Annotated in this window: 50 protein-coding genes and 1 tRNA gene (2 of these 51 cut by a window edge); 23 read left to right on the plus strand and 28 right to left on the minus strand. The window is 40.9% G+C overall.

Features of this window, described 5'->3' with window-relative positions:
- Positions 1-668, plus strand: partial view of a hypothetical protein gene (locus V7O63_RS09130; protein WP_340818145.1) — the 3' portion only. It extends 736 nt beyond the left edge of the window; the window shows 668 of its 1404 coding nt (coding positions 737-1404); its start codon lies off the left edge, out of view; the stop codon is at positions 666-668.
- A gap of 267 nt (positions 669-935) precedes the next feature.
- Here V7O63_RS09130 and V7O63_RS09135 read toward each other — a convergent pair whose 3' ends face one another.
- Together V7O63_RS09135 and V7O63_RS09140 are read right to left on the minus strand one after the other, a co-directional pair.
- Positions 936-5123, minus strand: a complete 4188-nt coding sequence (locus tag V7O63_RS09135; protein ID WP_340818146.1) for a S8 family serine peptidase — start codon at positions 5121-5123, stop codon at positions 936-938.
- Between the two features lie 19 nt (positions 5124-5142).
- Positions 5143-5976: a hypothetical protein gene (locus V7O63_RS09140; protein WP_340818147.1), complete on the minus strand. Its 834-nt coding sequence runs from the start codon at positions 5974-5976 to the stop codon at positions 5143-5145.
- Between the two features lie 557 nt (positions 5977-6533).
- Between V7O63_RS09140 and V7O63_RS09145 the strand changes: the two genes are divergently transcribed.
- The 3 genes from V7O63_RS09145 to V7O63_RS09155 all read left to right on the plus strand — a co-directional run bounded on the left by V7O63_RS09145 (position 6534) and on the right by V7O63_RS09155 (position 9368).
- Positions 6534-8261: a thiamine pyrophosphate-binding protein gene (locus V7O63_RS09145; protein ID WP_340818148.1), complete on the plus strand. Its 1728-nt coding sequence runs from the start codon at positions 6534-6536 to the stop codon at positions 8259-8261.
- A gap of 82 nt (positions 8262-8343) precedes the next feature.
- Positions 8344-8781, plus strand: a complete 438-nt coding sequence (locus V7O63_RS09150; protein WP_340818150.1) for an NTF2-like N-terminal transpeptidase domain-containing protein — start codon at positions 8344-8346, stop codon at positions 8779-8781.
- Positions 8782-8858: 77 nt separating this feature from the next.
- A complete protein-coding gene (locus V7O63_RS09155) occupies positions 8859-9368 on the plus strand; it encodes a dihydrofolate reductase family protein (protein ID WP_340818151.1) in 510 nt (169 codons plus the stop codon).
- 122 nt (positions 9369-9490) lie between these two features.
- Here V7O63_RS09155 and V7O63_RS09160 read toward each other — a convergent pair whose 3' ends face one another.
- On the minus strand, positions 9491-10036 hold the full coding sequence (locus tag V7O63_RS09160; protein ID WP_340818152.1) for a carbonate dehydratase: 546 nt from the start codon (positions 10034-10036) through the stop codon (positions 9491-9493).
- A 264-nt stretch (positions 10037-10300) separates the two neighbouring features.
- On the opposite strand from V7O63_RS09160, the gene msrA reads away from it, so the two are divergent.
- Both msrA and V7O63_RS09170 read left to right on the plus strand, forming a co-directional pair.
- Positions 10301-10804, plus strand: coding sequence for a peptide-methionine (S)-S-oxide reductase MsrA (gene msrA, locus V7O63_RS09165; RefSeq protein WP_340818153.1), 504 nt, complete (start codon positions 10301-10303; stop codon positions 10802-10804).
- A 180-nt stretch (positions 10805-10984) separates the two neighbouring features.
- Positions 10985-12961, plus strand: coding sequence for a PAS domain S-box protein (locus V7O63_RS09170; protein WP_340818155.1), 1977 nt, complete (start codon positions 10985-10987; stop codon positions 12959-12961).
- Positions 12962-13092: 131 nt separating this feature from the next.
- On the opposite strand, the gene V7O63_RS09175 is transcribed toward V7O63_RS09170, so the two are convergent.
- The 4 genes from V7O63_RS09175 to V7O63_RS09190 all read right to left on the minus strand — a co-directional run bounded on the left by V7O63_RS09175 (position 13093) and on the right by V7O63_RS09190 (position 16390).
- Complete coding sequence (locus V7O63_RS09175; protein WP_340818158.1) at positions 13093-13887, minus strand: putative dsRNA-binding protein; 795 nt, start codon at positions 13885-13887, stop codon at positions 13093-13095.
- Between the two features lie 22 nt (positions 13888-13909).
- On the minus strand, positions 13910-14446 hold the full coding sequence (locus V7O63_RS09180; RefSeq protein ID WP_340818160.1) for a DUF2284 domain-containing protein: 537 nt from the start codon (positions 14444-14446) through the stop codon (positions 13910-13912).
- Between the two features lie 156 nt (positions 14447-14602).
- A complete protein-coding gene (locus tag V7O63_RS09185) occupies positions 14603-15832 on the minus strand; it encodes a hypothetical protein (protein ID WP_340818161.1) in 1230 nt (409 codons plus the stop codon).
- Positions 15833-15949: 117 nt separating this feature from the next.
- Positions 15950-16390, minus strand: a complete 441-nt coding sequence (locus V7O63_RS09190; RefSeq protein ID WP_340818162.1) for a hypothetical protein — start codon at positions 16388-16390, stop codon at positions 15950-15952.
- A gap of 289 nt (positions 16391-16679) precedes the next feature.
- Between V7O63_RS09190 and V7O63_RS09195 the strand changes: the two genes are divergently transcribed.
- The 3 genes from V7O63_RS09195 to V7O63_RS09205 all read left to right on the plus strand — a co-directional run bounded on the left by V7O63_RS09195 (position 16680) and on the right by V7O63_RS09205 (position 19982).
- The gene (locus V7O63_RS09195; protein WP_340818163.1) at positions 16680-17147 is read left to right on the plus strand and encodes a hydrolase; all 468 of its coding nucleotides are present in this window, start codon (positions 16680-16682) and stop codon (positions 17145-17147) included.
- A gap of 156 nt (positions 17148-17303) precedes the next feature.
- The gene (locus V7O63_RS09200; RefSeq protein WP_340818164.1) at positions 17304-17723 is read left to right on the plus strand and encodes a hypothetical protein; all 420 of its coding nucleotides are present in this window, start codon (positions 17304-17306) and stop codon (positions 17721-17723) included.
- 12 nt (positions 17724-17735) lie between these two features.
- A complete protein-coding gene (locus V7O63_RS09205) occupies positions 17736-19982 on the plus strand; it encodes a tetratricopeptide repeat protein (protein WP_340818166.1) in 2247 nt (748 codons plus the stop codon).
- A 138-nt stretch (positions 19983-20120) separates the two neighbouring features.
- Here the strand turns inward: V7O63_RS09205 and V7O63_RS09210 are convergent, their stop codons facing one another.
- The 6 genes from V7O63_RS09210 to V7O63_RS09235 all read right to left on the minus strand — a co-directional run bounded on the left by V7O63_RS09210 (position 20121) and on the right by V7O63_RS09235 (position 25182).
- Complete coding sequence (locus V7O63_RS09210; RefSeq protein ID WP_340818168.1) at positions 20121-20756, minus strand: iron-sulfur cluster assembly scaffold protein; 636 nt, start codon at positions 20754-20756, stop codon at positions 20121-20123.
- Complete coding sequence (locus tag V7O63_RS09215; RefSeq protein ID WP_340818169.1) at positions 20753-21931, minus strand: cysteine desulfurase family protein; 1179 nt, start codon at positions 21929-21931, stop codon at positions 20753-20755. Before V7O63_RS09215 ends, V7O63_RS09210 begins: the two co-directional genes overlap by 4 nt.
- Positions 21932-21974: 43 nt before the next feature.
- Positions 21975-22412, minus strand: coding sequence for a DsrE/DsrF/DrsH-like family protein (locus V7O63_RS09220; protein ID WP_340818170.1), 438 nt, complete (start codon positions 22410-22412; stop codon positions 21975-21977).
- A gap of 38 nt (positions 22413-22450) precedes the next feature.
- The gene (locus V7O63_RS09225; RefSeq protein WP_340818171.1) at positions 22451-22675 is read right to left on the minus strand and encodes a sulfurtransferase TusA family protein; all 225 of its coding nucleotides are present in this window, start codon (positions 22673-22675) and stop codon (positions 22451-22453) included.
- A gap of 134 nt (positions 22676-22809) precedes the next feature.
- The gene (locus tag V7O63_RS09230) at positions 22810-23628 is read right to left on the minus strand and encodes a metallophosphoesterase family protein (RefSeq protein WP_340818172.1); all 819 of its coding nucleotides are present in this window, start codon (positions 23626-23628) and stop codon (positions 22810-22812) included.
- A 54-nt stretch (positions 23629-23682) separates the two neighbouring features.
- On the minus strand, positions 23683-25182 hold the full coding sequence (locus V7O63_RS09235; RefSeq protein ID WP_340818173.1) for a sulfatase-like hydrolase/transferase: 1500 nt from the start codon (positions 25180-25182) through the stop codon (positions 23683-23685).
- 692 nt (positions 25183-25874) lie between these two features.
- Here V7O63_RS09235 and V7O63_RS09240 point away from each other — a divergent pair.
- Positions 25875-26579 carry a hypothetical protein gene (locus V7O63_RS09240; RefSeq protein ID WP_340818174.1) on the plus strand — a complete coding sequence of 235 codons (705 nt, stop codon included), beginning with the start codon at positions 25875-25877 and terminating at the stop codon, positions 26577-26579.
- A 150-nt stretch (positions 26580-26729) separates the two neighbouring features.
- Here the strand turns inward: V7O63_RS09240 and V7O63_RS09245 are convergent, their stop codons facing one another.
- A complete protein-coding gene (locus tag V7O63_RS09245; protein WP_340818175.1) occupies positions 26730-27875 on the minus strand; it encodes an MFS transporter in 1146 nt (381 codons plus the stop codon).
- A gap of 2523 nt (positions 27876-30398) precedes the next feature.
- Positions 30399-30848 carry a hypothetical protein gene (locus V7O63_RS09250; RefSeq protein ID WP_340818176.1) on the minus strand — a complete coding sequence of 150 codons (450 nt, stop codon included), beginning with the start codon at positions 30846-30848 and terminating at the stop codon, positions 30399-30401.
- A gap of 156 nt (positions 30849-31004) precedes the next feature.
- On the opposite strand from V7O63_RS09250, the gene V7O63_RS09255 reads away from it, so the two are divergent.
- The 5 genes from V7O63_RS09255 (at position 31005) to V7O63_RS09275 (ending at position 35607) form a co-directional block, all read left to right on the plus strand.
- Complete coding sequence (locus V7O63_RS09255; protein ID WP_340818177.1) at positions 31005-31328, plus strand: DUF2551 domain-containing protein; 324 nt, start codon at positions 31005-31007, stop codon at positions 31326-31328.
- A 52-nt stretch (positions 31329-31380) separates the two neighbouring features.
- Positions 31381-31782, plus strand: a complete 402-nt coding sequence (locus V7O63_RS09260) for a hypothetical protein (protein WP_340818178.1) — start codon at positions 31381-31383, stop codon at positions 31780-31782.
- A gap of 60 nt (positions 31783-31842) precedes the next feature.
- Positions 31843-31918: transfer RNA gene (locus V7O63_RS09265), tRNA-Gln, on the plus strand.
- Between the two features lie 151 nt (positions 31919-32069).
- The gene (locus V7O63_RS09270) at positions 32070-34073 is read left to right on the plus strand and encodes a PAS domain S-box protein (protein ID WP_340818179.1); all 2004 of its coding nucleotides are present in this window, start codon (positions 32070-32072) and stop codon (positions 34071-34073) included.
- 82 nt (positions 34074-34155) lie between these two features.
- Complete coding sequence (locus V7O63_RS09275; RefSeq protein WP_340818180.1) at positions 34156-35607, plus strand: hypothetical protein; 1452 nt, start codon at positions 34156-34158, stop codon at positions 35605-35607.
- A gap of 51 nt (positions 35608-35658) precedes the next feature.
- Here the strand turns inward: V7O63_RS09275 and V7O63_RS09280 are convergent, their stop codons facing one another.
- The 4 genes from V7O63_RS09280 to V7O63_RS09295 form a co-directional block, all read right to left on the minus strand.
- Positions 35659-36831 carry a type III PLP-dependent enzyme gene (locus tag V7O63_RS09280; protein ID WP_340818181.1) on the minus strand — a complete coding sequence of 391 codons (1173 nt, stop codon included), beginning with the start codon at positions 36829-36831 and terminating at the stop codon, positions 35659-35661.
- Positions 36832-37186: 355 nt separating this feature from the next.
- Positions 37187-37891, minus strand: a complete 705-nt coding sequence (locus V7O63_RS09285) for a hypothetical protein (RefSeq protein ID WP_340818182.1) — start codon at positions 37889-37891, stop codon at positions 37187-37189.
- Positions 37892-37944: 53 nt separating this feature from the next.
- Positions 37945-38292, minus strand: coding sequence for a potassium channel family protein (locus V7O63_RS09290; protein WP_340818183.1), 348 nt, complete (start codon positions 38290-38292; stop codon positions 37945-37947).
- A gap of 97 nt (positions 38293-38389) precedes the next feature.
- Entirely contained in the window at positions 38390-41050 is a 2661-nt protein-coding gene (locus tag V7O63_RS09295) for an HAD-IC family P-type ATPase (RefSeq protein ID WP_340818184.1), read from the minus strand.
- Between the two features lie 156 nt (positions 41051-41206).
- Here V7O63_RS09295 and V7O63_RS09300 point away from each other — a divergent pair, with 156 nt between their 5' ends.
- Both V7O63_RS09300 and V7O63_RS09305 read left to right on the plus strand, forming a co-directional pair.
- On the plus strand, positions 41207-42646 hold the full coding sequence (locus V7O63_RS09300) for a ribulose-bisphosphate carboxylase (protein ID WP_340818185.1): 1440 nt from the start codon (positions 41207-41209) through the stop codon (positions 42644-42646).
- A 42-nt stretch (positions 42647-42688) separates the two neighbouring features.
- Positions 42689-43459, plus strand: a complete 771-nt coding sequence (locus V7O63_RS09305) for a CPBP family glutamic-type intramembrane protease (protein ID WP_340818186.1) — start codon at positions 42689-42691, stop codon at positions 43457-43459.
- Positions 43460-44052: 593 nt separating this feature from the next.
- Here V7O63_RS09305 and V7O63_RS09310 read toward each other — a convergent pair.
- From V7O63_RS09310 to V7O63_RS09320, 3 genes are all read right to left on the minus strand, one after another.
- Complete coding sequence (locus tag V7O63_RS09310) at positions 44053-44478, minus strand: peptidylprolyl isomerase (RefSeq protein WP_340818187.1); 426 nt, start codon at positions 44476-44478, stop codon at positions 44053-44055.
- A gap of 68 nt (positions 44479-44546) precedes the next feature.
- Positions 44547-45104 (minus strand): class I SAM-dependent methyltransferase, encoded by a 558-nt coding sequence (locus tag V7O63_RS09315; protein WP_340818188.1) that lies wholly within the window; start codon positions 45102-45104, stop codon positions 44547-44549.
- On the minus strand, positions 45094-45894 hold the full coding sequence (locus V7O63_RS09320; RefSeq protein ID WP_340818189.1) for an HD domain-containing protein: 801 nt from the start codon (positions 45892-45894) through the stop codon (positions 45094-45096). The genes V7O63_RS09315 and V7O63_RS09320 overlap by 11 nt, the downstream gene beginning before the upstream one ends.
- A 100-nt stretch (positions 45895-45994) precedes the next feature.
- Between V7O63_RS09320 and V7O63_RS09325 the strand changes: the two genes are divergently transcribed.
- Positions 45995-46669, plus strand: a complete 675-nt coding sequence (locus tag V7O63_RS09325) for a DNA alkylation repair protein (protein ID WP_340818190.1) — start codon at positions 45995-45997, stop codon at positions 46667-46669.
- Between the two features lie 64 nt (positions 46670-46733).
- On the opposite strand, the gene V7O63_RS09330 is transcribed toward V7O63_RS09325, so the two are convergent.
- Both V7O63_RS09330 and V7O63_RS09335 read right to left on the minus strand, forming a co-directional pair.
- Entirely contained in the window at positions 46734-47876 is a 1143-nt protein-coding gene (locus tag V7O63_RS09330; RefSeq protein ID WP_340818192.1) for a hypothetical protein, read from the minus strand.
- A 369-nt stretch (positions 47877-48245) separates the two neighbouring features.
- Positions 48246-50606 (minus strand): NosD domain-containing protein, encoded by a 2361-nt coding sequence (locus tag V7O63_RS09335; RefSeq protein ID WP_340818194.1) that lies wholly within the window; start codon positions 50604-50606, stop codon positions 48246-48248.
- Positions 50607-50857: 251 nt separating this feature from the next.
- On the opposite strand from V7O63_RS09335, the gene V7O63_RS09340 reads away from it, so the two are divergent.
- Positions 50858-51325 carry a metal-binding protein gene (locus tag V7O63_RS09340; RefSeq protein ID WP_340818197.1) on the plus strand — a complete coding sequence of 156 codons (468 nt, stop codon included), beginning with the start codon at positions 50858-50860 and terminating at the stop codon, positions 51323-51325.
- A 46-nt stretch (positions 51326-51371) separates the two neighbouring features.
- On the opposite strand, the gene V7O63_RS09345 is transcribed toward V7O63_RS09340, so the two are convergent.
- The 4 genes from V7O63_RS09345 to V7O63_RS09360 all read right to left on the minus strand — a co-directional run bounded on the left by V7O63_RS09345 (position 51372) and on the right by V7O63_RS09360 (position 55196).
- Positions 51372-52022, minus strand: coding sequence for a CDGSH iron-sulfur domain-containing protein (locus V7O63_RS09345; RefSeq protein ID WP_340818198.1), 651 nt, complete (start codon positions 52020-52022; stop codon positions 51372-51374).
- 197 nt (positions 52023-52219) lie between these two features.
- Positions 52220-52597: a DUF6713 family protein gene (locus tag V7O63_RS09350; protein WP_340818200.1), complete on the minus strand. Its 378-nt coding sequence runs from the start codon at positions 52595-52597 to the stop codon at positions 52220-52222.
- Positions 52598-52602: 5 nt separating this feature from the next.
- Positions 52603-54759 (minus strand): PEP/pyruvate-binding domain-containing protein, encoded by a 2157-nt coding sequence (locus tag V7O63_RS09355; RefSeq protein ID WP_340818202.1) that lies wholly within the window; start codon positions 54757-54759, stop codon positions 52603-52605.
- Positions 54756-55196 (minus strand): pyridoxamine 5'-phosphate oxidase family protein, encoded by a 441-nt coding sequence (locus V7O63_RS09360; protein ID WP_340818204.1) that lies wholly within the window; start codon positions 55194-55196, stop codon positions 54756-54758. Before V7O63_RS09360 ends, V7O63_RS09355 begins: the two co-directional genes overlap by 4 nt.
- A gap of 125 nt (positions 55197-55321) precedes the next feature.
- On the opposite strand from V7O63_RS09360, the gene V7O63_RS09365 reads away from it, so the two are divergent.
- From V7O63_RS09365 to V7O63_RS09380, 4 genes are all read left to right on the plus strand, one after another.
- Positions 55322-56062, plus strand: coding sequence for a hypothetical protein (locus tag V7O63_RS09365; protein WP_340818206.1), 741 nt, complete (start codon positions 55322-55324; stop codon positions 56060-56062).
- A complete protein-coding gene (locus tag V7O63_RS09370; protein WP_340818208.1) occupies positions 56062-56424 on the plus strand; it encodes a hypothetical protein in 363 nt (120 codons plus the stop codon). Before V7O63_RS09365 ends, V7O63_RS09370 begins: the two co-directional genes overlap by 1 nt.
- A 57-nt stretch (positions 56425-56481) precedes the next feature.
- Entirely contained in the window at positions 56482-57000 is a 519-nt protein-coding gene (locus V7O63_RS09375; protein ID WP_340818209.1) for a pentapeptide repeat-containing protein, read from the plus strand.
- A gap of 105 nt (positions 57001-57105) precedes the next feature.
- Positions 57106-57671: the 5' portion of a hypothetical protein gene (locus V7O63_RS09380; RefSeq protein ID WP_340818210.1), read on the plus strand. The gene runs 154 nt beyond the window's last position; 566 of the gene's 720 nt are visible here — the first part of the coding sequence; its start codon is at positions 57106-57108; its stop codon lies beyond the right edge, outside the window.

A 57671-nucleotide genomic window follows, 5' to 3' on the forward strand; every position in this document is an offset into this window, starting at 1 on the left:
TCTACAGCACAGCAGATGTTACAGTAAGCAATGCAATACTTACAGCTGAGACCTCTGAAGCAGTTGTTGTTGAAGGACTGAACTCAGTTACGATCAATGATTGTGATGTATCAGGAAATATGGAAGGTGTATATGGTGATGAAGGTTCAGAGAACATCCATAATGTGATGCTATACCAGAGTATGTCCGGTGATGCAGAGGTCGGAACCAGCTCATTCACAATGACCGGCGGGTCCCTTGTATCTAACAATGGGGACATGTTCTATGTCACAAATACTGAAAGTGTCATCACACTGAACAACGTTGACCTGACCCTTGCTGAAGACACATACCTGATCCTGATCGCAGGTAATGATGGTTCAAGAGGCTGGGGAACCGAAGGTTCCAATGGCGGTACCTGTGATGTCAACTTCAATGAGCAGACTGCAACAGGTGACATTATGGTCGACTCCATCTCTGAAATGACCCTGACCCTTTCAGACGGAACATCATACACCGGTGCAATAAACACCGACGGAACAGAAGCTTCTGTGCTCTCTGTAACCATCGACGATACAAGCATATGGACACTCAGCGGTGACAGCTACATTACAGAACTAAGTGGAAATACCGACAACATCGAGTTGAACGGTTACACACTGTATGTAGATGGAGTCGCTTTCGAGTAAGTCTTTTGAGAATGGAGGGGGAGTTTCCTCCTCTGTTGTTTTTTGTTATCTTCTGGCATTTATTTTATAATTTGAACTTATTTCTTCATGGGTGTACTTTTAAGAAAAATAAGTCAAATGTAGCGTTCAATTAAAACTTCATTAGCTACTACACTAAAAAAAGATTGTCTTTTGAAAATGTTGGATTATATATCCAAAAAACAAGCCTAAAAATAATTAGATGAAAAATGCACCTGATGGTGCATTCATAATTGATGTTTTTTCATCTTAATACTTCCTTTTCCTCCTTAACAAAAATACCATGAAGGTACCCAAAAAGCTGGCTGTTACAAAAGGACTTGCTGTCGGTACATCCCAAGGAAGTGGACCCACCCATACACTTAAACCATCTGATAATTGTTGACCATCCTCACATGTTATAGTCAGCATCACAGAATAGGTTCCATTTTCTGAGTAAGTATGTGTTGGTTTTAGAGTACCATAAGCATGGTTTCCATCTCCGAAATCCCAACAGATTGATGATGAATCATCTTCAAGATTGCTAAATGAACCGGAAAATTGAACCTCTTCATTAGCAGCAACAAACATATCTCTTCCTGCATTTACCAGTGGTTTTTCATCTGAAGCACATGATCCACAGAAATAAATAATTTCACCGTTTTCAAGCCCATCTCCATCACCTATACCACCATCTTTTATCTCTATTACAATTATGTTATCTCCATTATTTGATTTGACTGGAAGTTGATACCACTCTTCTGTTTTCTGACATATCCAATACAGTGAGTTTTCAGGTATAACTGAAGGATAACTCAATGTAAGATTTACTGACTGTCCAGTATTCAAGTCGGTAATGTTGCAGGAAATAAATCCATGTGGAAAATCAACGTTAGGCTTTCCAGCTAAGGGGAGAGCAGAGTCATCTAAAAGGATAAGATCCTCAATTATTCCATTGTCTGAAAGTACAGAAATACAACTATCTTCTGTACCTAAGGAAACAGTGTTGTCAGAAATGGTAGGTGCTTTATTGTGAATCGAGAGACCTGTTAGCATTGCTACATTCAACGATGATTCGTATACCTCGCCCTGCTCAACAATACCTGAATAGTTCTTGTTGAAAACCGTATTATTTTCAACTGATCCAGTTATTTCCAAATTATAATCTCCATCGCTGTTGGCAATTAATATAATACGATAATTACCACTTTCAAGCTCAGGTATAGTTAACTTTTCCTCAGGCTCTTTTTCGTATGTAGCCTTAGGTATTTGAATTTCAAATTCACCAGTTTGATAGTTCATTCCTACGTGTCTGCCAAGAGGATCATAGACATGCAAGTCTACATGAGAATGAAGAATGAAAGTTATTGTTGAGAGTCTCTGGACCTCTTCAGGAACTATCCTTGTCTGAAGAGATAATATCGAATAAGCCGTTGTAAGATCTGGATTATTTTCCCAAAGCCATCCATCCCAGTCGTTTATCCAAAAACCATCTGGATTTTGGTATTGTGTCAAATTGTTTGTTAATTCATCATACCAGTCTTCTTGTTCCACATTGTTAGTGTCTGATGATAATATACGGGCTTTTGACATTGATACATAGTAGTAGAACTGACTCGAATGTGGATTGCCTGCAGAACCCGGATTCCTATCCCAAACATCGTTGTAATCAGCCCATTGCAAAGCATCCTGCATTCGAGGATCATTCAAATCAACGTCGCAAAGAAGCAAGGACCAAATTCCAGCTCCTGAAATGCTTCCGTACGATTGTCCTCCACCAACTGTGGTTGATCCGGGATGATAAATAAAACCACCATCATCGTACAGATTATACGCAGAGTTCCATTCAACTGTGTAGTCTAAATCTGAAATGTACACATTTTCCTGCCTGTTCTGGCACCTTGCCAAAAATACCTGTGCTTTGTCCCATAGATCATGATCTTTTGGCAAACCTGCTGCATCCAGAGCCATTAAAGCCCATTGGGAATTGGAAAGGTCCGGTCTTTCGTGACTACCATAACCAAACCCTCCATAATACCAATTATCCTTATCAACTGAAGGCCATAGGCTATCTTCATCCCATTGAGATTCAACAAGCCAATTTTTTGCAGCTTCAATTTCATCTTCATAGTCTGGATTGTGGGTTGCTACAAGTGCCATAGTAGCAAGAGAAGTACCGTATGTTGGGCGGTAATCATACATCGTGCCATCAGATTTTCTTCTACTTAAAATGTATTCAATTGCATTGCTGACAGCAGGATCACTTTCGTCATAGCCAGCATTCATGAAACATAGAGCAGACAGAGACGTTATACCAACGTTATTACTCCAAGACCCATCTGACTTTTGACTTGTTCTTAACCAGTCAAGCCCAGTTAAAACAGCAGCTTCATCCTTATAATCTAATGCAGTTTCAACGTTCAATGATCCGTAGCCTGATTCAGAATCCCATCCAATAAAACCTATATTGTTTGCTGACAATTCGAATAGATGAGATAGTACTCTTGGTTTTCCTTGAAAACTTGGTTCTGCTTCAAGTATGACTGCAGCTGCACCAGCTACATGTGGAGCTGCCATTGAAGTTCCTGCAGCTCGACTATTATAATCTGAAGAATCATTTACTTCATAATTGTTTCCATTGATTATGGATGTAGATACTACCTCTGTGTAAGGAGGATTATTGTTAAAACCAGACCATCGCCCACCAGGAGCAACAACATTAGGTTTTTCAATATCATTGTTTGTCGGTCCATAACTTGAATAACTTGCAACATTATTAGTGTTTTTATAGATAGCTCCTACTGTGAAAGCGGATGGTGCAGTACCAGGGTCAGTTAAAGTGTTTGAAGAGCTAAATGGGGCAAAATTTTGATTATATTGAACGTTGCCTACAACAGTATCGCGAGTGCAATACAAATGAAAAACCTGCTCTTCATTTACTGAAGTTCCTTCTACAGTTACATTATAAGTTCCAGGAGCTAAAGCAAGTGATTCTTCTCTCCCTGAATTAGTTGAAGACTCAGCTACTCTATTACCAGCGGCATCGTAGACAACCAAATCCAAGTCATTTGCTACACCTTCAGGATTTACCCAAGTAAGATATACATCTGTTCCTCCTCCAAAAAGGCCCCAGAAATATTGTGGAATTTGTGTGGTCAAATCAAAATCTACAATATTTCCTTCTCTCACAGAACCTGTAGCATGGCATCGTTTACTTTGATCGTTTCCAGCCGATTTTACAAAAAAAGCACCATTTTCGACTGCATATTCAACTGCATTGCACATATCATCAGTTCCATCACGAGTTGTAAACCACCATCCCATACTACAACTTATAACATCTGCTTCATACTCGTCAACTGCCCGAAATATCGCTGCAACCACTTCAGTTTCATCAGAAGCCTTTATTACAGTAATGTTGGAACCAGATGCGATTCCTTTTATTCCAAATTCAAAAAAAGAACCATCTTCTTGAATCTGGGCAATTGGATAAAATGAAAAAGGTGGAGCTATGTCATTTTGATTCATGTTTGTCCATTCAAATTCGTAGAATGGACCTTCATTGGCATCCAACCAGTCGCCATCTCCAAAATCTATGTACACCGCATCGTACTCATTGTTATTTGAAGTGTCAGCAAGTAAAACATTCCATACATCTAAACTGTCTCCATCATCATTAAAATCATATTGATGTTCAGCATCGACATTTTCATTTATTATACCAAAATGGTAGTTCCCACTCTGGGAAGTTCCGGGTGTAACTTCAGCATGCTCAGCAAATATATTTGGAGTTTCCACGATAAGCGGGTTTGCTGCAATTATTCCTGTGCAATGAGTACCGTGGTCATTTTCAGGTTCTGCAATGTCATTATTATTCTCAATATCATACTGGTTAACAATATTGTCACTAATAAAAGGATTGCTGGCATCCACGCCTGAACTGTCTATAACAACAACCTCAATTCCATTTCCATTATAACCTAAATCCCATAAAGGAATTACATTTATTTGCTGGGAAGTTGCAACCAACTCGTTAGTTCCTTTTTCGTATCCAGGATTTATCTCTTGAATATAAGGAAGTTCTGCTATTTTTATTAGGGATGAAAGGGGAATTTTTGCAGTATACACTGGTTGTTCAAACGGTAAATACTGTCCCAGCAAAACACCTAAATCCGATAATTCTTGTTCTTGATTTGTATCTAATTTACCTGCTACCCTTAAAAAACATGGTAGTGAGTTTAAAGAAATTTGTTCAAATTGTTCATTTAAAACATTGCTAGTTTTGATATCTTCTGAATTTTGTTCCAATGAGTAATCGTGATATAGATTCTTTAAAATTGGTGATATTTTGTTTTCATACGATTCAATTTCTGAGATATTATCTTGTGTAGCAGCATTACTTGAAATGCAAAAGGCACTAAATAATATCAATATACTAACTATATATTTAAATTTCATTTATTTCCCAACTCCTTTGTTATCCTGGCGTTCCTTCTTCGCCTCCATAATCAATATTTTTTATAAATTGTAACTCAGCTAAATTAGATACATTTTCAACAGTGATTTTTCCTATACACGTTGTTTCAAAACACGTTAACTCACTAACTCCACTTTTTTGAACCAAATTTATCTGTTCGTGAGTCAATTTTTTATCGATATTAATGAAAATTGGAATCTCTTTTTCTATTAGATTTGAATATTTCATTTGTAGCACAATATTTTTTAAAGTCGGTGCTATTTTATCACTAAGAATATCTTGATAGGCTACTGATATTTTATTCGAAGTTAAATCTGCATAATTCTGCTCAAAAAAAGTAGTTGCAGCTTCTAATCCTAGTGTGTCATTCCCAGCAATCACCAGTATCTTATTTTCAATGTTCCAAGGATTGGGGACAATTAAAAGTAATCCTTTGCCTTTTAATTTACTTTTTTCCCAGATACTATCAACTTCAGTTTCATTCTGAATGAGTGACAAAAGACTATTAGAGTTAAAAGTTCCAATCAAAATCAAATTTTTTCCAACAAGTGTTGATTCTGTTATACGTTGAGATACTTTTATTTCAGGTTTTTCCCCTATATTTTCAAAAAAAAAGCTCTGCAATTTTTTTGCACTGGTGAACTCTATTGATGATGATTCATTGCCAATAATAATAATTGTATTCGAATCAAGCAACAAATGCGTATTGTTCAAACTCAAATTAGTTTTTTCAGTATCTTGTATTCTGCTTGTCTCCAAGCAACCAAATGTAGAGAATAGTAACAAAACAACTAAAATATAATAGAAATGCCTAATAATTTTTGTCTTTATCACTATAGAACTCCTTATGATTGAATAAGATATAATCTCGAAAGTAATAATTTTATTACTCAATTAACAAAATTGATAATATCTATTATAAAAACATTGTTATATTTTTGTTACAGAAGAAAGATACTAAACACTCTTACATATTTAGGTAGTTGGCAAAGTAGCACAATTAGTAATAGTATCCATTTTGTAATGATAGCTGGTTGAAGATAGGGTTAGAAAGCTAGTGGTAAACATAAAATACTTAATTTGTTTCTCAAATGCCTATTATATATTACATATTTTGTGTCGTTTTGAAGAAAGATATGAGATAATTTAGAAATTGTTCATCAGCAAAAAATTAACAACAACCCTTAAATAGCACCTCCCCCAATCCTAATCTAATGTCTAACCCTACCACAACTCACACTTTACGCAATGTGCCAGTGTCTGTAGTAGTGGTAGTGATAAACGCTTGAGCTAACAAAAGAAACTTTTCTGGCTCAAGTGCGCTGTTTTATGACAACTTTACTGAATAGTGTATCCTGTGCCGGGATCGTTTCTTTCATGGAGAATTCACAATGGAAGAAATGAATGGAGCAGAAATATTAGTTAAAAGTCTGGAGGACCTTGGGGTCAAACAAATTTTCGGTTATACCGGAGCGGCGATACTGCCGGTCTTCCATGCACTTGAGAAGAGTGACATCGATATAGTCATCAATTCAAATGAGCAGTCGGCGGCTTTCAGTGCTGCCGGTTATTCACGGTCCAGTAACGAGGTCGGTGTTGCAATAGTCACATCCGGACCTGCGATCACCAATACGCTGACCAGTGTTGCTGATGCCTATGGTGACAGCATTCCGCTCGTTGTTATAGCAGGTCAGGTCCCGGCACACAAGATAGGTACCGATTCCTTCCAGCATATCAATGTTGAGGGAATCTTCGGAGAAGCTGCAAAGAAGGTTATGCTCGTTTCTGATGGGGATGACCTCGAGGCTATCATCAAGGATGCATACTACTTTGCCAGATCAGGTAAACCCGGGCCTGTTGTCATAGATATCCCGCTGGACAAACAGCAGAAGATGCACGAGTACCAGGACATCAACATCATGAGGTTCGAGGAAAGTTACCACGATGACAGACATCTCTGTGAGGAACAGTGCGAGGAGTTCTTCCGTTTGTTCCTGAACTCAAAAAGACCACTTCTCTATCTCGGTGGAGGTCTCAATTCTGAAGCCGGAAGCCATGCCATCCGGGAGTTCAACGAATACTTCAGGATACCTTCGGTCAACACTCTCATGGCAAAAGGTGTCGTTGACGGGCGGGATGATATCAACCTCGGAATGCTCGGGATGTTCGGAACACCCTATGCTAACATGCTCATACAGGAGAACGACTTCTTCTTCGCCATCGGTGTCCGCTGGGATGACAGGGTCGCTGAGAAGGTCGGGTTTGCAATAGGCACCGATATAGCCTATATCGATATCAACCCTGAGAAGATGCACCAGATAAAGATAGAACGAGGGCCTAAGTTCACATTCATCGGGGATGCTGCCACAGCTATAATGGACCTGCTCAACTATGCTAAGAAGCATAATATTACTCTGGATATCCACCAGTGGCAGGAACGTGCAAGATCCCTGAAGAGGTCCTGGCCGCTGGACTACAACCGTGAGTCAGAATTCATCCAGTCTGCCGAGGTCATGTCCCTGCTGTCTGAATATATCGATGGGAACACAATGGTCACAACAGGTGTCGGCAACCAGCAGATGCTTGCAGCCCAGTATCTTCCAATGCAGAAAGCAAAGTCCTTCATGACCTCCGGTTCCTTCGGTACCATGGGCTTTTCCATGCCAACATCCATCGGTGTCCAGTACGCGAACCCTGAAGCAAGGGTCATAGCCATCGACGGTGACGGCAGTCTCAGAATGAACCTTGGAGAACTTCACACCATTGCATCACTTGACCTGCCCATCAAGATACTCATGATCAACAACAGGAGTGATGGAATGGTCCAGAATCTTCAGGATGCCGCTTATGATGGAAAGAGGACCGGAACACAGAGACCAAAGGACGTCCGCTTTGCTGATATCGCCACATCCTTCGGCTTTAATTTCGCAGAAAGGATAACCGATAGAAGTGAGCTCAAAGCTGGGATGGAAGCCTTCCTGAACTCAGAAGGACCATCTTTCCTTGAGATCTGTACGGACAGGGAAGAGGTCCTGTATCCGAAGGTTCCTGCAGGTGGAGCATATAAAGATATGATCCTGGGTCCGTATATCAAGGAGGTTAATGACTCTGGTATGTGACTGCAGTACATCTCACAATTGCACATTTATAGAAAAAAGAACAAATGTCAATTAGAACTGTAGTTCGATTCTGGTGTTAACTATGAAGAAAGCAACGACAATTACTATAATGTCCTTAGTAATGGCAGTTCTTCTTACTGCCGGATGTGCGGGTATCGGAGGCAGTCCGACAAAGACAGTGGAGAACTTCGTGTCGCAGTTCGATGAAGGGAACTATGACACATGTTATGACCTGATGTCATCCGAATACAAGCAGAATACAGGCCTTGCAGACTTTGTAGATATCTGCAAGGATGTCAACCCTGACAAGTACGAGTTCATTGAAGTGACAAAGGAATATGTTGATGAGGATACTGCAGTTGTGGATGTCCTTGTGAATGAATCCAGCGTAGCTATCAAGTTCTCACTTAAGAACCTCATTGAGGTCGAACCTGAGTTCGAGGAGACCACAAAGGAGATAGAACTCGTAAAGCAGGAAGATGAATGGAAGATAACAGAATTCCCCTATGCTCTGACCTGATGCTATCTTTTCATATGTCCTGAATGGGCCTTTGATAAATAGCAGAACAGAGTGTATACGGGAGTGGGGGTAAGAAAATGCGCGATGTAATATTATTGATAACATGCAGCCTTGATGGCTTTATAGCAGCGGAGGACGGGAACGTTGACTGGCTGCTGGGGGAAGATGAATATGACTTTGATGCCTTCCTTGATGGAGTGGACACTCTGCTAATGGGTTACACAACCTACAAGCAGGTCCTTGGTTTTGGAAAATGGCCCTACGAAGGCAAGGAATGCTACGTATTCACAAAAGAACATCTACACTCTAAAGATGATAATGTGGTGTTCTCAAATGACCCCGTAGGTACCACTGAGAATCTCATGCTCGGTACAGGAGGAGCTATATGGGTAGTGGGCGGTCCCTCTATCATATCTCCGCTTCTTAACAAAAATCTCATCAACGAATTCAGGATAACGATACAGCCTGTAATACTCGGTAAAGGCATACCACTTTTCAAAGACATAAAAAAGAGCATCAGGCTTAAGCTCAAAAGCACGCAAAGATATGATTCTGGTATCGTGGATCTTGTTTATGGTCTGCACTAAGGGACCAGAATTCATAATTCAAGAGAAAAGAAAAGAAAAGAAAAGAAGAGTTGATGGAACCTTATATGTTTCCATCTCTTTGTTCACTTAGTTTATTCCAGGCACTTTGAATGCAGTATCTCTCACTTTTTACAGGCTAGGTCAGTGTAACCCTTGATCAGGTCAAGATTTGCATTTATGACCGAGGCTTTGAACTTCTCAAGGTCAGAGCAGATATCATCCAGTCCTTCCACAGCTTCCTGGTTGACAATTACCTGTCCGTCATTGATAACTCTGCATGAAGGTATCTCAACGCCGCGCACTGTTGCGTTGTGAAGGATGACCACATCATCTCCGACATTGCAGTCGAATACGACAGCACCGAATCCGATAAAACATCCGCTTCCAAGGGTACATGGTCCGTGAACGATACATCCGTGTGCAAGTGATGTGTTGTCTTTGATCACCACTTCTGATCCGGAAAGTCCGTGCAGTATCACACCGTCCTGTATATTGCAATTGTCACCTATGACAATGGATGAACCAGGTTCATCTGCCCTGATGACCGCATTGTGGGCCACATAGACGTTGTCTCCGATAGTCACGTTACCAAGTACAATGGCTGTTTCAGATATCCATGCGCTCTTGCTTATGTTTGGTTCTTGTTTATCAGGATTTTGTAATAACATTCTTTCACCACGTGTTGTTGTTGATCAGGTATGCGACTCCATAAAAGCCAGAATTTTTGCTATTATATGCACTATGCATTTAATTCGATCAATTGTAACATGAATAATCATGACAATTTATTTAAATCTACTGACCTAAAAGGATAGAAATGTTTATTATTGTCCGAAACTTAATTGTAAACCATAGGATTAGAAACCCACCTCCTAAAGTTTACAGGAGTATCCATTAAAGGGAAAGGGGGAATTATAATATCCAACGCTACTATGGGACTTCCGGAGAAGTTAAGGGATCAAGGATATGAGCTAGCCACTTTTGCTGCAGGTAGCTTCTGGGTTGCAGAAGCCATATTTCGTAAGGTTCAGGGTGTTATCGCAACTGCCGTAGGTTATATGGGTGGAGAACTTGATTACCCCACATATGAGGAAGTCAGCGAGGGAGACACCGGACATGTTGAGGCTGTCCAGATAGTTTACGATCCGGAGATCTTATCATATGAAAAGCTTCTGGAATTATTCTGGGAACTTCACAATCCCACAGTTCCGGATGGTGAAGAAGAACTACCCGAACAATATCGTTCGGTAATCTTTTATCACAATGAGATTCAGAGGGCCCTGGCAATCAGGTCAAAGGATGAAGTTAAAAAGTCCGGAAAATTCAAGAAGGACCTGATCACTGAGATACGCCCCGCTGAAAGGTTCTTCAGGGCAAAGGAATACCATCAGCAGTATTATGAGAAAATGGACTCAGGCGGCCATATTATTAAGTGATGATCTATTTAGGCATGTCTTGCATTTCCTTTATCTTTTGAGCAATTATTTGTGCAACAAATAATAATATATTTTACTGACAATTCTTATATATAAACAGCAGCATACCTTATTTAAAACTCAATATCTTCCTTAAGATTACGGTGTGTAGCTAATTGCGCAACATTTGAGGTTTTATTCGTGGAATACGAGAAAAAAACGAAAGAAGAGTTAATATCCGAAATTCATGAATTACGCTCCCGTCTCAGAGAATCTGAAGCATCTTTCATTAAACTTCAAAACACTTTTAATGGAAGTTCCGTGCCTATTTTTGTAATTGACAGGAATCATACCGTAACTTACTGGAACAAGGCCTGTGAAAAATTGACCGGTGTTTCTGCAGATGAGATGCTTGACGGGAAGGAACTATGGACTGCATTCTACAATCAAAAAAGACTTCTTATGGCTGATATGATAGTTGATGATGATTCTGAGAATATACATGCCTATTATAGTGACCTAAAATTATCATTCATCGAAGGTGCATATGAGTCGATAGAATATTTCCAGAAAGTTGACAAATGGCTTAATATTACTGCGGCCCCCCTCAGGAATGCGCAAGGTGAGATTATAGGGGCTGTAGAGACCATGCAGGATGTAAGTGCTACTAAAATGGCTGAAATGGAACTTATAAATCAGCATGAACAATATCTCTCTATATTCGAGGCGATAAACGAACCTGTTTATGTGTGTGATCCTGAAACCTATGAGATACTGTTCATAAACTCTCCAGGAAAAAAGATTGTTGGTGACAATGTTATAGGTAAGAAATGCTATCTGGTTTTGCAGGATCAGGATTCTCCCTGTCCGTATTGTACCAATCACCTGATACTGGGGAAGAATCTTGGAAGGACACATGTCAGGGAATTCATGAATCCAATAAACCATCGCTGGTACCGCTGCATCAACAAAGCTATTGAATGGACAGACGGACGCATGGTTAGGTTCGAGATGGCCATAGATATCCACGATAGTAAGGTGACAGAAATAGAGCTCCTGGAGAGTGAGGAAAGGTTTGAAGCTATTAGCACCTTTGCTCAGGATGCGATAATAGCTATTGACAACGAAGGAAAGGTAACTTTTTGGAATAAGGCAGCAGAACACATGTTTGGTTATTCTAGGAGGGACGTCCTTTATATGAATGTGCATTCCCTTATAGCTCCTCAACAGTATCAAAAGGCATACCATGAAGCATTCTCGCTTTTCAAAGATACAGGAAAGGGCAACGCTGTAGGTGAAACCTTGGAACTGACAGCCAGAAGGAAGGATGGAAGTGAATTTCTCGTTGAATTATCTCTCTCAGCCATAAAACTAAAAAATAAATGGACTGCTGTTGCTGTTATCCGTGATGTCACTGAAAAGAAAAAGATTGCAGGCGATCTTCTTAATGCCAAGATTGCAGCAGAGAATGCCAACTGTACCAAGAGCGAGTTCCTTGCTAACATGAGTCATGAACTCAGAACACCTTTGAACTCTGTTATAGGTTTTTCCAATATTCTTCTGGAAAGATACTTCGGGGAGCTGAATGAAAAACAGATGGGGTACGTAAGGAATATATCTAACAGTGGCACCCATCTCCTTAATCTTATCAATACAATCCTTGATATTTCAAAAGTCGAATCTGGAAAAATGATTCTCTACAAGGATGATATATGCGTTCGGGATATATTCGAGGAAATGTGTTCCGTAATGGAACCTCTTGCATTTACGAAAGATATGAATCTGGAGCTTGATTTCGATGCCAATCCGGTCTATGTGAACGCGGACGATGCAAAGATAAAACAGGTGCTCTACAATCTGATAGGAAACGCCATCAAATTCACGGATGCTGGTGGTTCAGTAACCATAAAAGAGAGGAGGAATGGAGAGATGGTCTACATCTCTATAATAGATGATGGCATTGGAATCTCCAGGAGTGATATAGAAAAACTATTCACACCTTTCATCCAGCTTGATACTAACGCCTCCCGGGAATATGAGGGTACAGGCCTTGGCCTTGCTCTTGCCAGGGAACTCGTTGAACTTCATGGTGGTACTATATGGGTTGAAAGTGAAGTGGGCAAGGGCAGTAACTTCAGCTTTACCCTGCCCCTGAGTGATAAGGAAGTTCTTAATTGACCTATTTTTCAAACCTGAAACTCATTTTTCCAGTCCACGATATAGGAAAGCATATTTTACCGTATGGAATAATGTAGTATGTTCTTAGTTTTGATGGTATTTGATCAATTCAACCAAAACGAAGAACACTTTTATTGCTTTTGACTGTCAAGGTCGGATTCTTCCAGATAACTCATCGCGGCAGCTTTCTCCGCTTTTCTCTTGCTGTTACCTGAACCGGAAGCAAGCAGCCTTTCATCAAGATACAGGCCCACTGTGAAATATCTGTCATGGGCAGGCCCTTCCTCATCGATGACCCGATAGAGAGGATTTCCAATTCCTTTCTGGTGGAACATCTCCTGAATGATTCCTTTTGGATTGGATATGCTGATCCTGTCCAGTGCATGATCTATATCAAATGATCTGTAGACGAAATCCCTTGCAATGGAATAATTTCTGTCTGAGTTACTGCCACCAGATCCACCGTCCAGATAGATAGCACCTATTAGCGATTCCATCATATCCGACAGTTTCCCATCGATGTTCACATGTGGTTCGGCAAGCACGAATCTCGAGAGTTTTATCTTCCTCGCAACGGGTTTCAGGTTTTTGTTGGAGGCAAGCACCTCTTTTATCTTAGTACACACCCCTTCGATGGTGAGTCCCTTTGAGGCGGCATATTCGTTGATATCTTTATCGTGGTAGGCATATTCTGCGATGATCAGGCCAAGCACCGAATCCCCGAGATATTCAAGCTTCTCATAGTCCTTGTTCTCAAGACCATTGACCTTTCTGAACTCACTCAGTTTTTCTTTATCTCCACTGAAAAGTGAGCCATGCAGAAGTGCCTGTATAAGGTATGTCCTGTCATTGAACCTGAACCCTATTATCTCCTCGAATTCTTCAAGGTCATCATCATTCACTTTCAGATCGGCACTAAGTCTCACTTTTTTCCCTCATATGGATATGTTATTCCAGCAATAGTATTCCCACACATTTTACTTTGTCAAAGTTACAGTACCCGATCTCCAGTCCTTTCTTCTCCATTAGCTTTGAAAGATTGATCCCAACGGCTTCAGGGGGTAAACGTCTGAGATCCGGTCTGTTGCATTCCTCTCCACATGTTTCACACTCATTGCAGGCACCCGGCCGCAGCAACTGGGCAAAGTTGAACCCTCTCCTGAAAGCAAAATATTCCAGGTCAAGCATCTTATGAAAAGTCCCTTTGCGCAACCTTGACCATGCTTTGAAGATATCATCCTCAGAAGATGTATCATGTTCTTCGATAAGCAGGATGGCAGTGCTGTATTCTTTGAGCATCTTCCTGAACTCATCAACGGATATTATATGTGGCGGACAGCTCAGCCTTTTGCCATAACCTCTGCACCCATAGGCACATTTGAGCCTGGTCCTGTTCTCCACATCGATCTCAGAAGCATCCAGCAAGTAAGCTGAGAGTCCCAGTTCTTCTGCCTTGTTCATTACTGATCGGATATCTTGTGCCATTGGATGTTAATTTATTGAACATGATCATTTAAAAAAGAATCGAGTTCCTTACAAAAAAGATATTTCCTGATATCAGTTATCCCAATATCAGTTATCTCAATACATTAGAGAATAGATATTTTCATAGAATAGGTGAGCAGTCCATATCATGAATTTCTATAGGGGCAGGCGCTTCACCCTTCTGTACTTCTGCACAAGTTCATGGATCGATCTTTTGTAGAATGACTCTCCATCTATCTGTTTTGTGATCTTCCATTCTATATCTTCTTCGATCTCGTTCCTGTTCATTTCTCCCAGCTTGACAGGTGTCATGTCGGCCCAGGGGATGTATTCCCATTTCCAGAGCTCATGGTTCGTATCAGACTCGGCCATTGCATGGTTGGATGTGTTTATGAAGATCACAGGATGTTTCCTGTTCTTGAAATAGTATTTGATCTTATGCTCAGGGATATTTTCTCCCGAATCTCCATGTATCGAATCATATTCCAGGTCATATTTTCCACTGTAGATGTTGTGGAACACGAATGTATCGTTCTTTTCGTCCTGTTTGAGCCTTATCCTGAATGTCTCGATGTCTGCTGTCCTTCCATACCGATAGTAACGATACAGCTCATAGATATTGTTGAGATACAGGTTCTTTCTGAGCTGTTCATTATTGAAGATAAGGGAGACTTCAATTTCCTTGTAGCCTTTTGCGGTCTTACTTTCAGAACAGTGGATCTCACGAAGGAAATTCTTCATACAATCCACTGCGGGCTGGTAGATGATCGGAATGATCCGGTCATCCTGCCCAGTGTCTTTAATATCTGTTGCTTCAAAGTGGTTATCACTTTTTGTTGGGATATCTATCTCTGTGCAAAGGGAATTGTACAATCTGTACACATTAGATGATCCAATATCCTGTCCATCCTTTGCCCATTCCCATATCCAGCAATTGTCATTGAACTGGAAGACCCATCTCTTTTTCGGACCCTCAATGACATTACGACCTTTCTCGTTCTCCCTTGCCGTATAGATATCGGTCTTTGGTTTGTAGACCCTTTTCAGATCAAACCCTATCATTCTTCTGACACTTACGAACTTGTGCATGAATTCGCTGTCAATTTCCTCTTCTCTTCTGACCACGACTTTCAATTCATCATCAGATGCCCTTGCAAAACTTATATTGCAGTTCTTGTAGTCCCAGACATCAACCTGTCCGGTCCAGAAGAATTTTTTAGTCCTGCGGGCCCATTTACCTTCCGTGTCCCATCTTTTTTCCATGTAGGAGAACCAGACACCTTCTGCGCCTATGAGTTCAGGTGTTGTTTCTGATATGATTACATCTTTGTTGTTTGATATATTTTCAGAAACCATATTTACATCTTCATGCATTTTACCTTCCATTGCTCCTTCCTCTCATTATTTGTCAGTTGTTGAATTATCTCCCTAAAAGGAAAATGGGACTATTATCAATTTAACAGAACGATGATAGTTTCCTGTCAGCAGTTTCCATCTATCGATTCAGGTCTTTGATTTTTCGATGTATTTGATAAGATCATGCAGTGGTTTTGTTCCCCCTCCGATGGTGAGTCCTGTTACTATTGTATCGATCGTAGGATTGGCCGATACTTCAAGCAGATCCAGGAATCTGATATTCAGTAGAAAAGCTATAATGATTCCCACAGTGGATGCAATAATTAAAGTTCTAAACACTATCTTGCTCTCAAATTTTGTCTTATCTTTCAGAAGTTTCTCTATATCATTATATAGGTCGTCCTTTTTTTTGTTATCATGAGTTTTTTCTATCTCTTTTTTTAAATTATCGATCCTTATATCAGCTGTCTTTGTTGCTGCTTTTGCATCATCATGTCCCGGGCATATCTTGCTTATCAGGGACTCGGTGATTCGCTCTACAGCCTGAGCAGCAACATAGAACACAGCAAAGGCAGTTACAACGGACAAAACTCTTCCTCCTGTTGTTCATTGATTCCCTAATGCAGCCCTGCATGGGCTTGAAAGCTAACATCAGGCAAAGAAAACGTCATTATCGAATTCCCCACACAATTTTAGAATTTCCTATCCCTGGTGTACAATTAGTATTTTTAAGCTCATATACAATAAATATTTTGAAATTATGTTCCGTATTTCAGGTTCTGATCTAAATAAAGTATGCAAGTTCCAGGCCAGGTCGAATCGTCTACTTTTTATACTCATATATCAGACATTCAATTAACTTTAAGGGGTGATATCAGTGGAAGAAGAATGCTGCCCGAAATTCGACCCGGAGCCGTGGGATGGAAAGATCATTGAATGGGAGAACAAGAGGTTCGTAAAAGACAGGGTCCTGACACTATTCTATATGCCGGTCAATTTTGGCGGCGTAATGAAAAGGCTTGACAGGAAGATTCGTGAAGCTGGAGCCACTATGCCGGATTATCTCGGTCTTTCCGACCACACATCGAAATGGAGCATGGATATCTATCTGGCAGTCGATAAGGATATACCTAATGCAGAGAACGTGACCTTAAGTGGCAGGTTCCTGAGTAAGGTCTACGAGGGTCCGTTCAGGGATACTAAAAAGTGGTCTGAGGATTTCGAGGAATATGCTAAGGAGCAGGGTCATGAGATAAAGAAATGGTACATGTGGTACACTACCTGTCCTAAATGTGCGAAGAAATATGGTAAGAACTACGTTGTCATCATAGCTGAAATTGAGTGAAGGGGACGAAAAGCTCATTTATTTTTTTATCTGGTACAGATTCGATTTCGGTTTTAGAAGTTTCACGCAATAGTTTTCTACAGAGCCAAAGTAGTTTAATGCATAACTTTATTATTTTGTATATTCTATTTGAAAAAGAATAGGAGTTAATCATCAATGACAGGGGAACAGGAATCTGATAAAAAAGTTGTTGGCGGTACAGGCATAAACACTGGTGGAAATGTATCTTTTGGTAATGTCAGCGGTCAGGTGGCTATTGGTGAAAATATCAAACAGATTCAATCTATATCTGCAACTGACCTTGATGATTTAAGAACAAGTCTCCTTGATCTTAAAAATGGAATAGACAAACTTAATCTTCCTTTCGATGATCAGGAAATAGTTAAAGGAGATCTAAGTGCTGCTGTCAAGGAAGCCAAAAAAGACAAACCAGAGTTGTCAATAATCAAAGAAAAGTTTGAAAGCGCTATTAACACTATCAAAGAAGCGGATAAGACCATAGACAACATTTCGGAGCTTTACGAGCCTGCTAAGAAAATAGCCAAATTGGTTGGGATAGGTATCGCTTTGCTTTAATTGGGTGCATCAATGGATAAACAATATATTGCAGGTGGCTCCGGCATAACTGCTGGTGGAAATGTATCCTTTGATGATAACAGTGGTCAGATTGCAATTGGTGAATATATCAATCAGTTCAATTTAGAAAATCTCTCAGGTAAGGAATTAGCTGAACTGATAGATACTCTTAATCAAAAAAGGAAGGAAACGGCTAACTTAAGAATCGCAAGTAGTTACAATCCTTCCATTCTTCCAGATCTTCCATCTCGACTTAGAGAATTCGTTATTGAAAACCGAGTTGTTGAACTAACTCAAACTCTTGAATATCTTCAGAATCATCGCGTTTTGTTAATTAGTGGCATAGGTGGTGTGGGTAAGACAACATTAGCACGTGCTCTTGTTGAAACAATACCAGCAAATGTTCCAATTCCATTCTGGTTTGATTTCAACAAAAATAGAAATGCTACATTGGGGGACATTCTCGAACAGTTGGCAAGCTACATGAATAAACCGGACATTGCAAGTTTTAAACCTGAAGGAAAAGATGCTGGACAGGACGATATCAATAAATTGACTGCAGAATTAAGCAAGCGGGAAGGCGTCTGGCTAATCTTTGATAATCTGGAAACTGTACTGGAAGGCAGGAATTTCCATGAAGAAGGAATTGATCAATTGTTTACATCTTTGCGTGACAGTACCCATCAAGCCAGAATAATTGTAACAAGTAGAACTTTGCCTGTACTAAAGAATGGAGAAAGCTTAGTCGACGTAATAGATGAAGAAAAACAAGAACTAAAGGGTTTAAACGTTAATTTTGGCATTGATTTCCTGAGAAAGAATGGGCTTGATGAAGTCGAACCTGAAAAACTAGAAGAACTAGTGAAAGGAGTAGAAGGGCATCCATTAGCATTAAAGCTTCTGGTGAAAATCGTAAAGAAATTTGGTATAAAGGATGCACTAGATGATTTAAGCATGTACAAAGGAGAAAAAGAAGATACCATTAAAAAGGCGAGAAGGTTATTTGATAAACTGGCAGGGGATGAAAAAGAACTGTTAGAGCGTATAGCTGTTTTCCGCCAGCCTGAATCCATGACCGCACTCAAAAAAATGTTCACTGATAAGACCCCAAAAGATGCTTTAATGAAACTTATTGACAGCTCGCTTCTGGAAACAGATTGTGATGGTAACTATTGGCTTCACCCTTTAGTTCAGGAGTTTTCATATGATGATCTGGAAAATAAGGTGGAAGTCCATAAACTTGCCTGTGAACACTATCTTTCCTTCCCCATACCAGAAACACGAACAAAAAAAGAGGATGTTCATCCATTGATTGAGGCACAGTATCATGCATGCCTTGCCAAAGAGTATGACATGGCTGTCGCTATTATTTTTTCTAATAATCTGAATGAAGACCTTGATAGGTGGGGAAATTATAGGACACTTGTTGACATCTACTCTGATCTGCTATCTGATGATTCGTTCAAGAATCCTCCTTTGTTGAGCAAGATGAATATTCACAGTGCAGTTCTTGGAAGTCTCGGTCTCACTTACAGTAAACTTGGCCAGGTTGAGAAAGCCATTGAGTACTATGAGCAGGGACTTGTAATTGCACGCGATATAGGGGACAGGCTCAACGAAGGTAAACATCTTGGAAACCTTGCTGGCGCTTACCGTAACCTTGGTCAGGTTGAGAAAGCCGTTGAGCACTATGAACAGGGACTTGTAATTGCACGCAATATAGGGGACAAACGCAGCGAGAGCAATAATCTTGGAAATCTAGGTAACGCTTATTTTGATTTTGGTCAGGTTGAGAAAGCCACTGAATACTATGAGCAGGCACTTATGATTGCACGCGATATCGGAGACAGGCATGGCGAGAATACTTATCTTGGAAACCTTGGTAGCGCTTACTATGTTCTTGATCAGGTTGAGAAAGCCACTGAATACTATGAGCAGGCACTTATAATTGCACGTGATATAGGGGACAAGCGCGGTGAAGGCAATCATCTTGAAAACCTTGGTAGTGCTTACTATGTTCTTGATCAGGTTGAGAAAGCCACTGAATACTATGAGCAGGCCCTTATGATTGCACGCGATATAGGGGACAAGCGCGGTGAAGGCAATCGACTTGGAAACCTAGGAAACGTTTATAAAAATTTTAACCAGGTTGAAAGAGCCATTGAATACTATGAGCAGGCACTTAAGATAGCCACAGAAATAAAAAATCCACGACTATTCAATATCTGCAAAGAGAATCTTGAAGCACTGAAGAAATGAGATGGTTTACCCGGTTTGTAATTGCTATCTATATATTGCATAATATTGCACCTAAATCCCCATTTCAATCTATAGATGGTGATTTAGATATTTCCTACAGACATCGGTTCCTGAAAAATAAAAAAAATAGAGTTGCCTTTATTCGGTAAAGACAACGTTGACCTCTTCAACATCCCAGAGGGACTCGAGTTTCTCAAGGATTTCTTCTTTGATGTTAGTTGCAAACTGATGGTTGGAAGGGAGGTCTACAAGTACTCTTATAACACCGTCATTGATCTCCATCTTTGTCACAAGTTCGGTCCTGATGACATCAAGGCCTGCCATTGGATTCATGACATGCTTGAGCCTGCTTCTGATCACATCGACGGTGGTTGGTTCCTGTTCGGTCACAAGACCGTGCTTTTCTTCATAGTCACGGATGGCAGCCCTGAGACCTTCAACTGCAAGCACGGAGCAGTGTGCTTTTACAGGAGGGAGTCCTCCAAGTTCTTCAGCGGCTTCCTGCCATGTGATCTTCTTTGCTTCCTCGATGGTCTTGCCTTTTGCAAGTTCTGTGATTATGGAAGCGGTCGCGATATTAGAGGCACATCCGTATGACTCGAATTTTATATCCTCAATGATCTGTGTGTCCTGGTCGACTTGCAGGTAGACAGCCACCATATCACCACATGCAGGACTGCCTTCAAGTCCCTTTCCGTCAGGATTCTCCATCTTTCCTACGTTGCGGGGGTTCTTAAAGTGTTCAAGTACTTCTTTAGTATACGGGAATTTCATTCTTTCACCTCACTGCTATACAGAGGACTGATAGCCCTTAGCTGACTTACTATCTCTTTTATCGCATCTACGACGGCATCCACATCTTCCATGCTGTTGTAGCGTCCGAATGTGAACCTTATGGAACCGTGTGCCCTTTCGTGGTCTCCACCGATACCGAGTATCACGTGGCTCGCTTCAAGTGAACGACTGAAGCAGGCAGAACCGGTGCTCACTGCAAAACCTCTCATATCAAGGTGCAGTGTCATGGACTCGCCTTCTACATAGTGGAATGTGATGTTCGCGTTCTGCGGTGTTCTCTGTGCCTTGCTTCCGTTCAGGGTCACATGTGGTATCTCTTCAAAGACCCTCTTGATGGTGTAATCCCTGAGTGATGCAAGGAACTCATTCTCTTTCTCAGTTACAAGTTCGACTGCCTTTGCAAATCCTACAGCACCCGGGATGTTCTCAAGTCCGGCACGACGGTCGGTTTCCTGATATCCACCATCCATCCACTTGATGAGAGGAGTGCCCTTGCGGACATACAATGCACCTACGCCTCTTGGTCCGTGGATGGTGTGTGCTGACATGCTTATCAGGTCCACAGGTATCTTTGTGACATCTATGGGCACTCTCATGTAGCTGTGTGTTGCATCGGTATGGAACAGCACATCCTTTTCTTTGCATATCTTTGCAATTGCATCCATATCCTGAAGGGTACCTATCTCCTGGTTCGCATGCTGGATGGAGACCAGGACGGTATCATCACGTATCTTGCCCTTAAGTTCCTCAAGATCCAGGATACCTTCTGCGTCAACACTGATGTAGTCCACACTGTAGCCCTGTTTCTCAAGGTTCTTTGCAGTGTTCAGGACCGCAAAATCCTCAAGTTTCGACACGATGATGTGTTCTCCCTTCTTTTTCTGAAGGGCGGAGAGCACACCTTTTATTGCCATATTGCTGGACTCGGTCTCACCTGATGTGAAGACGATCTCCTCGGAAGAGGCGCCAAGTGAAGCTGCGATGGTACCTCTGGCTGCTTCCAGTCCCTCCTTTGCGTCAATTCCCATGGAGTAACCGAACTCTGATGTGGCTACCGCATAGGTATCAAAGTAATAAGGATTCATTGCGTCCAGTACTTTTTCATCTAATCGGGTACTGGCAGAATTATCAAGATATGTTATCTTATCGAACATCTGTTTCTCCTCGGGTCTTTCCCGGTCTGTTAAATGCAATAATTCATATGAAAAGTGTTATCTTTGCATCCTTAGCTTCCATTATGTAAGTGCCCACTGCACCATACTCATCTATCCACTCCCGGTTGAGTTCCTCGGGTTTGATGCCCATTATCTCCATGGTCATCTCACAGGCAATGATCTTACCGCCAAGTTCCTTATAGTCTTCCATGAGCTTGTCAAGGGAGACAACGTTGGCTTTCTTCATCCTGCTTTGAACCATCTTTTTCCCAAGTCCCAGTAAGTTCATCCTTGAAAGTGGCCCTTTGTCAAGTCCGTTCTTTTTCAGGCTCTGCAACCCCCAGAATGTAAAGAAAAGGGATGCTTCCATTCCCATTGAAAGTGCACCGTTCGCAACTATCATGGCGCTGTATATCTTGTCGAGGTCACCACTGTGAACCACTATTACAGCCTTGTCTGCCGCCATGTCTGTCATATCCATTCCCCACTTATATTCCTATAACAGTATCTGATCCTGCATCATCTCTTGATGCGTATCTTCCACTCTTTATCATCATTCTCTTCGACTTCCATGACCTCAAGACCCATTGCATTACAGGCCATTGGTATCTCTTTTTTGGAAGCAGGATGCGTTCCCAATATGACTATCTCATCTCCCGGAGCAGCTTTTTTGAGGGCTTTGCGGCATTCTACAAGAGGAACCGGGCAGGTCTCTCCTCTTACATCGATATTAGTTTCTGTCATATATTTACCCCATATAGTATCAGTGTCAGAGTAATTTAAATGTTCCTGATGATGCCCACTCTATGAGCTTATTCATATTTAACAATTGTGAACTGGGTAATTTCATCTAAGAGAGTTTGTGAGGCTCTGTACGCTTATTTATCAAGGGTGATAATCCTGTAGTTTTCATCCCGTCCTTCTTCATCCTGACCAAAAACGAAAACAGAGGCCTCATTACCTTTCACGGTGGCAAATGTGCCTGTATTTTTGATACCTGTGTATCCGGGGCTTGAGAATATTGACAGGAGTCTTTTGTCGAACAACCATGCATAGCCGCGGAAGTATGCTGTATGGGCACGTATCATCAATGAAAGTCCGTTCAGTCTCATAAAATCATGAAATACATCAGGTCCGAAACATTCCGGTCTTATGCCCCTTGTGGATGCGGTCATACCTGGAAGGTTCGATGGGTCGTTCCAGAGATAAGGGAAAGAGTTCTCTTTGGTCATTTCCTTAATATCGACAACTCCCGGAATGCCCCCATGTACACAAAATATAGTATTGTTCAGGAGTGCTGCGACCGGCATTTCCTGAAAGATGCTGTTGGCAAAAAGAAAGAGGTCGTGGTCCTGTATCTCATCGTAAAGACCATAGATGCTGTTCATTTCCTGTGTCTCATGATTCCCTTTCAGGAGTATGATGTTCCGTTCATTCTTTAGTTTCAGTTCAAGCAACCGGCAGAGCACAGCAACAGAATCCTGTCCCCTGTCAACGTAATCTCCAAGGAAGATCACATCCTCACATCCCATTTCCTGATACATCCTGAGAATGAACTCCAGTGCCTTGATATTGCCATGGATATCGCCAATTATCATAGCGTTAGCTGAACTTATACGAATGAGTGGAGCCTCATTTTTGAAAATAACCGAGGTTCCTTCAAGAAGTGTACGTAAGTCATTGTGACACAAAGCCATACGACCTTTAATTATGTCAATTGATCTTCTTCTACTTACTATAATATCTCTCGTTCATTCCTTCAATATCTTGCGGATCAGAGCAAGTCCTGTCAGGTTCACACAGACTATCAGTACCCCACCTGCAATGTAACGTTTGTTCCAAAATGATCCGTCACCTGTGGACTGGCTTCCTTCTGCCTGTGTAAGGGAAAGTATGTCAAGAAATGTGCTCGAACCCGTATCTATGGTGTATTCTATTATATTATCAGGTTCTGATGTTGACGTATACCTGAGTATGTACTCGATACCTGATTCAAGTCCCATGAAAGAAATGGTTCCCTCATTTGTATTCTGGTAGATGGTCTCTTCATTTCTCAGAATGATGATGTCCCCCTCTTCCGGCAAACTGACCCTGAGGTTCACATAGTCCTTTACATGTATCGCTGTGCCATCGGCAACTCTCAGTTCTCCGTGAAGGTTCAGCACTTCCAGGATGGTGGGTGCGATATCCTCCTGTCCGAATTTACCCTGGATCACACCGGTATCAACATCCTCTGCTGATATGATAAAAGGTACTTTCTGGGATTCGGTCATCACAGAATATTTGTCTGACTGATGCCCTCCTCTGGAATCTGCTGTCGGGAATGCCATTCCATGGTCACCTGTAAGGATGAAAGCCATATCATTTTCTAAGCAGGTAGTGTAGAGTTCAAAGGTAGCTTCATCCAGTCCTTCAATAGTTGCAATATATCCACTGTCCTTTTTGTAATGACCGGCACTGTCTACTGCTCCTGCATTGATGGTGAGGATATAGTTCTGTTCAGGATATTCTTTCGCCATGAACCCAACAAGGGCTGTACCTGTATCGATCGCCCAGATGTCATAAGCGTCATATCTTTCCTGAGAGCCTTCCGGATACTGGTCCAGTATTCCCTGTAATATGGATGAATGTTCCTGCATCATGTCTGCCACTGCAAAGGATATGCTCTTATCTGATGTTGATAACATGTTTGTGTCTGTGACCATCTTAGGTTCGTTGATGGAGTTATCCACATCATGTATCACTACATTCTGCTTGCTGCACATTCCGGATGAGTCTCCTTTCTGCATAATGGCAAATGCCATATAGTCATTGTCATGAGCTACATCGTATATCGTTGTCCTGTAAGCTCCCACAAGTTCTCCATCTGCTTTTGAATAACCGGTAGCAAGAACTGAATGTCCACCCTCCGTGAATGTCTGGGGTGCAGTTACATCAAGTACTCTGCAACTCTGGTCGAAGATACTCAATATCTTTTCCGGTCGGGCTTTCTCAAGTTCGCTTCCATCGATAGCATAAGGTGTGTATTCAGGATAGATATAAGAAGAACTGAGTCCGTCAACTATGAGAATTACCGCTCCATGTGGTGTATTTACCGGACCTATTTCTACAATACTGTTTGCAGTGCAGGTCGGGGATAGGAATAAAAGCAAAAAGCATAGCGTGAGTAGCTTAAAAACAGCATGCTCATGCAAGTTGCACCTTCCATCACCCGGGCATTTATGCTTCATTCCGTTTTTACTGGCTGTCATAACTTCATGAAAGAGGCGACAGGCATAATAAAGTTTCTATTTGGATTCACTTTTTATAAAATGAAGGCAATGCTTCTTATTTATTTCATCCATCTTCTGTTTTTGGGCATTTTTACGTGTGTTAAGACAAAGGGTAGGTTTATGTAATTATATTTAGTTACGTTAAGGTGGAATTAATATACACTAAACTATCTGATTCAGTGTAATAAATTTTAGTTACAGTTTTAACTTATAAGTAAATATGTGTTTAAAAATTAATTTATTATTAAAGTTATGAATTGTATTATGCTATTTTTATTTAAATATTTAGTGTTTGAATAGTATAGAGGTTGCAAATACAAAGTAGCGCAATTAGTCTATCTTGATTATTTCCGAATGTGTGATGAAATATGCAAAACATATAGATTTACTTTAAAAAGTATGACAGTTAAATTGAAGAAATCTTGTATGATTTCTGATATCAAAATATGAAATAACAAAATCTCATTTTTGATATCATTTACTACGTGTGATGGAGCTGTGCAAAAAAGAGTATTTTTCAGAAAACACTTGTTCAATGGTAATAGAAATATAGAGTTTTTGTTACGTCCCAACAAAATCCATAGCAGTAATACTATGAACAAAAAGTGGTAAACAAGCAAATTTAATTGTAAAATAGACATCTATTAATATTTGTAAAACCCCTTTCTTTTATGGACGATGTACTGAATGTAGATATACTTAAAGAATTTAATAAATTTGGACGGGTCTGGGGAACTCGTCCTGGTGAATTCGAGTCACCCTTTATGGTAACACCTAAAGAATTCATACAATATGCGGAAGCTAACTTAAATGAGAATACACCTCATGGCTTACTTGACTGTCTTTCAAACACCAAAAGAGCTATTGAGTGCCAAATGGATTCCCTCTTAATGTTTTTGGGGCTTTATGACATAGCTAAAAAGAAAAATCTAGGTTTCCCTTCAAAAGCTGAGATGCTAAATAAAGCAGGAATTATCTCACCTCGCATATTAATAAAGATTAATAAAACTAGAAATTTAATGGAGCATTCTTATGAGATACCAGAAAAAGAAAAAGTCGAAGATTCACTTGATGCTGCTTATCTTTTTGTGCTCAGCACAGAAAAATATCTAAGCATTTCTACTTATGCTTTTGATATTGAAAATGATTTACAGGAAGATGAGATTGAAAATGAAAAACCATTATATGATGGATCTTATTCTATCAAATTGGATCCGGAATTAAGAACATTATTCATAAAATCTAATATTTTTTTATTTTCTGAAACGTATGAGGGGCGTCAAGAAATTGAAAAAGAAATTGTTTTTGATTCAGATGAATACTACGATTATCTAAAAATTTATGTGCAACTTTATGACTTGGTTGGAATTCGTTAAATCTATTATTTTCACTCCGCTAGCCAAACCTTAACTTGTAAAAAGTAGTAACTTGTGGGCTGTGGCGGGTTTTAAATCCATTTGTGAAAAGCGATTCGCAGGGGACACTTGAGTGAATCACATCCCTAATAAACAACTTCCTTGAAGATTTCACTCCCCACTTTCCAGTCCATCCTTCAGAAAAAGGGACAGCACCATAAAAGCAGCACTCAAGATGAACACTGCCTGGTAGCCCATATCGATGAACAGGCCTGCAATTATCGGCATGAATGCGAGTCCTGCGTAGGTATATGTATTGAAGATGCCCATTGCAAGCCCTCTGTCAAAAGGCATGTGGGATACAGCAACAGGCAGGCCGATCATCCCTATTCCTGAACCGATCCCGAGCAGTGCGAATCCGGTGAATGGGAACCTTATAGAGATAAGCACTCCGGCCGCTGCTAATATCATTCCTGAGGTGACCATGTGTTTGAAATGCAGTTTCATCCTGCCGACCACGAGGTTCGTTATCATGGAGCTGATGTACAGTATTGCTATTGCAATGCCGAGTTCAGGTTTGCTGAGTATGTCCTTGCTGTATTCGGGATAGAACGCGAGCAGTACTCCGGTGATACCAAAAAGCAGGAATGCGGTTATCCAGATCCGCAGGAAGCGGATATTGAACAGCTTGCCTAATACTCTCTTGATTTCTGATCCAGGGGACATCCTTTTTGTGGGGGGTGTTGTTCTCTCTGTAGTCTTTGTACTCTCTTTCTCCTTATTGAGAAATAGGGTGACAATCCCTATGACCAGAACTATAATAGATAGTATAGTGAAGAGTGTGATCGCTCCCCTGACTGATCTGGAAGCAAGGAATCCGGATGCAAGAACTCCAACAGCGAGTCCTGCATTAAGGAGGAAGTTGAACTCACCGATGTATCTGTTCTTTTCATGGAAGCCTGCCAGCAGTGCATACGCTGGTGGGAAGAATGCGCCGCATGCGATTCCTTCCAGGAGTCTGGCAGTGACGAGTAGATAAATGTTCTCACTAAGTATCAACATCATCCCTGCAAAGGATGTTAATGTAATGGAAAGGGTGATGATCTTTATATTGTTATATCGGTCTGTCATGAAACCAAATGGGATCATGGTGAGTAAGGCACCTATGAAGTAGCCGGAAAAGAGTAATGTGTATGAGATGGTCCCTGATGATACAAGACTACCTGCAGCTATCTCAGGCAGAACCGGGATTACGGAATTTGACAATCCCATGATCAGAAAAACAGTAGAATATATTAGAATTCTTTTTTTGTCCATATGTCACCTGCACAGTTAATCAAATATGCCACCATCTCATATTTAGGTTTAGGAGTTCTGTCAAAGAGGCAGGTATGATTGTATGAATTGTTTCAGTTAGCAATAATAGCTTTCAATTAGCTAATATATACTTAAGTGTATATTTTGTGGATAGTTGAGAGGTGAATCTGTGATAAGTTAAAAAAGCATATTGTAGAATATATCCTTTAAACAATCTGTTATATTTCTTTAAAATTTACTATGTAGTTTTGTGTGCAAAACTTTTAAAATTTATAAAAGTTATATTTTTATTTATCTATTTTTATTTATTATTAATTGGTTTAGCTAGTATAGGCTAAAAGTTAAGTATTTATTTATATAAAAATAAGCAAATAAAATTAAACATTCAACTAATTTTTATTTAAGATTATAATTTACTTACAATTGCATGCTCAATAAATCTTAGGTTATCTGTCAAATAATCTTGATTGTTGCCAAATGTCAAATAAATTGATATTTTTATGATTCGGAGTTGTATTAGCTTATAGTTGGTCACTCAAGGATAATGGTGATTATTTTTAAATTTATCTCCCACTTAGCCCAGCAAAAAATAAAAAAACTAGTTACAATGACTATAGTAATATGGATGCCAGATAGTATGATGTGATTATTTGTACTGTTTTTGTGTAGATCATGACGGGGTGCTAAGTCATAAGTGGTATATTCTTATATACTATGGAATGGATGATTTTTCAAAAACATAGCATTTTTGCCATTTTTGGCAGCTTTAGACATCTGTACATATAGTCTATAGGAAAATGGATTTTTATGTTTTCAAGCTATGAAGTGCTGGACATAAACTTAAAAATTTCGAAAAGTTCATCCACTATAATTTAAAATTATATGCTAAAGTGGTTCAAAATTCCAGAACTTTATAATTTATCAGTGACAGTTTTAGTTGCGATTTTTCAGTTTGCATACTATAGACTAAAAGTACTAAAAACTATTATATAAAAATAGTATAATAATACTGGTTTGAAAACGTGCTTACTTCTAAAATAAATGTGTCTTAATAACGACTAGTAATTTTATTGTGCGCTTTTATTAGCGTACTTCCGATTTATTCACTAAATCCTCAAAAATGCAGAGTTTGTTCGCAATGATACGAAAACACCAATTATTTTAATTGCTCTTTATAAATATGCACGGATAATATTTTACTTTTATTACTTCACAATAAATTAATGTAACTATATATTGTAACTATATATTGTTCACTAAAGTGTATATTAATGCTCTATCCCATAACTATTCTTGATCACATTCTTTGTTTTCAGATGCAAAGCTGTAAATCTTATAATTTCCACCCTGTTCTAAATACTTCTTAATTTATGTTAATGGTCTTTTTATACTTTATTACATTGCATTTGAACAGCAAAAAACCCAATAGTTATATTACAAAGAGCATTTAGAGTTACTTTTAGTAGGTCGGAGGTCGATTAAAGCTGTCAGAAATGTTAAAAGCTCATGGTGGCAGACTATCATCAACCCCCTGGAAAGATATCCTGCCACCCCATCTGGTCCGTACTTTAGTTGGTTGCAAATAGGAATATTGTGCTTGTTTATACTTAAAGAGATAAGAAACATTGATTTTTATATAAATTATATCTTCGATACATTATAGGGTTATGATCAATTAAAAATTAAAGGTCTGATCAGGAAGTTTATTTGGTTGATCTGGTGGTACGATTAAAGCATCCTATCAGACCTTAAGCAATATGAGAATATCCAATTTTATCTAGTAGCAACAAGGTGCTATCTAGAGAACATCTCACAAGTAGACAATATATCTGTTTCTTCTTCTTCCTATTAGTAACTGCACGAAACAATATTCCTTATTATGAACGAACGTAAAAGTGAGTTCCTGGCAGAGCATATGAGGGAACAATGTTGTATTGGTAGTACAAAATGATATTGGCTATTGTGGGTGGTGGTAATTGCTCTACCAGGAGAATCTGGTCTTTCCCTCTAACCCTTGTATGCAAATGTTGCTATATAAGTCTATTGTTTTAGATCAACAGAAAACAGTAACTGTATATTCAATGTACAAATAACCAATTGTGTTTTTACAATTCATGGGCGTATATTTTATATTGAAAAAGAGCTATTGACGTCGATTTTATCTGCAATTAAGTTATATCCAAATGAATCTTACCATTTAGTTATGTATTTTTTGCACACAATATACAAAAAAAACCAGGGATTAAAATTATATGGGGTGTATTTAAATTTTTTAAATAATATTTGCAAAAAGTTTAGCTAGTTTTTTTGGGACATTTTGCAGTTGAAACCTCTATCAGCTTGAATCATAATGTGTATTTATAAAAATGGCATTATTAATTCCCACTGTCTGTTTATTTACAAACTGTGTATCATGCACAGTTATAATTTTTATAAAAGCTAGTTTGACTTTCATATAAAATTCTAAAATTTAATGTGTGGTGATCACATTATATGATCTTTTGTAATATGTCTATTCCTGAATCATATGTTGATATTGATTCCAAAAAGTTCCTCAAAATCCGCATATTTCTTCCTGGCTCTGTAAAGGTACTGGCGAACATATTTCTCTCCACGTACTTTTGCATACATGGCTCCCGTTTCTGCTGGTGTGAAAACAGTGGATAGCTTTTTCTTATCAATACCATCAAGGACTTTCAGATCATTGCAATTCTTGATATCAAAGAACTGAGTGATAGGTTCCTCACCTTGCCAGTTCCAGTCAGTATCATATCGGATAGCAAATATCGTATCACAAAGGCTGCATTTTCCAGCAACTATAGTACCTTTTTCATATGCGTGATAGCTTAAACTACTTACATCTGAATTACAGTTACTGCAAACACCAATGAAGTTCTTATCCAGACTCTGAGGGTCAATTTCAACAGAATCGACCTGAATTATATTCTTTTCAATATCGTACCTTATTTCCATATCGTCACCGAATATCTGAGATGTAAAACAATGCATTGATCATATTTATTCATTTTACTTCAGCAGCTTAATATTTCCACTTCATTATAATAGTTTAAAAACATATATATAGAGTGAGGGGCATATAAAAGGTTGTGCTATATATGAGGTGAAGCTATGGACTCAATTCGCGCAAAGATAAAAAGAAGATTACAAAAGTTCATTGAACTGGATTGTAATGGACTCCGTAGTCATATCTTATCACTGTTCTTAAAAGTGAAAGAGACAACAGTTGATGAACTGCATGAGAACATCACACAGAAGTATGATATCTCACGTAGCGCTGTAGCATCAATGGTAGGTTACATCTATTCGAAGTTAGGTGTACTCCGGTCTCACAAGGAGTCGTATAAGACCCCGATAGTGTATTCCTTGAAGGAAGAATACGAAGACCTTATCCGGTCTACACTGGAATCGAAACCTTCAGCTTCCGGTTGTTGAGGCAGCGAATACAGCAACAGAATACGAATATCCTGTCAGCTCACGCATTTAAATGTCCATTGTAAAAAACGCACCAAGAACCTCTACAACGCTTGTAGTACGTTCCGATGCCAATTCACGCATTACTCATTCCAGAGACCCGTATTACAACCTGATGAGGCGTCTCTTTCAGGAAGAAGCAACGGCCATTCGCGGCCAGAAATTCCTTATGATGGTCGAGGACCGCCAGAAAAGTGGGAATCCGATAAAGACCAGTGAATGGGAAAACCTTCTTGAAGAACTTGATATCGGAAGAGCCTCATTCTACGCAATGCGAAATAAGCTGCTGGGAGCAGGCCTTATTACTCATAAAGATAAGGAATATCGTCTGTCAGGTCAGTTCAGCAAGGATCTCATAGATATGGCACGATGGTGGTGGACCGCAGTTCTCAACGAGAACCCGGAAGGCCTGTAATAGTCTGCCAGCCGATACCTTTATATCTAACCTTTACAATTAAGGAGATGCATTCACCGTAGCCCGGTAGTGTAGTGGTCAATCATGCAGGACTCTGGATCCCGCAACCTCGGTTCGAATCCGTGCCGGGCTACCAAATATCTTTTTTAGTATTTCTTTAAGTCATGCTTGTTATCCTGCAATTGATAGTATGATTTGTTACTTAGGTAGTTATAATAGCAACGAATACATATTGATTATATACAGGATTATTTGCATTTTTTCCGGAACTACAGGTGGCATTGCATATGTCTGATGACCATAGATTCAGGGAACTTATTCAGAAGCTCCAGATAGGTGTTCTTTGTTGTGATACAGAAGGAAATATCACATATGTTAACCAATTCCTACTGGATATTCTTGGCTCTCCTTCTGAAGAAGTTACAAGTTCCGTCAATCTCTTCACATTCAAACCTTTGATGAAAGCAGGTTTACCTGAGCTTCTGGAAAGGTCTATGAACGAAGATATCGAAGTAACTACTGAAGTTGCCTACACTTCGATCTGGGGCAAAGAACTTTTTTTAAAGCTGACTTCAAGACCTGATAGGGATGAGAAGAATGAACTCATTGGTTGTGTTGTCACCTTTGAGAACATTTCCAGAAGACGGAATGTAGAGAACATTCTCCTTAAAAAAAGTAAGATCGAGCACTTAATGGCGAAGATATCTGCAATGTTCATGATTCTTGCACCAGATGAAATAGATGGAGGTATCATAGAGGCACTCGGGTCTTTAGGTGAGATCACAAGTTCTGATCTCATCTGTATTTTTCAGGTCGATGTAAAAGGACAGATAGCCTGCACTCACTTCTGGCATGATAGATATGCAAGATCAAGGGAAATTATCCTTAAAGATATTGTACTCAGGAATCCTGAATGGTTCATCGGGAAATGTGAGGATCCCTGCATAGTTTCAGATACGGATCTTGAAACTATAGGCGTGGATGTGGCTGATCTGAATGTGCTTACCAGGGGTGGAAAACAGTCCCTTGTTGTTGTCCCGATCGTCGATCGTGATAAAAATATGAATTTTTTGTGTCTGGATTCATCATACAACTCTGATGAGCTGGATGATGAGATGTTCCGACTTTTGAGCATCATTGGTGAGATCCTTATAAGTGCAATACAGCGCAAGGAGCACGGTCAGCTTCTGATGAAGAATGAAGAGAAATATCGCAGGATATTTGAAGAGATCCATGATGTATATTTTGAAGATAACTTTGAAGGTGAGATCTTAACAATAAGTCCCTCCATAATGAAACATCTGGGCTATCATGAAAGTGAGTTGATAGGCAGACATATAAGTATTTTATATAATGAACCTGATGAACGACAAAACTTCCTGAATGAGATAACTAAAAATGGTTTTGTAACACATTATGAGATAAAATTGGTTAAGAAAGATGGTAGTGTAATTGATACATCTGTAAATGCACATCTTGTTTATGGAAAAAATGGTAAACCTTCGATGATTGCCGGTATCATAAGGGATATTACCAAACAAAAGATGATAGAGCAGGCTCTTATCGAGGCAAGGATGATGGCTGAGGTGGCCAACAGGACAAAAAGTGAGTTCATTGCAAATATGAGTCATGAACTGCGTACACCTCTGAACTCCATTATCGGCTTCTCGGATTTCCTTCTGGAACGTACCTTCGGTGACCTTAATGATAAACAAATGAGATATATCTCGAATATATCCAGTAGTGGGAAACATCTTCTTGTGCTTATCAATGATATTCTCGACATATCTAAGATCGAAGCAGGTGAGATGGTGATCAATTTTGAGGACTTTGTTCTCACAGATGTCATAGAGGAAGTACTTTCTATCATGAATCCGCAGGCTTTGAAGAAGAATATCGCAATTAAATACAATAATCCAGCCACATTAGAGATAAATGGGGACAAGGCAAGAATAAAACAGGTTCTCTATAACCTTATAAGCAATGCTATAAAGTTCACGCTGGAAGGGGGTTCAATAGAAATTATTGCTGTTATTGACAATGGCCATATGGCAATATCCGTATGTGACACAGGAATTGGTATTTCCCCTGAGGATATTGGCACTTTATTCCATCCTTTCAAACAGGTAGATTCATTCTATAACCGCCAATATCATGGAACTGGCCTGGGCCTTGCTCTTGTGAAAAAGTTCATTGAAATGCACAATGGTACTGTCAGTGTTGAAAGTGAACCGGGTGTAGGTAGTTGTTTCATTGTCAGGATACCATTGTCTCCTGAGATCCCAATATGAAAAAAGTTTATCAGTGATACGGACTGATAGATAAACTTAGCTTATATCTAAATTAATGAGTTATAATCTTTGTAGAGGTAGCATGATCCTTCAGAAAAAACGTCCAGTTGTGCTGGCCATGATGATTATGGTCTTTGCCTTTATTCTCTCATCCGGGTGTCTAATAGAAGAAACCCCTGGTGACAATCCATATGGTGAAGGCGAAATTGTAAATGGCTATGAAGGAGCCTCAGACCCTGAAGATGTTCTGGAAGGCAATGGTTTTGATAAGGAATACCAGGATATCTATTCTTTCCCGTATACGGTATCCCTAAAAAGGACAGGCATCCTTGAATTTGAGAACAATTATTCTCTGAAAGTGCTTGATGTGGACAAAGAGAACGAACGTGTCACCATATCTTTCAGAAAGAATGGATATGAGTATGCATCAGGTACGATGCTTGTAGGTTCGGCATACAATATCAAAGATACGAATGACCTGAATGTCATCTACACCATTTATGTTGACGGGATCCTTGACAATAGTTTTGTTGTTAACCTGACATATACGGTAGAACCTGGGATCATTCTGGAAGCCGACCCCTATGAAGGCAAAGCAAGGGAGACAGACCTCAGGATAAATGAGGATACGATCGAAAGGATCTACAGATGGGATTACGAAAGTACGGAGTTCACAGTTGAATATGAGTACAATATCGAAGCGTATGACTCATATTCAGAAAGGAGTCGTAACAGGGAATATACTCATTTTGTCAATGATCCATATGATGATGAACTGATATCCATGATAGCATCACAACTGAGTGAACTTGCTGAGGAAGGGGGTTACAGCAGAGATGATATTCCTTACATTGCCATGACATTCGTCCAGTCACTCCCGTATGTAAGTGACAGTGCTTCTGCAGGGTATGATGAATACCCTCGCTTCCCCTTCGAGACATTATACCATGGTGGCGGGGATTGCGAGGATTCCTCGATACTGCTGGCTTCCCTGCTCTATGATATGGGTTATGGTGTAGCCCTTATAGAACTCCCGGGACATATGGCGGTCGGAGTAAAAGGTAGCTCTGATCTTCAGGGCAGTTATTATGAGTACTCGGGTGTAAGGTATTATTATCTTGAGACTACAAATTCCGGATGGGATGTTGGGGTGATCCCTGATGAATATGCTGGTCTTGAAGCAACTGTAGTGCCAGTTTTTGAAGGCTATCCGGAGCTTATGCCAGAGTTCAGTGGTAAGGGTCAAAGTATCGGACAGGTGACCTATGTAGACCTTGAAATAGAAGTGGTAAACGTGGGCTCCGGGGATGCTGAAGACGTTGTTATATATGCAACACTTGAGACAACTACCGATGGCATGGTGTGGGATGACATGGAAACTGATACCAATATAGACCTTGCTGTTGATGAGGCACTGACCTATACTGTTTATGACCTCCATGTTCCGGCTGGTGAGAAGTATCGTGTGGGTATCTGGGCATGGGGTCAGAATGCGGATCCTGCGTATGTTTACAGCGACTGGACCACTGCATGATAATGATAAAATACAAAAAAGAGTTTAAGGAAAAGGTTATACCTTTTCCGTTCACATCACGTATGCTTTCAAAGGTGGGATGCCATTGAAGGCGACGGAACAGTAACTCTGGGTGTATGCACCTGTAGTGAAAACATAGAGACGTTCACCTTCTTCCATTGCATCCGGAAACACATATTTATGGTCCTCATAGAGGATGTCCATGCTGTCACAGGTAGGCCCGGCAAGTATGGCCTCTTCCTCATATCCTTTCCTTTCAGAGTATATGGGATATTTTATGCATTCTTCAAGGGTCTCAATAAGTCCTCCGAACTTTCCTATATCCAGATAGACCCATTTGTACTGATTCAGTTTTGACTTCTTTGATATCATGATGACCTCGGTGACAATTATTCCCGCATCTGCAACAAGTGAGCGTCCGGGTTCTATGATAATCTCCGGGTGATCATCTCCGAAGTCTTCTTTTATGAATCGCAGGATCTCATGTGCATATGTGCTGAGCTCATTGGCAGGTGAGAGGTATTTAGCAGGGAAACCACCGCCCAGATTTATCATCTTAAGTTTTATACCATGAAGAGCAACGGCTTCGAAGAGGTATTTGCATTTTGAAAGAGCATTGTCCCATTGTCCTATATCGCGTTGCTGAGAACCGACATGGAATGACAGGCCGTAGGGTTCAAGCCCGAGTTCCTGTGCCAGGATTATAAGTTCAAAAACAACATCCGGATGTGCGCCGAACTTACGGGAAAGTGGCCAGTCAGCACCATCACTTTCTGTTAACAGACGGAAGAATACCCGGGAACCTGGTGCATTCTTTGCTATCTTCCTCAGATCGCTCTCAGAATCCGTAACAAAGAGACGAACACCTTTCTGGTATGCGTAGGCAACATCCTTTTCCTTTTTGATAGTATTACCATAGCTGATCCTTTCAGGCTGGACACCAAGTCTTAACAGATGGTCTATTTCATAGACTGTTGCAGCATCGAAGTTCGAACCTTTATTCTTGAGTGTCAGGATGACCTCATCAAGAGGATTTGCCTTTATTGCATAGTATACCTTGACAAAAGGCATATTCTCTATTAGTTCATCGTACATCTTTCCGACTTTAGCAAGGTCTATAACAAGGAAGGGGGTCTCTTTGTCCTTTGCGAACTTTTTTACCTTTTCAAAGTCATCCTCTGAGATAAGATCCTCTAGAGGGAAGTTGTATTGCTCTTTTCTCATATCTACTCCTTTTTTAGTTAGAAACAAGTAATACAAGGAGCTAGCAAGTTGTAAAACAAGACTATACTAGTTTATTCTGATATATACTTGATAATTAGCAGTTAATATCATATTAGATATTTAAAATTGATTCTTGATGGTAATAATTAGCTATTGTCAAATATATAATGTTTATTCATGTCTATAATCTATAGAATAAAGTATAAACTGATATATTACATTTATAATACATAAAAAGTGACATATGGCGATATATAGTGAAATTACTTCAATTTAATTATTTATATCAATGATGATATTGCAGGAACTCTATAAATCACTTATAACATGCTTAAACAGCTTCATAAGTGAAAATTCATTCATCCATAAGTTCAAAAGTAGTATTGACAAGTATCTGCTGGCTGAGTGGGGTTGTAAGGACGATACCAGCTATATAGCCAGAAAGACTTAGCCACTGTGGCCATTGCAAGAAGAAACCTGCATAATATGGCACAACCCCTGCCAGTGCGACCAAAGCAATGATGGTGCATACTATGGTACTTGCAATGAAGTTGTCCTTCACCACCTGAATGCTCTCCGATATCGCCTCGGTAATCGCATATTTCCTGATCACAAAAAGAGGGAGCACATAGATCACAAGGATGGCAGGAACGGCGGCTACACATGCCAGGACTATGGCTACGACCATGATCAAGGCGACCACCATGGTTTCGGTAAGGACCTGTCCTGTCAATGGACCGGCCAGGACCATGATCACACCTGCAAAAACGAAAAGTATGACCCATATCAGCATCAATACGACAATGACAGCCAGCATGAAAAGGAAGTACACCCATCCTCTTACAAAATTGCCGGAATGAAAACCGCTGAAGATGTCAGCTGTCCTGACTGTTTCCTGACGTGCCCCTTTTACAAGCATTGAGACAAAGCCATAGAGTAGGGATGGTGCGGTTATGGTGAAAATAGAGCCGAAAGTGAGGATAAGGGCAGCCATCCCATAAGCTGGGAGATTGTTTAAAGTGATGTTCAATGATTCCCTGAACAGCTTTGTGTATTCCATATTCTTTCAGCCTTTTTTCTGTACATTAAAAAGACCGGAGCTGATATTAAAGACTACGGATTGTCATTAACGGTTCCTGAAAAAAGGTTGAGGAACGTGTTCACGATCTCATACACTACAATGACCACAGGTACGAAGAGGATACTGTAACCAAGGGTCTGAAGTAAGATGGCAATGATCCTGCCGAATCCTGTCTGCGGTACGATGTCACCGTATCCTACGGTCAGGAGTGTTGAAGATGCCCAGTATATCGATAATGGGATAGTATTAAAGCCACCATTCTTTCCTTCTATAATGTACATCAGGATACCTGTCAGTACTGTTATGAATAATATTATGATCATGAATATCCCAATTTTGAAACAGCTTTTTCCTATGATCCGTTTCAGTATCTCATTCATCAAGTAGTAAAATTAATTTATTTTAATTTAAATTTATGTATCGTTCTGTTCAATTTTTCCTTAGTTCTTCTCTTCATAATACATTCTGAACCGGATGCTATCGTCCTTTATTTTCCCTGGATTGTTTATGCAACTTCTTTTCCGCTTCGATCAGGAAGAATACAGTACTTGAGATCAGTATGATCGCTATCCAGTCTGAGATATCGAGCGGAGAGGTTCTCAGGACAGTATTCATCATGGAACTATATGTAATGAAAAATTGCAATGACAGCACAATGAATATCCCGCCAAGCATTGCACGGTTCGAGAACAAGCGATCCAGGACATTCTCATAGATGGATTTTGAAGTGAAGAGGTAGAATATCTCAAAAAGGACAATGGTGTTCAGGACAATTGTCTGTGCCTTTGATATATCGACACCTGCACCTGTCTTTTCGAAGAAGAGCAGGAAACTTGCAGTTACCATCAAAAGTGCTACGATCACTATCCTTTGTTTTATCACCGGGAGAAGCAATGGCTCATCCGGTGGTCTTGGTGCTCTCATAAGGAGGTTCCTTTCCTTTGGTTCGAATACAATGGGAACACCAAGTCCAATAGCTGTGACAGTATTGATCCACAGGATATGGATAGGTAACAGTGGAGGGTTTGTGATCCCTAACAATACTGCTGTCATAATGGCAAGTCCTTCGGCTGCATTGGTCGGTAAGGTCCAGAGAACTACCTTCTGTATCTTGTCATAGACATCCCTTCCTTCCTCCACAGCATTGACGATCGATGCGAAATTATCATCTGCAAGGACCATGTCAGAAGCTTCTTTTGCAACCTCGGTACCGGACATACCCATAGCCACACCTATGTCCGCTTTTTTAAGGGCAGGCGCATCATTGATACCATCCCCGGTAACAGCCACCACATCTCCTTTCTTCTGGAGCAGGCCTACAATACGGGATTTGTCTTCAGGGGATGTACGGGCAAAGACCGATATCGTTCCCAGTTCCCCGGAAAGATGTTCATCGGACATGGCTCCCAGGTCCGACCCGGATAAAACACCACCAGTTTTGATCCCAAGCTGTCCGGCAATGCTGTTTGCTGTAAGGACATGGTCTCCGGTGATCATTATAACCCTGATGCCTGCAGTATTGCACTTTTTTATCGCTTCCCTGGCCTCTTCCCGTGGCGGGTCCATCATACCCTGTAATCCAAGGAAGATAAGGTCATGTATATCTTCAGGAGCCATCTCCTTCTTATTGACATCCATATGCCTGTATGCCATTGCTATGACACGCAATCCCCTTGACGCCATTTCGGAAGCTGCTTCAAGTATCTTTCCACCATGAAGGTCTGTTTCGTTCTCTCCGTCATACCGAGAGGTGCACATGCTCACTATCTTTTCAGGAGAGCCTTTTACATAAATGATGTTCGTACCCTCATCCGGTTCATTCAGAGTTGCCATGAACATCTTCTCTGATTCAAAGGGAATTGAATCCAGCCTTGGGAGATGGAATGCCGACAACTTTCTTCCTGATACGAGCAATGCACGTTCTGTGGGGTCTCCGTCAATACCGCCATCTTCCTTCATGTAGGCATCATTGCACAGGGCTCCGGCCTTGAGTGTCTGTACAAGCGAGGGATACTTCGCTGCATCTATGGGCTGTCCATTCTGAAAGAAACCACCTTCTATGGAGTATCCATCGCCTGTAACCGAGAACATGCCTTCTGAGGTGTATATTGAGACCACGGTCATCTGATTCATCGTGAGAGTGCCGGTCTTGTCGGAACAGATGACACTTGCCGAACCCAATGTTTCAACAGATGGCAGGTTCCTTACAATAGCGTTCTTCGATGCCATGGCTTTTACACCAATAGCAAGGGATATGGTGATAAGTGCAGGCAATCCTTCAGGGATAGCTGCCACAGCCATGCTTACAGTGGCAAGGAATATTTCCAGATCCTCAAAACCCTGATATCTCCCGACAAAGTATGTGATGATCGAAAGTAGTATGATGACAAGGAAAAGCTTCTTTCCCAGGCGGTCGATCGTGCGTGTGAGGGGAGTGGATATTGTCTCTGTTTCCCTGATAAGTTCCGATATCTTACCTATCTCGGTCCTGATGCCAGTGGATACTACCACACCCATGCCGGTGCCATGTGTGATCAGTGTTGCGGAAAATGCCATGTTCTTCTGGTCACCAAGGGGTACATCCTCGCCTGTCAGGGCAATTGTATCCTTTTCAGCGGCCACGGATTCACCGGTAAGGGCCGATTCATCTATACTGAGATTCCTGGTCTGGAACAAACGAAGGTCTGCCGGAACCCTTGCTCCCGCCTCAAGCAGCACGACATCACCGACGACAAGTTCCCGGCTATGGATCTGCTCACGCAGACCGTCCCTCAGAACAGTGGCTTCCGGTTGCATCATCTTTGCAAGAAGTTCAAGGGCATTCTCCGCTTTTCTTTCCTGCACGAAACCTATGATGGCATTGGCAAGAACAACACCTGTAATAACAGCAGAATCCGCATATTCATCCAGAAGGAATGTGACAACTGCTGCAGTTATCAGTACATAGATAAGAGGATTTTTGAATTGCTTTAAGAACAGGTACAATGGCCCGTGTTTTTTCTTAGTTTCAACTTCGTTGTAACCATGCTTTGAAAGACGGAGGCTCGCCTCTTCTTCTTTCAATCCTTCCTTTCCCGTCTCAAGAAGAGTAAAGGTCTCTTCCGGACCTGTGCGGTACCAGCTAACCTCCCCACTCATAAATGAATGTGGTCGTTCTTTAGTTAAAAAAATTTGCAATACCGTGCGATATTCGGGAAAAAAGTATTATCCTATTTTCATCATGTTTTCATCCCGGTCTCAGGAACGGTCAAACATTCCAAAAACTAAAATAGATTGCAGACTTTTTTCCTTTATATGAGTTCTATTCACGAAGATCTGGTCAAGTCGCTCAATCCGAAACAGGAAGCATATGTGAATCTGGAGTTGCCGGAACCCACCAACGGAGAATACCTTCTCAGTGTCTTCCGTCTGGTGCCTGGAGGTAAGTTCAATGTATTGCAGGCTGCTGCTGAGGTTGCTGCTGAATCGTCCACTGGGACGAATTTCAAGGTCAATACAGAGACACCATTCTCAAGGACCATGAACGCGCTGGTCTACCAGCTGGACCTTGACAGGGAACTTGTATGGATAGCATATCCGTGGAGGCTCTTTGACAGGGGAGGGAATGTCCAGAATATACTCACCTACATTGTGGGCAACATTCTCGGAATGAAGGAGGTTGCAGCTCTTAAACTCCTTGATGTATGGTTCCCTCCATCCATGCTGGAACAGTATGATGGTCCTGGTTTTACAGTGGACGATATGCGCAGGTATCTCAATGTGTACGACAGGCCGATCCTCGGGACCATCGTCAAACCGAAGATGGGACTCACATCTGCAGAGTATGCAGAGGTCTGTTATGATTTCTGGGCAGGCGGTGGTGATTTTGTCAAGAATGATGAACCACAGGCCAACCAGGATTTCTGTCCCTATGAGAAGATGGTAGCTCATGTAAAGGAGGCTATGGACAAGGCTGTAAGGGAAACAGGACAGAAGAAAGTGCATTCATTCAACGTCTCTGCCGCAGATTTCGATACCATGATCGAAAGGTGTGAGATGATAGTCAATGCAGGTTTCGAACCCGGAAGTTATGCATTCCTCATTGACGGTATAACTGCCGGATGGATGGCCGTACAGACTCTCAGGCGCAGGTATCCTGATGTCTTCATCCACTTCCACAGGGCAGCTCACGGTGCTTTCACAAGACCTGAGAACCCCCTTGGATTCTCTGTGCTGGTACTCTCAAAGTTCGCAAGACTTGCAGGTGCTTCAGGTATTCACACAGGTACTGCTGGTGTGGGTAAGATGAAGGGAACACCGGAAGAGGATGTCGTTGCAGCCCATGAGATCCAGTATATGAGTGCAGAGGGTCATTTCTTCACACAGAGCTGGTCAAAGATACCTGAAACGGATAAGGATGCCATAGCTATTGTCAATGAAGATATTGCGCATCACGTGGTACTCGAGGATGATAGCTGGAGAGGCATGAAGAAATGCTGTCCTATCGTATCAGGTGGCCTGAATCCTGTGAGGCTAAAGCCATTCATCGATGTGATGGGAAATGTTGATTTCATAACCACCATGGGTTCAGGTGTACATGCTCACCCTGAAGGCACACAGGCAGGAGCAAAGGCCCTTGTACAGGCATGTGATGCCTACCTTAGAGGTGTGGATATAGAGGAATATGCTAAGGACCATAAGGAACTGGCACAGGCAATTGAGTTCTTCACAAAGGCAGCGAAAGATGCAATGTGATCACCAATAGCATTCAATATACGGTAAAAAGGACTGTTGAATATGAGAATAAGGGAACTTGTGGACTGGAACATCTACTGGTTCCTCTTCGTGCTTGGAGAGCTTTCCTTCCTTGCATCTTTCCCCTATTCTATAACAATGTCAAAGGAATTCCTGTATGATCTGGGAGTTTCTTTGCCCAGTTTATTGGCAACACAATTCATTCGGTCTACGGTCATTTTGATGATCGCCATATTCACAGGTCTTTATCTTGGAAAAAAAGTGGGTCTGGAAACACCGATTCTCAGTTCATTATCTGAAAAAAAAGAATTCCCTTCTGAAACGACTTCTATTGTGAAGCTGTCCATTCTCATGGGTCTGTTCCTGTCCATTGTATTGTTCGTTCTTGACTATTTTGTATTTTCAATGTTCACTGAACCTCTCATAACCTTTCTGACAACACCACCATTATGGCAACGTTTACTGTATTCCATATACGCAGGTATTGTAGAAGAGATAGTGCTGAGATTCTTGCTGGTTACACTACTCGTGTGGATCTCGTGGAAGATAAGGAAGACAGCAGATGGTCAGCCAACCAAAACCGGTGTGTTGATCTCAATAGTGCTGATAAGTCTCATATATGCTATTGGATATCTGGTATCGTACTCACCATTGTTGATGGATCAGATACTTGCTTTACGTTTTGTAGTCCTGAACGGTATAGCAGGCATGGTTATGGGGTGGTTATACTGGAAAAAAGGACTTGAGGCATCACTCTTAGCAAACCTGACTGCAAGTTTTATGTTGTTCGTCGTTTTTGGCTCATTCTTTTGATAGAGGATAAGCCTGTTAATCAAAATGTTAAGTGCGATATAGCAATTAAAAGTAGATGTCACTGATATTTCGATATTAGTGAAAAGTAGAGGGGAAATAAGTAATGACAATAACCCCGTTCCTTCAAGGAACTATTTCCCCTGTCGCTCATACTCCATCTTATATTCAGATAATTGTGATACAACTAAAGCCTGAACGTAACAAACCCTGTGTGTGTGGTGTGGGAGTAATGTGAGAGTGGGTCTGTTAACGTTCCAGTTTGTTTGTTTTTAGCTTCAGTTGTTTTCAATCAAGTCAAAGATCGTACCACCGATCGGTCATACAGCCGGTCTGCACTTCAGATCATGTGGCTGCAATCACTAGTATATTTTTCAGCTATATAAATATATGTATTGTTTAGTATATAATGAGTATGATGATGATGATATAGGTGATTTAGACTGTTCTATAAAAACAAGTACAAGAGCTATAAAATAGATGTTTTGTGGAAAAAAAGAAAAACTGTATTTCCTGAAAATTGTTGGCAGGGTCAGAGATTGTCTCATCCCCTGACATCTGCCTGTGATAAAAATATAAAATAAAAACAATCTGATCTAAGCTTCTACAACTTTGATCTTAAATGTCAGCGTCTTGCCGGCAAGAGGATGGTTCAGGTCGAACGTGACCTCATCATCAGTAAGAGCAATCACTTTTGCAGGCATAGGTTCCCCATGTGGCGTCTGCACGAAGAATGTCTTACCAATCTCCATCACCATATCGTTGCTTTGAACAAGGTCTCTGGATACAGTGTCAACCAGTGAGGACTTATGTTCACCATATGCTTCTTCAGGAGGAATTGTGATCTCTGTCTCATCACCGACTTCCAGCCCCATTACTGCATCGTCAAATCCCTTTATTACCTGACCGGAGCCTACTGTGAATTCCAGAGGCTGTCTTCCCTCGGATGAATCGAAAACAGAGCCGTCTTCAAGCATTCCTGTATAGTCTACCTTTACTGTATCGCCGTCTTTTATTGTCAATCTATCAACTCTGTGTTTTTGAAGTAGCCGACCTTACTTAGGTATTTTGGTATATCAAAATGAGGCGATCAGCTCTTTTTCATCAGGACAGCCCTGCTGAAGAATATCTCTGGCCTTTCGAGAGCAACAAATCCCAGAGCTTCAGCTTTTGAGATAGTGTTCTTAAAAGCCCTTCCTGAAACATGCAGGTATGGTTCGCATATCAATAAAAGTCCATCTGGTTTCAGGATCTCCTTTATTTCAGCAAGGGTCTTTTTCTGATCTGGAACCTCATGCAGCATGTAAAAAGTGTTAACAAGGTCCACCTTCTCAGAGATGCCGATCCTGTCAGCTTCACATTTATGCAGGATGATGCGTTTTTCGAGTTTAGTTCCCTGAACTTTATTCCTGACCTTCTGAAGCATTCCTTCCTGCAAATCAACAGCAATTACTTTCCCTGAAGCGCCTACGAGTTTTGCCAGCACCACTGAGAAGAATCCCGGGCCGCAACCAAGGTCGAGTACCGTCATACCTTCTTTCACAAATGGTCCCATTATGGTTTCGGGATTCTGAAGCTTCCTTCGGAATCTGTTGTCAAGGATGCCTGCGATCTCAGCAGGACATACATGTACATTCTTAAGGTCCACTGGTCTTGTTCTCCAGAATATTGTCTATGTAATTCTCAAGATGAGAATGAAGCTCATCTATCTCTTTACTTTGAGGCAAAACAGCAATTATCTTCTCTATGTATCCTCTCTCGCGGAGAAGCTGCATGGCTTTAACGGTATTCATATCGAATACCCATGCCAGACGGGTCAGGTTCAGGTCATTGTAATTCCTGACATCCTGCATGCTTGCTATCTTATTGTTCATCAGGTCATCAATAATGACCTTTGAGTATCCGTGCGTATCTGGCATCTCCTGATCGAGTGCGGAATTCGGGGATTCTGCCCTGATCGCAAAGTGGTCAGTGAAGACCTTATAGATATCAAGTTTATCCGCATCCCTTATGATACGTGAATGCAGATGGGTCTTCTTATCTGGTATATCAGGAAGAATATGCATATTGTGGCAGCCGATCGCTGTAAGGATAAGCTTCTGTTCACTGGCTGGCAAATTGGAAAGTACTTTCTCTTCCTTCAGAACCCTTACTCCAAGATTTGCATGGTTCTCTGAGTCGGAATCCCTGAATGTCCTGTATTTCCTGATCTGCTCGAAGCGACCAATATCATGAAAAAGAGCGATCGTCCTTGCCAGAAATAAGTCCTCATCATCAAGTTTCCCAGCTTCAGCGATCAGAACAGCATTCTCAACGACCCTGAGGCTATGTTCCTCTTTCAGGATTATGTTCTGCTGGATGAAGTCATCATCTGTATAGAATGACCTGACATATTCCTGAAACCACTCACTGAGATTCCCAAACTCATTTCCTTTCATTTACTTCCTGAAGGTTTCGTTAAGTATTAGGTCTTTTGTGTGTCCGGGAAAATGCTCTAATAAAATATTCCATATAGTTTCTTTAAAAAGGCAGTATAATATGAATAAAGAAATCGAAGAAATGAAAAACAGGTTGATAGAAGCCTATCATTCTTCCAGGAATGAAGAGCAGGCATTCCAGATGTCTGCCTATATGAAGAACCAGTTCCCGTTCTTAGGTACAAAGAAGCCTCAAAGGACAGTTTTACAAAAGCAGTTCATAAAGCAGTCCAGAAAGAATAAAATAGCCGACTGGGAGTTCATATTTCAACTATGGGAACTGCCGGAGAGGGAATTCCAATATCTTGCTCAGGACATCCTTATCGCTCTGGCCGGTGAACTCCGAGAGACCGATATTGATAATGTTGAGCATCTGATCATCACAAGGTCATGGTGGGATACTGTGGATGCCCTTGCATCAAACGTTGTCGGGAAGATGTGTCTCAATCATTCCACATTGAAAGAGAGTACTATACCTGTATGGAGCAAAAGCAACAACATGTGGCTTTCAAGGGCTGCCATATTATTCCAGTTGAAATATAAGGAAGAAACGGATACAGATCTGCTCAGGAAGGTCATTTTAGATAATACAGGCTCTGATGAGTTCTTCATCAACAAGGCGATCGGCTGGGCATTGAGGCAGTATTCAAAGACCGATGATCAGTGGGTAAAGGACTTCATAGAGCATCATGAGCTGCATCCTCTGAGCATCAGGGAAGGTAGCAAGTATCTGTGAAAAGAATATTTTGAATGCTCAAATTATGTAAAAGCATCCTTCAAAAGGATGCTTGATCTTCCTGTTATTGTTTCCTCAGGAAAAGAATTGTAAAAATACCCAATGCACTTGCTGTGATCAGAGGTGTGGCTGTTGGAACAGCTTCTGGTTGTGCCAGTGCTCCCATATCGCTTACCAGGTACTCCCAGAAAGCATTTCCTTCTTCAGTTGTGTCATTGTAGCTGATAGATGCACCTTCCTGCTGGAAGGACATGAAGTCTACAAAACCCCCGTTCTCAATAGGTGTTATGTAGTTGAAGACAGCCACATTGTCGGCATTGATATTGACCTTAAGGTCGGATGTTGATAATGTAGTGCTTAGCGGCCGTATCCTATTATATTGTTCTTCAGCTATCCAGTCTTTTTCAATAACATCGACCTCATCCCCGAAATACTCAGAGATGACCTTTCCACTGCATTTTTCCATCAATATCAGGTGCTTGTATGAGTATTCATCATAGCCATCACCAACTATGTCCCTGACACCGTAGAAAACCGTCTGATAGTTATCCGTGCTTACCTCGGACCAGCTCCAGCCATGCATCTCCATTGGCCATGTTATCTCTGTGTTCGTCATTGATATCATGTGGTCCATATAGCTTTCACCCTGCACTACTGTATACTTTTTACCATCAAGGACTATTGACCCACTAAGATCTCCACAGGCATGTTCGTACGTTATGAATCTCAATGGTTCTTCAGCCTGGTCCACGGTTTTGTCCGCATTGGTCTGGAATAACAGGTCCATTTCCATATCCTCACATGTGTAATTCAATTCATATCCCTGAGATTGCGAACCATTGTAGCTCTTCATGCCATCAGGGAACGTATAGTCCACATAAGGTGTGTGTATCCCTACATAATTAGAAAGAAGAGCACGTGGAATATAAGTATCGGTCTTGTTGAAAAGTGCTGTACCATTATCGTAATAGAGACCGTAGAAAGTAAGCATATAGGAGAGTTGTGTTCCATCAGAGGTCACCATTATGGGTGATTCCTGATGTGCCAGCACAACAAAGAAACCGAGATCCCTTTCTTCTCCATCATCTGCTACAAGCGTTGTATTCCCATTTAGATACCACCATTCTGCCATCATATTTGTAGTAAAGTCAGTGTCAAGGTATCCTCCTTCGGTGTAGTCTTCTTCAGTTCCCTGTATCAAGAACATCTCATCGGCTTCAGTGACCGCCGACGCTGTACCAATAAGAACTATAAAAATTAAAAATAAAATCCCAAAACAAGATTTCAGATATTGTCTTATTTTCATTTGTATTTCCCCCACAGTTAATTAAAAATAAGTGATAGTTATATATGTAAAAGTTATATTTGTCTCTAAAAAATTATAAATGTATGGAAGCTATTATTCTAAACTGTAGTCCTGAACATCATTGTTGAAAAAATTTCCATTTTGTTTTCCAGGCCAACAATTTACAATATTTTAGAGAAGAGGCTTAAAAATAGCTTCGCTGAATGGCTGGTACAAGAATAAAAAAGAAAGAGAGAACGAACATCGAATTGATGCTCGGTCAAAAAACGATCATTTCCTTTTACGTATGATCATCAGGGATACAAAAATACCCAGTACACCTGCTGTTATCAAAGGATCAGCAGTTGGTACAGCAGTTGGTTCCCAATCACCGTCATCTGCTTCCGCACCGTAATACACACCGGTGTCTTCATCGCTTGCAACCAGGCCTTCAAAATCACCCGTTACATTAACGGTGTTGTGATACAGACCGTATTCTGTTGCTACACCTTCCCATTCACAGGTCATGGATTCACCGGGTGCAAGGCTAGTAACTGGACAGGGTATAAGACCTTCCATGTCATCGCTCAGTACTATGTTGGAAAGTGTCACATTGCCGGTGTTTGTGATCACATATTGCCAGGTGACTTCATCTCCAATATAGACCCCTGGAGTGAAATCCTTATCCATATCAAATCCATTGGTGTACTTTTCAACATCTATTGACGGATCAGCACCAAAGTAGTTGGCAGGGTCTTCATCACTCAGTAATAATTCGAACTCAATGCCTTCATAAGTTGCTGAAACAGTGCCCAGATTTGCATGAGGACCGTACTCAACCGTTCCCTCTACAGTACACATTGAACTCTGGCCGGGCATTAGCTTTTCAATAGAACAGATGGTCCCAAGTTCATCGTCTGTGACAGTGATGCCTGTCAGGATGACATTGCCAGTGTTATTGACCACGTATTCCCATGTTACAGTACTATTCTCCCTAAGGGCCACTCCAATAGGGTTGTCCGCATCCACTCCATTTACATATTTTTCAAGATCGATGACCGGACCGAGATTCAATGGAAGGAGATCGGTATTGTTTGCATCGAGGTCGAACTGTGTATCACAGAATCCATCATTGTCCATGTCCACACAAGTCTGACTGAATCCTGTTCCATTCGGTTCTGCCCAGTAGTTTCCACCAAGGAATGGTCCGCTTATGATGTTCGGACCGCTGGTCTTGCTGATGTTCCATGAGTTATCGTTGCTGGCTCCTTCTATCTGAGTATTGTTCGTGTTATTGAAATAGTTGTTATAAATGGTGTTATCATCACTATTGAACAAACGAATACCAAATGCACTGTTATTGCAAATGATATTACTATCCAGGGTGGTGTTACTGGAATCAACCAAACGTACACCCCTGTCCATGTTAGAATGAACATTGTTACTGTTCAGCACATTGCCGGATGAATACTCAATATAGATACCATCTTTCTGATTCATTTTTGCAATGTTCTGGAAAAGATAGTTGTCATTCGATCCCAGCAGATAGATACCCACCATTACATTGGAATCTGCGGTGTTGTTGTTTATTGTATTGTTGTGTGAACCCACAATGAAAATACCGTTGTCATCATTCTTCAGTGCAGTATTATTCTCAAGTGTATTGTTATAGTTCTCATTATCAAGAACTATACCATTGCCTTTGTTTGATGATGCGATATTGGAATCGAACATGTTGTATTCGCTTCTCTTCACGATTATACCATGTTCATTATTTGAACTCGCATTGTTGCGATATACTGTATTATTTTTGGCAAGACGAAGAGAGATACCTTCAAGATTATTTGTTGCAACGTTCTCTGTAAGGGTACTGTTGTAACCGCCCTCAATCAGAATACCAGCATTTGTATTGTAGAGAACGATATTTTTACTCAGAATATTCTCAAACCCATGTATGTATAATCCATCATAATTCTCTGATGCATTATTACCTGTCAGGGTATTATTATCAGAACTCGATACCCATATCCCGAAATGACTTTCCAGAACAGTGTTATTGATCAGGGTATTGTTGTTACATGAAGATGCAAGATATATGCCGTTACCGCATTCGATGATCACGTTATTTACAATCATATTATCGCTGGCATAATATAGCAGGATTCCGTCGAAACCGCTTGAATAAATGTAATTGTTCGTTATATTGCTGTTACCTGTAGCATTGAAACGGACACCGCTTGGGTTATCCATAAGATGGTTGTTGACTATTCTGACGTTCTCAACATCTGAAACATATACTCCGCAAGCAGGACCTACATCCACTCCTGTGATATTGAACCCCTCTATCAGTACATCATCAACAGTCACATTGAACGCATTATCAAAACCATCGGCAGCATCTACAATGGTATCACCAGGATCACCAGACTGAGATTGTATTGATACCGATCTGTTAACTATAACATTCTCAGTGTACGTTCCCGGATACACAAGTATGGTATCCGTATCATTTGCAGCATTTATCGCTTCCTGTATTGTGGTATAGTCCTTTCCCGGATCATCGTCAACCGTTATCGTTGCAGCTGCTGAAATATTCACAACTAATAAAAATAAGAATAATGCCATTACAGATCTTCCACGAGTTCCTATCATGATATCAACCCCAATGCACAGCTCCAACAAAGCTGAAACACTCCAATTCAGACTAGATCCTGTGAACGCTTATATATTTGGAACCAATCTTCAGGAAAAAGGGTACTTAATAACTGTTCTTAACAACAGTTCTTAACAAATGTTCTGATAAACAGTATGGAATAAATGATGCAACCTGATCACGTAATCATTTTTATAATAACACTTTAATAGTCAGTAAGCTAAAAACAGTTTGTGAGGGAAGATGAACTATGCCTGATGGAAAAACCCATGACACAATAAATGCTGCAGTGCTGATAGCAGTGATATTTGGTCTTTATTACCTTATCTGGAAAGAAATTGCTGTAATATCCGTTTATCTCAACACTTACACGATACTGTCATTCTCACTGGCATACATGTTCGCGACATTCTTCCTGAGTCCTGACCTGGATGTGAACAGCAAACCCTACAAAAGATGGGGAGTGCTCAGGTTCCTGTGGTGGCCGTATAAGGAAATATTCAAACACAGGGGATTCTCCCATAACCCGGTTATCGGACCTCTGACGATAGTACTGAACCTTGCTGTTATAGTTGCTGCAATACTGCTACTCGGTGGCTTCGATCTTAGGTCCATACCTTCCAGTTTCATAATAGCGACCACAGCAGGAATGGTCCTCTCGATGGAAGTCCACATAATATCCGATAATGTGATCTCCAGAATGAAAAGGATCTTCTGATATTCCTTTCTTTACAGGAAAAACAGGCAGGAACTAACTGAATATCTCAGTTTATCCTGTCCCTGAACTCTGTATCCAGATGAGTGCCATCGCAGAACGGCTTGTTCTTTGAAGCCCCACACCTGCAGAGAGCATAGTGGTCCTTAGTCTCAGGTTTTGAACCATCCGGGTCATCCAGTTCTATTCCACCGACAACGTGATAGGGGCCGTTCTTTACAAGGAATATCTCAGGTTCATGAGGATAATCCTTATGCAGTTCTCCATTTATCGTATAGCTCAATGAGCCTGAGGGACAGGATCTGATGACCTTTGCTATCTCTTCAGGTTTTGCAGCTTCCGTATCCACCCAGGGTTTCTGTCCCTTTCTGAAAACCTCTGGTAATTTCAGGATACAGTTGCCTATATGGGAACATACTCCCTTGTTGTGGTGGACGGTTATGTTCTCACCAACATAGGAATCGGTCCTGTCGGGAACCCGGTCTTCTTCTTTCTCACCTGAAAGTTCGTTCTTTGTATGGGCTCCGTCACAGAATGGTTTGTCCTTTGAAGCTCCGCATCTGCATAATGCCATAACAGGAACCGTTTCGATGAATGTGCCCTTTGAGTTCCTGAGTGTTTTGAGGTCCCTGACGATGAAAGGTCCGTCCCTTGATACTTTTATTGCAGGCTTTTTCTCTTTTTCAACTTCTTTTTTCAATGTATATTTCTCCTGGAATATTCTTCAGGAACTATCTGACCTAAATCAAGGAAAGGGTACATTCTCAGTTCCTGTCATCTCTGAATTTGATATGCCAGTGGTTTCTGTCACAGAATGGTTTGGTCGAAGAGCCACCACATCTGCAATACACCCCATTTGTTTTTGTTTTGTTCACATCTGTTATGTAGTTTTGTGATTCATGGGACCAGAAGAAGGTCAAGTGTAAGGATTAACTGTACCAGCGATACTATGAGGGTTGCCGAAAGGATGAACAGGGACATGGGAATCCTGAACTCTTCCCGACCCATTTTGATAAAATACATGTGTGCTGTGAATGCAAATAATCCTGAAAGGCTCAGGACCAATGAGAAAATAAGACCTGTATAGGACTGCTGGTATACCAGGACCAGCCCATAAAGAACGAAGAAAAGGACAGGTATGTGTATCAGAAGGAAACCCGTGATACCTCCGGGTAGCCTGAACAAATCCCACTCCTTCCAGTAAGCTGAATCGATCTCATGGTCGATCAGCAGAACAGAGTTTATCAGATATATCCAGAACAGGGTATTCGACATGGATCTCACTTCCGTTTTATTGTGATGATCCCGAGATAACCATCCACCGTGATCTCATCACCGTTCCTGACAACCCGGGTTGCATCGGGTATGCCGGTCACACATGGGATCCCGTATTCTCTTGCAATTATAGCACCATGTATCAGCATTCCACCCCTGCGCTCGACTATCCCGCTCACAAGGGGAACAACGAATGTCATGTTAGGGTCTATAGCATCGCATACCAGTATCTCACCGAACTTGATATTGAAAAGGTCATCGTTATTGGTTATAACATGTGCAATACCGGTGACCAGTCCTTTTCCTGCAGGCTGCCCCTGTATCTGTCTTTTGAACAAACCTTCATCGGGGGAACCCACCTTTTCATCGGTATTGTCCCTGACAACTGGAATATACGACTTATCATTGAGTGCTTTCCGGAGTTCCTGTAGTTCAATGTATTCTACCGAACCGGGATCATCCAGTCTCCCGATAAGCCTCTCCTTTCCCTCATTGACAGCGATAAGATATTGGTTCTCGATCCTGCCAAGATGGATGTTATCGTCATCACGCAGACGATAGCTTATACGTCCCATATCCAGAAGCTCTTCGGCAAATACTCTGTCCTTTTCAGGGAAAGAGGACAGGAACATCTCTTCCTGATCGCTATGGTCCTTATCTGCCACAGCTTCTTTTTCAGGCTTTATTGCCATTTCCAGAATGAGCTTGATCAAATCCTCTCTGCTGTTGATAAAGCCGGAATGGGCAAAGTCATCAAGAAAGCCATTGATCTCTTCTTCTAAGATATCATCAATAGAATTGTTCTTTGCCCTTTCAAAAAGAGACTTATCTTTCCTGAGCATGTCCGCAATTCTTTCAAGTCTTTCATTCCTCTTGAGACTAAGCAGCCCCGAACCTGAAAGAAGACCCATGAACTCATATGGGTCGGATGGTCGTACAATGTCATTGTAGACCTGGCCAAAGAGCCGCATTCCGTGGGCAAAAGGAATGAACTCGTCCGTATATCTCTTATCCCAGTTATCGTATAGATCCTTTCGTCGTACTATTTCCCTGGCAAGTTCCTCATCGCTTAGTGATCTGAATTCTACGGAAGCCAGTTTTCTGGCATCCTCTATCATCTCAGGGATGAGTTCATTCTCTATCTTCAGGCGGAGATCTTGCAGGTTGTTCACCGTCCTTCTGAGAGAAAGGTACCAGAGTTTTTCTTTATCATCAAGGGTTGTTATTGGTCTGGACTGGAGAATGTAGACCTCTTTCTCCTTTTTCGTCCATTCGATATCCTGTGGTTGTCCTGATGAACTCTCAAGTTCAATTGCTATATCGTGTAATCTGAGAACATCATTCTCATCCAGAGGAACTAACATGGAAACATCATCTGATGTCATGTCGATCGATGTCCCGGTTTCCCTGAGATGCACGATCCTCTCACGGGAAGAAGGGCTTGAATACTGAACTATGGCTGCTGTTCTCCTGTCGACCACCCATCTGTCAGGTTCGATATCACCGTCCACAAGTCCTTTGTTCAGGCCATGTACAGCTTCTATGACCATCTCTTCCCTGTTCTCCGGACTGCTACTGAAGATTATCCCGGAAACATCGCTCTCTATGAGTTCCTGAACAAGGACGGCCATTTTACTGTGTTTGATATCAAGACCAAGTTCCTTCCTGTAGAGAAAGGCTGCATCGGACCAGAGGGAAGCCCACACGAGCCTGATATGTTCCAGTATAGCCTCTTCACCTCTTATATTCACATAGGATTCATGCAGCCCTGCAAAGGATGTCTGGGATGAATCTTCTCCGGGCGCTGATGACCTCACGACTACGGGTTTATTGGAAAAGTGTTCAGTGAGGTATTCCATGATAGAGCTGGCAAGTGAACCGGTGACCGGCGTATTGAGGAACATGTTCCTTATCCGCAGGGATGTATCCCACATCTCTTCCCAGCGCATATCACCGATATCCTTTCTGGAAAGTTCCAGTATGATCCTTCCTTTAAGGGAGCTTGAGCTAATATATCGTTCATATGCTTTTGTAGTTATGCAGATAAAAAAAGGAACTTTAAAACCGCTATTGAATATGGAATGAAGTGAGAATGCCTTTGAACCGATAAGATCCCTGTGTTCTTCCTGTATGTTCCCCATAGGAATTACGAGTTCTTTCATCTCATATCTATCTCCACAACATTCTGGAACCTGCTGGCAACTATGTACCTTTGGACCTCCATTCTCATCAGAGCTGAGGATGGAGAGTCAAGGAAATCAGCAAGATACGGATGTTTTTCAAGATAGGGGGCTTTGAACTCCTGTGTTTTTTCAACCTCTGTAACGGTTCCTGTGGCATTGACCGCCATCGCATCCCTGAAGTCTATCTCCCTGTTCGATCTGTTGTCGATCATCATGGATGCTTTCTTAGAATCCTGAAGATAAGCGTACTTTCTCGTGGCAAGCGGTGTAACAAAAAAGATGTATCTCAGGTCTTCACTGCTTGCAAATCCCACAAGGTTGGTATATGGTTCATCATCATGGAAAGTAGCAAGAACTGCTAATTTCTGTTCTTTCAATAATTTCCTCAGGACCTTCATGGTCTTATCATCAGGCATTAAAGGTAACACCACCCCAAACTTCCACAATTTTAGATTGGTCCCTGTGTATTTATGCTTTGTTGGAGGAATAAGCACAAGATATTTCAATAAATATGATATATTTTCTAATTGTTGATGTTGAAATGAGAATATCAAATATAGCCATTGTGATAATCATCCTATGCATATTGTTTTTATCTACACAGCCGGTAAATGCCGATGTCCTATTTCCCGGAACAAAAGTTATAGAAAGGTGCGTAAAGATAGACAATATCGGTGACTTCCCAGATGTGGTATTTGTCGGATACATCAGAGGACCTGTGATCCAATGTAAGAATTCCTATGTCATCGATACGGATGAATGTCTTACCCAGTTCTACAAAGCCAATGACCTAACGGTCTATGCTGTTGAAAGGGAGTATTTTGAGAGAACGGGACTTGAAAATATCAGTTTTGATGACGAACATAATCATCCGGGCTATACTTTTGACCTTAATGTTGAATGGGATACTCTTGTGGTAGCTAACCCGCTAACCAAAGAAAAGAGATACTACTCAATAGCCGGATCCAATGATACAGACCTGATATTGTATGAATCAAAAAGATTGTCCACATATGTTGGCGGTGTGGAAAGAGTGCAGACCTTTGACAGACCGGATATCGACGGTCTAAGTTTAACCCTGGGATCCTCTATGTCAGATATGGAAGATAGTCTCAATGATGAACAGGAATTTGAAGCATCAGCAATCGAACAAGCAGATGAAGGACAACAAGGAGCATCTCCTGAACAGGAGAACAGCAAATGGTCTGTGCTGGATAATATGAGGAACTTTTTCAAAGGCATATTTGGTTCATCCACATGGATAATTATTGAGGGTAACTGATGACCTATGAGTATCTGTTCCTGCTTTCCCTTATATTGACCATCGCAATTGAGACCTCTCTGTTATTCATAGTTGTCAGGCATTTCTTCAAAGTAAACAAAGAAAACATCAGTGATCCTATACTGTTATTTGCAGGATTCTTTGCTTCTTTTGCGACCCTGCCATATCTGTGGTTCGTATTACCATTTTTCATAAGGGAACACCACGTTTATGTCGCATCCGGTGAGACATTTGTTTTCCTGGTCGAATCCCTCATCTATTATTTTGTATTGGATCTCCCTGCAAGAAAAGTACTGATTCTCTCATTTGTCTGTAATCTGATATCATTTCTGGCAGGATTGTTGTTGTTCCCAATTATTTGATCAGCATATCGAAACAAAAGAAGAAATTATATCTGGCAGGAACAACCTTTGATCATCATGGAATTTCAGAATGAGGAATTCGAAGATGAATCCTTTGAGGATCTTGATCTTACCGGTGTCTCCTTTAAGAACTCAAAATTCATAGATTGTACATTTCAGGACTGCAATCTTACGAATATAGATCTGAACAATACAAGGTTGCAGGATGTCAGGTTTATTGATTGCAAAGTGATGGGTCTGGATCTTTCAAAGTGCAATGACTTCGTTCTTAGTTTTGCCTTTGAAGGCTGTTCTATATCCTATTCGAACTTCTCTGACATGGACCTGAAGGATGCCGAATTCATCGGTTGTGAGATACATGGTTGTGACTTTGTCAATACCAGCCTCAAAAATGCAAGCTTTGAAGGCTCTGACCTGAAGGATAGCCTGTTCGGGAACACTGACCTTAGTTTCGCCTCATTCAGGAATGCAAGGAACTACAATATCGACCCGAACAACAATAAGCTGAAAAAGGCAAAGTTCTCTATGCCTGAAGTGGTCTCTCTTCTGAGCATTTATGATATTGAGATAGAATAACATACGACATGTTCCATAATTTCCAGCCATACCATATGTCTAACAGGCCCAGGAGCCCTTTTCCCGGTGAAGGTATATATAATTTAAATGCCAAGAGGAGGCCTGATGGCCGAAGACAATAACGATCTTAGAACAGTAATATACTCCTTACAGAACGAAACGATCGAAATATTGTACAATGCTCAGAGAGAAACAAAGAGCACCGTCAGAGAGATCAATTCCCATCTAGGGAATGTAATCCCTTCCACCAGTCGCCAGTCTCTGTTCCTGTTTCCGTTCACGGATTCTGTGAACCTGAACCAGCCAATAAATGCCATCAAGGAGATCTTCCTGAACCAGATAATCCAGATCGAAAGTAACAATTGTCTGAAGATCACTGTAGACTATGACAGCGTTCTTGAATTCATAGATGACCTGGAGAACTATGATGCTTTCAGGATAGCTGAACATGTCAGGAACGAATATCTACAGAACGATGAGCATATATTAAAACGGATAAAAAGCGATTGCAGACGTTTGATCCCTCTTGTTCATGTCCATTCCTCAAAAGAACTGGAGAACAGGAACAGGACCGTTATTAAATTAAAAACGTTAAAGGATTCTGAACAATCAATCAGTTGCCTTGAAAGTCTCGGAAAACTCGTTGACATAACCCTGAACAGCACCCCTCC

Origin of the sequence: Methanolobus sp. WCC4 (genome assembly GCF_038022665.1) — an archaeon.
GTDB lineage: Archaea > Halobacteriota > Methanosarcinia > Methanosarcinales > Methanosarcinaceae > Methanolobus.

Bases quoted from the DNA above. Each gene is read 5' to 3' on its own strand.
- V7O63_RS09290 (WP_340818183.1), bottom strand. From the start codon at position 38,292: ATGAATGAGATACTGAAACGGATCATAGGAAAAAGCTGTTTCAAAATT.
- V7O63_RS09205 (WP_340818166.1), top strand. From the start codon at position 17,736: ATGGATAAACAATATATTGCAGGTGGCTCCGGCATAACTGCTGGTGGA.
- V7O63_RS09155 (WP_340818151.1), top strand. From the start codon at position 8,859: ATGCGCGATGTAATATTATTGATAACATGCAGCCTTGATGGCTTTATA.
- V7O63_RS09330 (WP_340818192.1), bottom strand. From the start codon at position 47,876: ATGTTCTTGATACAGGGAACTGAAGAAGACTACACCGAAGGAGGATAC.
- V7O63_RS09160 (WP_340818152.1), bottom strand. From the start codon at position 10,036: ATGTTATTACAAAATCCTGATAAACAAGAACCAAACATAAGCAAGAGC.
- V7O63_RS09275 (WP_340818180.1), top strand. From the start codon at position 34,156: ATGATCCTTCAGAAAAAACGTCCAGTTGTGCTGGCCATGATGATTATG.
- V7O63_RS09370 (WP_340818208.1), top strand. From the start codon at position 56,062: ATGACCTATGAGTATCTGTTCCTGCTTTCCCTTATATTGACCATCGCA.
- V7O63_RS09240 (WP_340818174.1), top strand. From the start codon at position 25,875: ATGGACGATGTACTGAATGTAGATATACTTAAAGAATTTAATAAATTT.
- V7O63_RS09335 (WP_340818194.1), bottom strand. From the start codon at position 50,606: ATGATAGGAACTCGTGGAAGATCTGTAATGGCATTATTCTTATTTTTA.
- V7O63_RS09285 (WP_340818182.1), bottom strand. From the start codon at position 37,891: ATGGAATACACAAAGCTGTTCAGGGAATCATTGAACATCACTTTAAAC.
- V7O63_RS09270 (WP_340818179.1), top strand. From the start codon at position 32,070: ATGTCTGATGACCATAGATTCAGGGAACTTATTCAGAAGCTCCAGATA.
- V7O63_RS09150 (WP_340818150.1), top strand. From the start codon at position 8,344: ATGAAGAAAGCAACGACAATTACTATAATGTCCTTAGTAATGGCAGTT.
- V7O63_RS09250 (WP_340818176.1), bottom strand. From the start codon at position 30,848: ATGGAAATAAGGTACGATATTGAAAAGAATATAATTCAGGTCGATTCT.
- V7O63_RS09280 (WP_340818181.1), bottom strand. From the start codon at position 36,831: ATGAGAAAAGAGCAATACAACTTCCCTCTAGAGGATCTTATCTCAGAG.
- V7O63_RS09245 (WP_340818175.1), bottom strand. From the start codon at position 27,875: ATGGACAAAAAAAGAATTCTAATATATTCTACTGTTTTTCTGATCATG.
- V7O63_RS09360 (WP_340818204.1), bottom strand. From the start codon at position 55,196: ATGCCTGATGATAAGACCATGAAGGTCCTGAGGAAATTATTGAAAGAA.
- V7O63_RS09260 (WP_340818178.1), top strand. From the start codon at position 31,381: ATGTCCATTGTAAAAAACGCACCAAGAACCTCTACAACGCTTGTAGTA.
- V7O63_RS09355 (WP_340818202.1), bottom strand. From the start codon at position 54,759: ATGAAAGAACTCGTAATTCCTATGGGGAACATACAGGAAGAACACAGG.
- V7O63_RS09180 (WP_340818160.1), bottom strand. From the start codon at position 14,446: ATGGCACAAGATATCCGATCAGTAATGAACAAGGCAGAAGAACTGGGA.
- V7O63_RS09210 (WP_340818168.1), bottom strand. From the start codon at position 20,756: ATGAAATTCCCGTATACTAAAGAAGTACTTGAACACTTTAAGAACCCC.
- V7O63_RS09300 (WP_340818185.1), top strand. From the start codon at position 41,207: ATGAGTTCTATTCACGAAGATCTGGTCAAGTCGCTCAATCCGAAACAG.
- V7O63_RS09220 (WP_340818170.1), bottom strand. From the start codon at position 22,412: ATGGATATGACAGACATGGCGGCAGACAAGGCTGTAATAGTGGTTCAC.
- V7O63_RS09325 (WP_340818190.1), top strand. From the start codon at position 45,995: ATGAATAAAGAAATCGAAGAAATGAAAAACAGGTTGATAGAAGCCTAT.
- V7O63_RS09320 (WP_340818189.1), bottom strand. From the start codon at position 45,894: ATGAAAGGAAATGAGTTTGGGAATCTCAGTGAGTGGTTTCAGGAATAT.
- V7O63_RS09340 (WP_340818197.1), top strand. From the start codon at position 50,858: ATGCCTGATGGAAAAACCCATGACACAATAAATGCTGCAGTGCTGATA.
- V7O63_RS09255 (WP_340818177.1), top strand. From the start codon at position 31,005: ATGGACTCAATTCGCGCAAAGATAAAAAGAAGATTACAAAAGTTCATT.
- V7O63_RS09230 (WP_340818172.1), bottom strand. From the start codon at position 23,628: ATGGCTTTGTGTCACAATGACTTACGTACACTTCTTGAAGGAACCTCG.
- msrA (WP_340818153.1), top strand. From the start codon at position 10,301: ATGGGACTTCCGGAGAAGTTAAGGGATCAAGGATATGAGCTAGCCACT.
- V7O63_RS09375 (WP_340818209.1), top strand. From the start codon at position 56,482: ATGGAATTTCAGAATGAGGAATTCGAAGATGAATCCTTTGAGGATCTT.
- V7O63_RS09200 (WP_340818164.1), top strand. From the start codon at position 17,304: ATGACAGGGGAACAGGAATCTGATAAAAAAGTTGTTGGCGGTACAGGC.
- V7O63_RS09145 (WP_340818148.1), top strand. From the start codon at position 6,534: ATGGAAGAAATGAATGGAGCAGAAATATTAGTTAAAAGTCTGGAGGAC.
- V7O63_RS09350 (WP_340818200.1), bottom strand. From the start codon at position 52,597: ATGTCGAATACCCTGTTCTGGATATATCTGATAAACTCTGTTCTGCTG.
- V7O63_RS09225 (WP_340818171.1), bottom strand. From the start codon at position 22,675: ATGACAGAAACTAATATCGATGTAAGAGGAGAGACCTGCCCGGTTCCT.
- V7O63_RS09215 (WP_340818169.1), bottom strand. From the start codon at position 21,931: ATGTTCGATAAGATAACATATCTTGATAATTCTGCCAGTACCCGATTA.
- V7O63_RS09365 (WP_340818206.1), top strand. From the start codon at position 55,322: ATGAGAATATCAAATATAGCCATTGTGATAATCATCCTATGCATATTG.
- V7O63_RS09235 (WP_340818173.1), bottom strand. From the start codon at position 25,182: ATGACAGCCAGTAAAAACGGAATGAAGCATAAATGCCCGGGTGATGGA.
- V7O63_RS09295 (WP_340818184.1), bottom strand. From the start codon at position 41,050: ATGAGTGGGGAGGTTAGCTGGTACCGCACAGGTCCGGAAGAGACCTTT.
- V7O63_RS09185 (WP_340818161.1), bottom strand. From the start codon at position 15,832: ATGGAAGGTAAAATGCATGAAGATGTAAATATGGTTTCTGAAAATATA.
- V7O63_RS09135 (WP_340818146.1), bottom strand. From the start codon at position 5,123: ATGAAATTTAAATATATAGTTAGTATATTGATATTATTTAGTGCCTTT.
- V7O63_RS09305 (WP_340818186.1), top strand. From the start codon at position 42,689: ATGAGAATAAGGGAACTTGTGGACTGGAACATCTACTGGTTCCTCTTC.